This window comes from Bradyrhizobium stylosanthis (assembly GCF_001641335.1).
GTDB classification, from domain to species: Bacteria; Pseudomonadota; Alphaproteobacteria; order Rhizobiales; family Xanthobacteraceae; genus Bradyrhizobium; species Bradyrhizobium stylosanthis.
In genome coordinates, this window is sequence record NZ_LVEM01000005.1 from 617,116 (window position 1) to 673,528 (window position 56,413).

58 protein-coding genes and 2 pseudogenes (2 of these 60 running past the window's edge) are annotated in these 56,413 nt (G+C 60.8%); 35 read left to right on the top strand and 25 right to left on the bottom strand.

Annotated elements, in window-relative coordinates; genetic code table 11:
• The 14 genes from A7X65_RS34230 to A7X65_RS34290 all read left to right on the top strand — a co-directional run.
• Positions 1-796: the 3' portion of an amidase gene (locus A7X65_RS34230; protein ID WP_063693707.1), read on the top strand. It extends 719 nt beyond the left edge of the window; the window shows 796 of its 1,515 coding nt (coding positions 720-1,515); its start codon lies off the left edge, out of view; its stop codon occupies positions 794-796.
• 276 nt (positions 797-1,072) lie between these two features.
• Complete coding sequence (locus tag A7X65_RS34235) at positions 1,073-1,681, top strand: cytochrome P460 family protein (RefSeq protein ID WP_063693709.1); 609 nt, start codon at positions 1,073-1,075, stop codon at positions 1,679-1,681.
• A 24-nt stretch (positions 1,682-1,705) separates the two neighbouring features.
• Positions 1,706-2,287: a cytochrome P460 family protein gene (locus tag A7X65_RS34240; protein WP_063693711.1), complete on the top strand. Its 582-nt coding sequence runs from the start codon at positions 1,706-1,708 to the stop codon at positions 2,285-2,287.
• A 62-nt stretch (positions 2,288-2,349) separates the two neighbouring features.
• Positions 2,350-3,474, top strand: a complete 1,125-nt coding sequence (locus A7X65_RS34245) for a beta-propeller fold lactonase family protein (protein ID WP_245324023.1) — start codon at positions 2,350-2,352, stop codon at positions 3,472-3,474.
• Positions 3,452-3,625 carry a hypothetical protein gene (locus tag A7X65_RS43395; protein WP_245324024.1) on the top strand — a complete coding sequence of 58 codons (174 nt, stop codon included), beginning with the start codon at positions 3,452-3,454 and terminating at the stop codon, positions 3,623-3,625. Before A7X65_RS34245 ends, A7X65_RS43395 begins: the two co-directional genes overlap by 23 nt.
• Before the next feature lie 111 nt (positions 3,626-3,736).
• Positions 3,737-4,648, top strand: coding sequence for an urease accessory protein UreD (locus A7X65_RS34250; RefSeq protein WP_488230411.1), 912 nt, complete (start codon positions 3,737-3,739; stop codon positions 4,646-4,648).
• A gap of 23 nt (positions 4,649-4,671) precedes the next feature.
• Positions 4,672-4,974 (top strand): urease subunit gamma, encoded by a 303-nt coding sequence (locus A7X65_RS34255; RefSeq protein ID WP_063693715.1) that lies wholly within the window; start codon positions 4,672-4,674, stop codon positions 4,972-4,974.
• 6 nt (positions 4,975-4,980) lie between these two features.
• Positions 4,981-5,559, top strand: coding sequence for a HupE/UreJ family protein (locus A7X65_RS34260; protein ID WP_063693716.1), 579 nt, complete (start codon positions 4,981-4,983; stop codon positions 5,557-5,559).
• The gene (locus A7X65_RS34265; RefSeq protein ID WP_063693717.1) at positions 5,556-5,894 is read left to right on the top strand and encodes an urease subunit beta; all 339 of its coding nucleotides are present in this window, start codon (positions 5,556-5,558) and stop codon (positions 5,892-5,894) included. Before A7X65_RS34260 ends, A7X65_RS34265 begins: the two co-directional genes overlap by 4 nt.
• Positions 5,895-5,906: 12 nt before the next feature.
• A complete protein-coding gene (ureC, locus tag A7X65_RS34270) occupies positions 5,907-7,610 on the top strand; it encodes an urease subunit alpha (RefSeq protein WP_063693718.1) in 1,704 nt (567 codons plus the stop codon).
• A gap of 53 nt (positions 7,611-7,663) precedes the next feature.
• On the top strand, positions 7,664-8,332 hold the full coding sequence (locus A7X65_RS34275; protein WP_245324026.1) for an urease accessory protein UreF: 669 nt from the start codon (positions 7,664-7,666) through the stop codon (positions 8,330-8,332).
• Positions 8,329-9,018 carry an urease accessory protein UreG gene (ureG, locus tag A7X65_RS34280; RefSeq protein WP_063693720.1) on the top strand — a complete coding sequence of 230 codons (690 nt, stop codon included), beginning with the start codon at positions 8,329-8,331 and terminating at the stop codon, positions 9,016-9,018. Before A7X65_RS34275 ends, ureG begins: the two co-directional genes overlap by 4 nt.
• A gap of 211 nt (positions 9,019-9,229) precedes the next feature.
• Positions 9,230-9,547 (top strand): chorismate mutase, encoded by a 318-nt coding sequence (locus A7X65_RS34285; protein ID WP_063693721.1) that lies wholly within the window; start codon positions 9,230-9,232, stop codon positions 9,545-9,547.
• A 366-nt stretch (positions 9,548-9,913) separates the two neighbouring features.
• A complete protein-coding gene (locus A7X65_RS34290; protein ID WP_156528358.1) occupies positions 9,914-10,297 on the top strand; it encodes a hypothetical protein in 384 nt (127 codons plus the stop codon).
• Positions 10,298-11,247: 950 nt separating this feature from the next.
• Here A7X65_RS34290 and A7X65_RS34295 read toward each other — a convergent pair.
• From A7X65_RS34295 to A7X65_RS42920, 3 genes are read right to left on the bottom strand one after another with little or no spacing between them, the layout of a single operon-like run.
• On the bottom strand, positions 11,248-11,865 hold the full coding sequence (locus A7X65_RS34295) for a response regulator transcription factor (protein ID WP_063693725.1): 618 nt from the start codon (positions 11,863-11,865) through the stop codon (positions 11,248-11,250).
• Between the two features lie 8 nt (positions 11,866-11,873).
• Positions 11,874-13,580 (bottom strand): sensor histidine kinase, encoded by a 1,707-nt coding sequence (locus A7X65_RS34300; RefSeq protein WP_063693726.1) that lies wholly within the window; start codon positions 13,578-13,580, stop codon positions 11,874-11,876.
• On the bottom strand, positions 13,564-13,758 hold the full coding sequence (locus A7X65_RS42920) for a hypothetical protein (RefSeq protein ID WP_063693728.1): 195 nt from the start codon (positions 13,756-13,758) through the stop codon (positions 13,564-13,566). Before A7X65_RS42920 ends, A7X65_RS34300 begins: the two co-directional genes overlap by 17 nt.
• A 361-nt stretch (positions 13,759-14,119) precedes the next feature.
• Between A7X65_RS42920 and A7X65_RS34310 the strand changes: the two genes are divergently transcribed.
• The 3 genes from A7X65_RS34310 to uvrA all read left to right on the top strand — a co-directional run bounded on the left by A7X65_RS34310 (position 14,120) and on the right by uvrA (position 18,265).
• The gene (locus tag A7X65_RS34310) at positions 14,120-14,710 is read left to right on the top strand and encodes a GAF domain-containing protein (RefSeq protein WP_063693730.1); all 591 of its coding nucleotides are present in this window, start codon (positions 14,120-14,122) and stop codon (positions 14,708-14,710) included.
• A 1-nt stretch (position 14,711) separates the two neighbouring features.
• Entirely contained in the window at positions 14,712-15,359 is a 648-nt protein-coding gene (locus tag A7X65_RS34315; RefSeq protein ID WP_063693733.1) for an MEDS domain-containing protein, read from the top strand.
• Between the two features lie 308 nt (positions 15,360-15,667).
• Positions 15,668-18,265, top strand: coding sequence for an excinuclease ABC subunit UvrA (gene uvrA / locus A7X65_RS34325; RefSeq protein WP_063693737.1), 2,598 nt, complete (start codon positions 15,668-15,670; stop codon positions 18,263-18,265).
• Positions 18,266-18,337: 72 nt separating this feature from the next.
• Here uvrA and A7X65_RS34330 read toward each other — a convergent pair whose 3' ends face one another.
• The 5 genes from A7X65_RS34330 to A7X65_RS34350 all read right to left on the bottom strand — a co-directional run bounded on the left by A7X65_RS34330 (position 18,338) and on the right by A7X65_RS34350 (position 24,052).
• Complete coding sequence (locus A7X65_RS34330) at positions 18,338-18,646, bottom strand: putative quinol monooxygenase (protein ID WP_063693739.1); 309 nt, start codon at positions 18,644-18,646, stop codon at positions 18,338-18,340.
• Positions 18,647-18,851: 205 nt separating this feature from the next.
• Entirely contained in the window at positions 18,852-20,075 is a 1,224-nt protein-coding gene (locus A7X65_RS34335; RefSeq protein ID WP_145666767.1) for an adenylate/guanylate cyclase domain-containing protein, read from the bottom strand.
• Positions 20,076-20,256: 181 nt separating this feature from the next.
• On the bottom strand, positions 20,257-22,554 hold the full coding sequence (locus tag A7X65_RS34340) for a xanthine dehydrogenase family protein molybdopterin-binding subunit (protein WP_063693743.1): 2,298 nt from the start codon (positions 22,552-22,554) through the stop codon (positions 20,257-20,259).
• Entirely contained in the window at positions 22,554-23,549 is a 996-nt protein-coding gene (locus tag A7X65_RS34345; protein WP_063693745.1) for an FAD binding domain-containing protein, read from the bottom strand. Before A7X65_RS34345 ends, A7X65_RS34340 begins: the two co-directional genes overlap by 1 nt.
• Complete coding sequence (locus A7X65_RS34350; RefSeq protein ID WP_063693747.1) at positions 23,546-24,052, bottom strand: (2Fe-2S)-binding protein; 507 nt, start codon at positions 24,050-24,052, stop codon at positions 23,546-23,548. The genes A7X65_RS34345 and A7X65_RS34350 overlap by 4 nt, the downstream gene beginning before the upstream one ends.
• A gap of 334 nt (positions 24,053-24,386) precedes the next feature.
• On the opposite strand from A7X65_RS34350, the gene clpB reads away from it, so the two are divergent.
• The 9 genes from clpB (at position 24,387) to A7X65_RS34390 (ending at position 34,286) form a co-directional block, all read left to right on the top strand.
• The gene (gene clpB / locus A7X65_RS34355) at positions 24,387-27,038 is read left to right on the top strand and encodes an ATP-dependent chaperone ClpB (protein ID WP_063693749.1); all 2,652 of its coding nucleotides are present in this window, start codon (positions 24,387-24,389) and stop codon (positions 27,036-27,038) included.
• 102 nt (positions 27,039-27,140) lie between these two features.
• Complete coding sequence (locus tag A7X65_RS41095) at positions 27,141-27,449, top strand: UBP-type zinc finger domain-containing protein (RefSeq protein WP_071910839.1); 309 nt, start codon at positions 27,141-27,143, stop codon at positions 27,447-27,449.
• 163 nt (positions 27,450-27,612) lie between these two features.
• Positions 27,613-29,187, top strand: a complete 1,575-nt coding sequence (locus tag A7X65_RS34360) for an aldehyde dehydrogenase family protein (protein WP_082885170.1) — start codon at positions 27,613-27,615, stop codon at positions 29,185-29,187.
• Between the two features lie 66 nt (positions 29,188-29,253).
• Complete coding sequence (locus tag A7X65_RS34365) at positions 29,254-30,948, top strand: FAD-dependent oxidoreductase (protein ID WP_063693884.1); 1,695 nt, start codon at positions 29,254-29,256, stop codon at positions 30,946-30,948.
• Positions 30,949-31,016: 68 nt separating this feature from the next.
• The gene (locus A7X65_RS34370) at positions 31,017-31,502 is read left to right on the top strand and encodes a DUF1931 family protein (RefSeq protein WP_156528359.1); all 486 of its coding nucleotides are present in this window, start codon (positions 31,017-31,019) and stop codon (positions 31,500-31,502) included.
• A gap of 70 nt (positions 31,503-31,572) precedes the next feature.
• Positions 31,573-32,424: an aldo/keto reductase gene (locus A7X65_RS34375; protein ID WP_063693751.1), complete on the top strand. Its 852-nt coding sequence runs from the start codon at positions 31,573-31,575 to the stop codon at positions 32,422-32,424.
• An 18-nt stretch (positions 32,425-32,442) separates the two neighbouring features.
• Positions 32,443-32,904 carry a thioredoxin TrxC gene (gene trxC / locus A7X65_RS34380; RefSeq protein WP_063693753.1) on the top strand — a complete coding sequence of 154 codons (462 nt, stop codon included), beginning with the start codon at positions 32,443-32,445 and terminating at the stop codon, positions 32,902-32,904.
• A gap of 20 nt (positions 32,905-32,924) precedes the next feature.
• Positions 32,925-33,143, top strand: coding sequence for a hypothetical protein (locus A7X65_RS34385; protein WP_063693755.1), 219 nt, complete (start codon positions 32,925-32,927; stop codon positions 33,141-33,143).
• 87 nt (positions 33,144-33,230) lie between these two features.
• Complete coding sequence (locus tag A7X65_RS34390; protein ID WP_063693757.1) at positions 33,231-34,286, top strand: SDR family oxidoreductase; 1,056 nt, start codon at positions 33,231-33,233, stop codon at positions 34,284-34,286.
• 75 nt (positions 34,287-34,361) lie between these two features.
• On the opposite strand, the gene A7X65_RS34395 is transcribed toward A7X65_RS34390, so the two are convergent.
• From A7X65_RS34395 to A7X65_RS34405, 3 genes are read right to left on the bottom strand one after another with little or no spacing between them, the layout of a single operon-like run.
• Positions 34,362-36,596, bottom strand: a complete 2,235-nt coding sequence (locus A7X65_RS34395; RefSeq protein WP_063693886.1) for a xanthine dehydrogenase family protein molybdopterin-binding subunit — start codon at positions 36,594-36,596, stop codon at positions 34,362-34,364.
• An 8-nt stretch (positions 36,597-36,604) separates the two neighbouring features.
• The gene (locus tag A7X65_RS34400) at positions 36,605-37,621 is read right to left on the bottom strand and encodes an FAD binding domain-containing protein (RefSeq protein ID WP_063693759.1); all 1,017 of its coding nucleotides are present in this window, start codon (positions 37,619-37,621) and stop codon (positions 36,605-36,607) included.
• Positions 37,618-38,217: a (2Fe-2S)-binding protein gene (locus tag A7X65_RS34405; protein ID WP_081369174.1), complete on the bottom strand. Its 600-nt coding sequence runs from the start codon at positions 38,215-38,217 to the stop codon at positions 37,618-37,620. Before A7X65_RS34405 ends, A7X65_RS34400 begins: the two co-directional genes overlap by 4 nt.
• A gap of 594 nt (positions 38,218-38,811) precedes the next feature.
• Between A7X65_RS34405 and A7X65_RS34410 the strand changes: the two genes are divergently transcribed.
• From A7X65_RS34410 to A7X65_RS43400, 7 genes and pseudogenes are all read left to right on the top strand, one after another.
• Positions 38,812-39,330, top strand: coding sequence for a Dps family protein (locus tag A7X65_RS34410; RefSeq protein WP_063693888.1), 519 nt, complete (start codon positions 38,812-38,814; stop codon positions 39,328-39,330).
• 52 nt (positions 39,331-39,382) lie between these two features.
• A complete protein-coding gene (locus tag A7X65_RS34415; RefSeq protein ID WP_063693761.1) occupies positions 39,383-39,847 on the top strand; it encodes a host attachment protein in 465 nt (154 codons plus the stop codon).
• 213 nt (positions 39,848-40,060) lie between these two features.
• Positions 40,061-40,426, top strand: a complete 366-nt coding sequence (locus tag A7X65_RS43935; protein ID WP_082885157.1) for a BLUF domain-containing protein — start codon at positions 40,061-40,063, stop codon at positions 40,424-40,426.
• Between the two features lie 349 nt (positions 40,427-40,775).
• Entirely contained in the window at positions 40,776-40,967 is a 192-nt protein-coding gene (locus A7X65_RS34425; RefSeq protein ID WP_063693765.1) for a hypothetical protein, read from the top strand.
• 340 nt (positions 40,968-41,307) lie between these two features.
• Entirely contained in the window at positions 41,308-42,819 is a 1,512-nt protein-coding gene (locus tag A7X65_RS34430) for a PAS domain S-box protein (protein ID WP_063693766.1), read from the top strand.
• Between the two features lie 17 nt (positions 42,820-42,836).
• The gene (locus tag A7X65_RS34435; protein WP_063693769.1) at positions 42,837-43,229 is read left to right on the top strand and encodes a response regulator; all 393 of its coding nucleotides are present in this window, start codon (positions 42,837-42,839) and stop codon (positions 43,227-43,229) included.
• 31 nt (positions 43,230-43,260) lie between these two features.
• A pseudogene (locus tag A7X65_RS43400) lies at positions 43,261-43,368 on the top strand (universal stress protein); the annotation flags it as partial.
• Here A7X65_RS43400 and A7X65_RS34440 read toward each other — a convergent pair.
• From A7X65_RS34440 to A7X65_RS34490, 11 genes are all read right to left on the bottom strand, one after another.
• Positions 43,355-43,708 carry a hypothetical protein gene (locus A7X65_RS34440; protein ID WP_063693772.1) on the bottom strand — a complete coding sequence of 118 codons (354 nt, stop codon included), beginning with the start codon at positions 43,706-43,708 and terminating at the stop codon, positions 43,355-43,357. The pseudogene A7X65_RS43400 and the gene A7X65_RS34440 sit on opposite strands and share 14 nt — an antisense overlap.
• Before the next feature lie 567 nt (positions 43,709-44,275).
• Positions 44,276-45,487: an alkene reductase gene (locus A7X65_RS34445; protein ID WP_063693774.1), complete on the bottom strand. Its 1,212-nt coding sequence runs from the start codon at positions 45,485-45,487 to the stop codon at positions 44,276-44,278.
• A gap of 199 nt (positions 45,488-45,686) precedes the next feature.
• A complete protein-coding gene (locus A7X65_RS34450) occupies positions 45,687-46,418 on the bottom strand; it encodes a DUF6894 family protein (RefSeq protein WP_063693776.1) in 732 nt (243 codons plus the stop codon).
• Positions 46,419-46,490: 72 nt separating this feature from the next.
• The gene (locus A7X65_RS34455) at positions 46,491-46,769 is read right to left on the bottom strand and encodes a chaperone modulator CbpM (protein ID WP_063693778.1); all 279 of its coding nucleotides are present in this window, start codon (positions 46,767-46,769) and stop codon (positions 46,491-46,493) included.
• 2 nt (positions 46,770-46,771) lie between these two features.
• A complete protein-coding gene (locus A7X65_RS34460) occupies positions 46,772-47,683 on the bottom strand; it encodes a DnaJ C-terminal domain-containing protein (protein WP_063693780.1) in 912 nt (303 codons plus the stop codon).
• Between the two features lie 45 nt (positions 47,684-47,728).
• Complete coding sequence (locus A7X65_RS34465) at positions 47,729-48,271, bottom strand: nucleotide exchange factor GrpE (RefSeq protein WP_167358324.1); 543 nt, start codon at positions 48,269-48,271, stop codon at positions 47,729-47,731.
• A gap of 41 nt (positions 48,272-48,312) precedes the next feature.
• Positions 48,313-50,226 (bottom strand): molecular chaperone DnaK, encoded by a 1,914-nt coding sequence (gene dnaK / locus A7X65_RS34470; protein WP_063693785.1) that lies wholly within the window; start codon positions 50,224-50,226, stop codon positions 48,313-48,315.
• Positions 50,227-50,373: 147 nt separating this feature from the next.
• Positions 50,374-50,883, bottom strand: coding sequence for an Hsp20/alpha crystallin family protein (locus A7X65_RS34475; RefSeq protein ID WP_245324027.1), 510 nt, complete (start codon positions 50,881-50,883; stop codon positions 50,374-50,376).
• A 9-nt stretch (positions 50,884-50,892) separates the two neighbouring features.
• The gene (locus A7X65_RS34480; protein ID WP_063693789.1) at positions 50,893-51,546 is read right to left on the bottom strand and encodes a BON domain-containing protein; all 654 of its coding nucleotides are present in this window, start codon (positions 51,544-51,546) and stop codon (positions 50,893-50,895) included.
• A 231-nt stretch (positions 51,547-51,777) separates the two neighbouring features.
• Positions 51,778-52,437 carry a hypothetical protein gene (locus A7X65_RS34485; RefSeq protein WP_063693791.1) on the bottom strand — a complete coding sequence of 220 codons (660 nt, stop codon included), beginning with the start codon at positions 52,435-52,437 and terminating at the stop codon, positions 51,778-51,780.
• Positions 52,438-52,449: 12 nt separating this feature from the next.
• A complete protein-coding gene (locus tag A7X65_RS34490; protein ID WP_082885159.1) occupies positions 52,450-52,920 on the bottom strand; it encodes a PRC-barrel domain-containing protein in 471 nt (156 codons plus the stop codon).
• Between the two features lie 463 nt (positions 52,921-53,383).
• Here A7X65_RS34490 and A7X65_RS34495 point away from each other — a divergent pair, with 463 nt between their 5' ends.
• Complete coding sequence (locus A7X65_RS34495) at positions 53,384-54,091, top strand: helix-turn-helix domain-containing protein (protein WP_063693793.1); 708 nt, start codon at positions 53,384-53,386, stop codon at positions 54,089-54,091.
• A 62-nt stretch (positions 54,092-54,153) separates the two neighbouring features.
• Here the strand turns inward: A7X65_RS34495 and A7X65_RS43405 are convergent.
• Positions 54,154-54,424: pseudogene (locus A7X65_RS43405) on the bottom strand (IS5/IS1182 family transposase); the annotation flags it as partial.
• A 263-nt stretch (positions 54,425-54,687) separates the two neighbouring features.
• The gene (locus tag A7X65_RS34500; protein ID WP_063693795.1) at positions 54,688-55,257 is read right to left on the bottom strand and encodes a type 1 glutamine amidotransferase domain-containing protein; all 570 of its coding nucleotides are present in this window, start codon (positions 55,255-55,257) and stop codon (positions 54,688-54,690) included.
• 234 nt (positions 55,258-55,491) lie between these two features.
• Between A7X65_RS34500 and A7X65_RS43940 the strand changes: the two genes are divergently transcribed.
• Complete coding sequence (locus tag A7X65_RS43940; RefSeq protein ID WP_420480975.1) at positions 55,492-55,722, top strand: DUF6894 family protein; 231 nt, start codon at positions 55,492-55,494, stop codon at positions 55,720-55,722.
• 106 nt (positions 55,723-55,828) lie between these two features.
• Here A7X65_RS43940 and A7X65_RS34505 read toward each other — a convergent pair whose 3' ends face one another.
• On the bottom strand, positions 55,829-56,413 hold the 3' portion of the coding sequence (locus A7X65_RS34505) for an HdeD family acid-resistance protein (RefSeq protein ID WP_063693890.1). Its footprint extends 27 nt past the window's final position; 585 of the gene's 612 nt are visible here — the last part of the coding sequence; the start codon falls outside the window, past its right edge; its stop codon occupies positions 55,829-55,831.

Genomic DNA, 56,413 nt, shown 5'->3' on the forward strand with positions numbered 1-56,413 from the left:
CGCAATCGCGTTGAACGTACTTGCCGGGCCTGACCCGCGTGATCCTTTCAGCCTGATCGAGCCGCCCGTCGACTTCACCGCTGCGACCCGTAGGTCCATCCGCGGCCTCAAGATTGCCTATAGCGCGAATCTGGACGTCTTCCCGGTCGACGGAAAGGTCGCGGAGACGGTCGCCCGCGCGTTACGGGCGTTCGAGGAAGCCGGCGCTCACGTGGAGGAAGTGAAGCTTGGAATCACCCGGTCGCAACGCGAGTTGAGCGACGTCTGGTCGCGCCTCTACATGCTTCTGAACTTGCAGGCAATCGAGAACATGAAGCGCGACGGCATCGATCTGTTCGGCCGACATCGCGACGACTTTCCGCCTGAGTACATGGATTGGGTCGAGAAGACCAATCGCATGTCTGGCCTAGATTTCTTCCGAGACCAGGCCGTCCGATCGGAGGTCTACGACGCCTTCCAGGACGTCCTCGGCAGATTTGATCTGCTGGTCACACCGACCCTCGCATGTCCGCCGGTCGACAACGCAACCAACGGCAACACGATCGGGCCGAAGTCGATCAATGGGATCGACATAGATCCTCTCATTGGATGGTGCCTGACCTATTTCGTCAATTTTACCGGCCATCCAGCGGCCTCGATTCCGGCGGGACTGTCCGACGGTCTTCCAGTCGGGATGCAGATCATAGGTCGGCGAAACGCCGATTTTGATGTGCTTGCCGCGAGCGCGGCCTTCGAACGGCTTCGTCCCTGGCAGGACAATTACCAGATCTGTCGCGATCGCCCCCTGGCGGCGTGACGGACGATCTCCGTGATCATCGGCCGGCTCGACTCCTTGCGTTCGCGGAGCGCCGCTTTCAGGCGGGCCGATCATGCATCACCTGGCCCGCCTCCATGATCCGGCGCGAGCGCACAGCGCTCACGCGATCGCGAGGCCGGCACAGAATGCATCAAGATAGAAAAAGCGGAGGCAATCGCCAGCGCGCAAGATCTTCGGCGACTGGCTATCTCATCATTCCAACAGGTCAATCGTGCCGGCGCCTCGCGCGTTCGGCTCCAGTCGCGGGAGAAGACAATGCGCGTAAGAGTCCAGGCAACGGTAGCAGTCATCGCAGGAAGTGCGGTCGCAACGATCCTGTTCTTCGGATCGCTCAAGGATAGCAATGCTCAGAGCAATGCGCGCTATCTGCCGGAATACACCGCGGACGGGCAATTGCTCCTGCCGAAGAATTTCCACGAGTGGGTCTATGTCGGCTCGCCGCTGACGCCGAATGCCCTCAACGGAGGGCAGGCGAATTTCCCGGAATTCCACAACGTCTATATCGAGCCGGGCTCCTACGCGATCTACAAGAAGACCGGCGAATTCCCCGAGGGGACGATCCTGTTCAAGGAGCTCCAGCTGACGTTGCCGCAAGAGAATGCCGATGGCTCGCGAACGGAAGCGTCGGGCCGCGGCTACTTTCCGGGCAAGTGGAACGGCGCCGACGTGACCGTCAAGGACTCCAAGCGCTTCGCCGACACCAACGGATGGGGATACTTCAATTTCAATCACCACGAACCGAAGGCGCCGATGGCCAAGGTGAAGTCCAAGGACGAATGCGCCTACTGCCATATCGCGAACGCCAAGAAGGATGAGGTCTGGACCCAGTTCTATCCGCTGCTCGACAACAAGGACGCGCGATGACCGCGTAGTCGGCAGGAGATCGGCATGAAGATCCTCAAGGTCGCCTGCGTCACCTTCGTCGTGATCCTCGGGATCGGGTCCGCGATCAGGCAGTCGGCGCCGCGCGCGAGGGCGGCGGATGGTGTTACGGCCGGTGTGCGTGTTGCCGACCGAGAAGGGAATCTGCGTGTGCCGGACGATTATCGTACGAGCTATCAGCTCCTCGGAAGCTGGGCGATTGCGGCGGACGGCGGCGGCGGATCGAAGGAATTCCACGTCGTGTACGCCTCGCCAGGCGTGATCGACGCCTACCGGAAGGACAAGCGCTTTCCTGATGGTGCCGTGCTGATCAAGGAGGTGTTCAGGGCGGCAACCTCCGAAATGACGACCGGTACCGTCAGTCGCGCGGACGCCTTGAAGGGTTGGTTCGTCATGGTGAAGGACACCCGGAACAGGCATCCGGACAGCGCGCTGTGGGGAGACGGTTGGGGGTGGTCCTGGTTCGACGCCGGCGATCGGTCAAAAACGACAACGACGAATTACAAGGCCCAATGCCTGGCGTGCCACGTGCCCGCACGAACGTCTGACTGGGTCTACGTCGATGGTTACCCGCCATTGAGGCATTAGCACCAGTGCGGGTCACGCAAAGTCATTCGATTTAACAAAGCCAATCATCAAAGGAGCGAGAGATGGCTAAAGAGGCGACGACGAGCGAGATGGGAATGTCGAAAGGGCAGACTGGCCATCTCTACATCCAGACCAATGAAATCGAAAATGCCATTATTCACTACACCCGGCAGCCGGACGGCAAGCTCATCGAGGTCGCGCGGATCAAGACGGGCGGCGCCGGCTCCGGCGAGTTCAAGCCGATCAGCGGCCAGGACAGCGCGCCCAATTCCTTCGAGGGCGCGGGGAGCGTGATCATCACATCCGACCGGCGTTTTCTGTTTGCCACGAATGGTGGAGACAACTCGGTTTCGAGCTTCCGCCTTGGGAGTGACGGCGGCTTGACGCTGCTCGACGTGAAGTCGACCGGGAACGCCGTCGAGGGAAGGAGCGGCACGGCCAAATCGCTTGCCTTCGCTCCGTCGACACGGACGCTGTTTGTACTGCACTCGTTCGGGCCGGATCACCTCCGGCTGATGTCGGTCGATGTCGAAGGCATGCTGAAGCCGCGGCCGGAACGATACACGGTCAACACCTCGAGCAAGCGAAATCGTGTCTCCACCATGGTCGTCGTCTCGCCGAACGAAGAGTTGGTCCTCGTCGGCACCACTTTCGACGAGCCGATCGCGCTGACGGGCCTGTATCCGGACGGCTCGCCTATTCTCTGGGTCCAGCGGGCCGGCGGCGCGTTTCATTCGATCGCTTCGAATGCACCGGATCCGGACGGCCTCGCGGCGTTCGCCCTGCAAAAGGACGGCTCGCTCGGCACGGCCACGTTCTACGATGCGAAGGCCGGCTCTCCATTCTACATCGCCTTCCTGCACCAGCGTCCGAATATGTTCGTGATCGGCTATGCCGTCGGCGACGGCTGCTCCATTTGCACCATCGAGAAGAACGGCTCGCTCAAGATTGGCCCGCTCGTCAAGATCGACACCAGCGCGGGGGTGCCCACCGAGCTGTGCTGGCTGGCCATTGCTCCGGATGATCGTACGATCTACGCAACGAATTTCGGCTATGGCAACATCAGCAGCTACCGCATCAACGGGAGCGGCCTCGAAGTTGTCTGTGATCCGGCATGTCCGAAGGTTCCCGGCGACGGCACCGCGAGGGGATTGAACCGGAACCGTGACGAGCGGTCCCAGCGATAGCTGGATCACGCCGGACGGCACCTATCTCTATCAGATCTACGGCAACGCCTCGAAGCTGGTCAGCTACAGCACCCAGCCGGATGGCTCGTTGAAGGAGATCGGCAGCGTCAAGATCCCGTACAACAGCCCTCAGGGGCTTGCGGGGTTCTGATCCCGGTTTCGCGGACAAGAGGTCGGGCGTGGTCGGCATTGCCGCTCCGCGTCCGGCCTCTCCCTCGCCGACATGCGAGACATACACGGTCAATCATGAGCCCCGAGACGGATGTTTGAAGTAATTCACGAGCGCTCTCGCGATCCATCCGCGGGTCATCCTGGCCATCCGGGAGACGGGCAGCGCGCCGCGGAAAAATTCGATCTGCAGCGCGCTGTCGGGGAAGCGCGCGTGGTGTTCTCCGGCGCCGCAAACGGTACGGAGACCATCGACGTCTATCAGAAATTTCCGATGGCCGTTGCCTTCCCGAATGTCGACGATCGTCGGCGCAAGGAGGCGGTCCTCATCAATACGTCGGGCGGCGTCGCGGGCGGCGACGAGATCAGGATCGAGGTGACCGCTCAAGGCAATGCGTCGGTCGCGGTGACCACGCAGGCCGCGGAGAAGGTCTATCGGGCGCTGGATCGGCCTGCCCGAATCCGGACGCGGTTGAGGGCTGAGGGACGTGCCCGGCTTGCGTGGCTTCCACAAGAGACGATCGTCTTCAACCAGGCGCGCATCGCGCGACAGACCGAGATCGATGTGAGATCGGGTACCGAATTGATTGCCCTCGAGTGGCTGGTTCTCGGCCGCATCGAGAGCGGCGAGGAGGTTCTTGCCGGACATATCCTGGACAGTTGGCGCGTCAGGGTCGACGGCCGTCTGGTATGGGCCGATGGCTTCCTCGCGTCAGACCAGGCGCTCCTTCAGCTTCGGAAGACGGCGCTGCTCTCGAACTGGAAGGCGATCGCGACGATGATCTATTTCGGTCCGGGCCTTGAGGCCCGGCTCGAGAGATTGCGCGAGATCGGTGCTTCCCTGGAATGCGCGTGCGGCGTCACGATCGTGGGCGCGATCATCGTGATCCGGGTCGCCGCGATTGCCAGCGTGGACCTCAGGCGAGGTCTGCGCCGCTTCCTCGATCAACTCAACCATGAATTCGGATCCGGGCCCTTCGGGGTGCCGAAGATGTGGTCCTGTTAGCGCGGCCGAGTGGGAGAAGCTCCTTGAATTTGACGCCACGGGAACGAGACAAGCTGATGATCGCCCTCGCTGCGATCGTTGCGCGTGGCCGGCTCGCGCGCGGCGTGAAGCTGAATTATCCCGAAAGCATCGCATTGATCTCGGATGCCATCACGGAAGGTGCTCGCGACGGACGATCGGTCGCGGACCTGATGTCCGAGGGCGGCCGGCTGCTACGCCGCGACCAGGTCATGGAGGGCATCCCCGAAATGATCCGCGAGATCCAGGTGGAGGCGACGTTTCCGGACGGGACAAAGCTTGTCCCGGTGCACAACCCGATCCGATAGGAGCTGATGATGCGTATCATCCCGATTTGCGTCGCCGCGTTGAGCCTGCTTGCATCGCCGGCCTTCGCGCATCCCATTCCGGGCGCGGGCAGCTCGTTCGACGCCGGTCTCGTCCATCCGTTCAGCGGCGCGGATCATCTGATTGCGATCACGTTGGTGGGAACGTGGAGCGCGCTCGAGGGGGGCTCGGCGAGAGCCGTGTGGCCGCTGACCTTTCTGATCGCGATGCTGGGCGGTTTCGCCGCGGCAAGCGCAGGTTTTCAGATGGACTTTGTGGAGGCGGCGATCAGCCTCTCGGTGGTGGCGCTGGGAGCGTTCGTCGCGTTCGAATTCAGGATGCCCGTCATGCTCGGCGCTGCGGCCGTCGGCCTGTTCGCGTTCTTCCATGGTCACGCACACGGAACCGACGCCGCCTCGATGCTTGTTCCCTATGTGATCGGCTTCACAACGGCGACCGCCGTTCTTCTCCTCATTGGCATGCTCGCCGGCCATTGGGGAAGAAGTGCGGTCAGGAGAGGCCTGCTTCGCGCGGCGGGTGTTTGTGCCGGTCTTGTCGGGCTGCTGTTGCTCGGAGGCGTGGCATGATTCCCGGGGAGGTCATTGCGGCTGACGGCGACATCGTCCTGAACGGAGACAGGACGGGCCTATCGATTGCCGTGGCCAACACCGGCGATCGGCCGGTGCAGGTGGGCAGTCATTATCATTTCGCCGAGGTGAACGCGGCACTCGCGTTCGATCGATCCGCTGCTCGTGGATGCCGCCTCGATATTCCGGCCGGGACCGCCGTGCGGTTCGAGCCGGGACAGTCGCGCGAGGTCTCATTGATCCCCTTCGGCGGAGCGCGGCGCATCTACGGGTTCAGTGGCAGCGTGATGGGGCCTCTGGAAGCAGGGGCGGATGCGCCACGCTCCGACGAATAAGGCGAGGACGACATGCCCCATACGATGAGCCGCAGAGCCTATGCGCAGATGTTCGGCCCCACAGTCGGCGATCGGGTGCGTCTGGCGGACACCGATCTGTTCATTGAGCCCGAGAGGGACCTCACGATCTATGGCGAGGAGGTCAAGTTCGGCGGCGGCAAGGTCATTCGCGACGGCATGGGACAATCGCAGCTCACGCGCGCGCAGGGCGCGGTCGATACGGTCATTACCAACGCGCTGATCCTCGATCACTGGGGGATCGTCAAGGCCGACATCGCGATCAGGGACGGGCTCATTGCCGCCATCGGCAAGGCGGGCAACCCCGACATTCAGCCGGGTATCTCGATCATCATTGGGCCGGGGACGGAAATCATCGCGGGCGAGGGCAAGATCATCACCGCCGGCGGAATGGATACGCACATTCATTTCATCTGCCCCCAGCAGATCGACGAGGCGCTTTTCTCGGGCGTCACGACCATGATGGGTGGCGGCACCGGACCGGCCGCAGGGACGACGGCGACGACCTCTACGCCGGGGCCATGGCACATCCATCGGATGCTCGAGGCGCTGGATGGGTTTCCGATGAACTTCGGCATCTTCGGCAAGGGCAATGCGAGCGTACCCGCCGGCCTGGTCGAGCAGATCGAAGCCGGCGCGTGTGGCCTGAAGCTGCACGAAGACTGGGGCGCAACGCCCGCATCGATCGACTGCTGTCTCTCTGTCGCCGACGACATGGACGTGCAGGTCATGATCCACACCGATTCCCTGAACGAAGGCGGGTTCGTCGAGAGCACGATCGCCGCGTTCAAGGGCAGGACGATCCACGCGGCCCATACGGAAGGGGCCGGCGGCGGGCATGCGCCGGATATCATCAAGGTCTGCGGCGAGAGGAACGTCATTCCAGCCTCGACAAATCCCACGCGCCCCTACACCGCGAACACGCTCGACGAAGCACTCGACATGCTGATGGTGACCCACCATCTGGACCGTCGCATTCCTGAGGATGTCGCCTTCGCGGAGAGCCGCATACGAAAGGAGACGATCGCCGCAGAGGACATCCTGCACGATCTCGGCGCGTTCTCGATCGTGTCGTCGGATAGCCAGGCGATGGGGCGCGTCGGCGAGGTGATCACGCGGACGTGGCAGACCGCCGACAAGATGAAGAAGCAGTTCGGGCGGTTGCCGGAGGAGACCGGGCAGAACGACAATTTCAGGGCTCGGCGCTACGTCGCGAAATACACAATCAATCCGGCCATCGTGCAGGGCATGTCACGCCACGTCGGTTCGGTCGAGGTTGGAAAGCTCGCGGACATCGTCGTCTGGGATCCGGCATTCTTCGGGATCAAGCCCGACATGGTCTTGAAATCCGGCATGATCGTCGCCGCGATCATGGGCGACCCCAATGCATCGATACCGACGCCCCAGCCGGAATATTACCGGCCGATGTTCGGTGCCTTCGGCCGTTCTCCCGGCAGAAATTCTGTGACCTTCGTCAGTCAGGCCTCGCTCGAAACGACGAGGCAGCTGGGCCTGGCCAAGCAACTCCTGCCGGTCTCGAACACGCGATCGATCGGCAAGCATTCCATGATCCTCAACGACGCGCTGCCTCACATGGAGGTTGATCCCGAAACCTACGAGGTGCGGGCGGACGGACGGCTTCTCACTTGTCCGCCGGTGAATGTGGTCCCAATGGCGCAGCGCTATTTCATGTACTGACGCGTTGCCGGCATGGTGGTGCGATGACAGACCAGAGTTATGGACATACGGCGTTGGCGTTCCTGAGGCTGCAGAGCTGGCTCTCGCCGTCGTTTCCGAACGGGGCTTACAGCTACTCGCACGGACTAGAGTGGGCCGTTGAGGCCGGCTACGTCTCCGATCGACGCAGCCTGATCAATTGGCTCGAGGCCGATCTTTGCTATGGCTCCGGCCGAAACGAAGCAATCTTCTTCAGCGAAGCCTACCGATGCGTGGCCGAAGGCGCCGAGGGCCAGCTCCCGGGTCTAGCCGAACTCGCAGCCGCTTCACGCGGCACCTCCGAATTCGTACTCGAATCCGCGCAACAATCGTCTGCGTGCCTTACGACCCTTCGCAGTGTCTGGCCGGATCGAATTCTGGACATGTTCGCCGACCCGAACTGCCCGCCCGTGTTGGCTGTCCTGCTCGGAGCGCGAGCGGCGCGCGAGCCGATTGCCGTCGAAATCGCGCTGCCGGCGTTCCTGCACAGCTATGTCGCCAATCTGGTGAGCGCGGGCGTGCGATTGGTGCCTCTCGGTCAGACCGATGGTCAGCTTGCCATCGCGGCGCTCGAGCGGGCGATCCTGTCGCGCAGTGAAATCGCGAGCCGTGAGACGGTCGACGATCTCGGTTCGGCTGGTGTGATGGTTGAGCTCGCGTCTATCGCGCACGAACTCCAGTATACGAGGTTGTTTCGGTCATGAAAACGATTGAACGCGAGATCAGGTCTCTCCGCACACCTGGCATTCCCGGAACCAACGGGCCGCTGCGTGTCGGAATCGGCGGTCCTGTCGGTTCTGGAAAGACAGCGCTGGTCGAGGCGCTTTGCAAGCACCTGCGGGATTTCTACGAGATCTACGTCATCACTAACGATATCTACACCAAGGAGGACCAGCTCATTCTGACCCGCGCGCAAGCATTGGCAGCAGAGCGCATCATGGGAGTGGAAACGGGTGGCTGTCCGCATACGGCCATACGGGAGGACGCCTCGATGAACCTGGCGGCGATCCATGACATGAACCTGAAGTTTCCGGATGCGGAGCTTTGCTTCGTCGAGTCGGGTGGTGACAATCTCGCCGCGACCTTCAGCCCGGAGCTTGCAGACCTGACCGTCTACGTGATCGACGTCGCCGCAGGAGAAAAGATTCCGCGCAAGGGAGGGCCGGGGATCATGCGATCTGATCTGCTGGTGATCAACAAGATCGATCTGGCTCCCCTGGTGGGCGCGAATCTGGATATCATGGAATCGGATGCGCGACGCATGCGAGGCGCGCGACCGTTCATCTTTTCCAATCTGAAGAGTGGCCAAGGTGTCGACGAGATCGCGGGGTTCATTCTGCAGAAGGGTGGGTTGTCTGCCGCGATGTTGTCTGTGGAGGCTCATCGATGACGGCAACGGATTCGCTACAAGGTGAGATTGCCAAGGCTTACGTGGGGCTGAAGCCCGGTGCCGCCGAAGATGCCGATGGCACAATTGCGCTCTGTAGCTCGCTGTCAATAAGGTCCCGCGCGCCATACAGTTCGTCCGCGACCTTCCGATGTCCAATCGAACGACCATCCGCAGAAAGTTGGCGGATCTGAATGAATGAAGGAAGGTCGCAATGACGGATGATCACCAGAGTTTTGAGGGCGACTTGGCAAGGCTGCGCCAGAGCATTGACAACTTGGATGCTGCAATGGTGCATCTGCTGGCCGAGCGATTTCGTTGTACTCATGCGATCGGAGAACTCAAGGCCAGAGTAGGATTGGCATCTCGGGATCCCAAACGCGAAGTGGCGCAGTTGAGACGGCTGCGTAGCCTTGCCTCACAGAGCGGTCTCGATCCGGACTTTGCCCAGAAGCTCCATGCACTGGTTGTTCGCGAGGTCATCACCAATCACGAGGCGGTCAAGATAAGTGGCGCCGGGAACCAGTGCTAGGTCGCGAATGCAATCGCACGCTTGCTCCGCCGGCGGCCGGCGGACACCTCCCGAAATTGGAGACACACTCGGACTGTTTGCCAAAAGGGCGCTGTCCTGGTTCTGCTATCGAACTGCCGGACTTGTCACGCGGCCGCGGAGAGGCGCGACGTTCCACTGGTCATTGTCGGGCGGCGATGCGCTCCGTCAGGCCAGGTTGGTAGGACGGCCTGGTCAAACCTGCCGGCAAAAGATGCCTATGACATCTAATCTCTCGGAGGCGGCTTGGGCCGCATCCAATGAAATCAGTCATTTGCCGGGACTCTCTCCTGGCATCAGTCTTGCAACCTGTGGTGGGTGAAAGAGCGTGTCGAGAAAGCTGCGGTCATGATGGTCACGAGCGGTTTACAGGTCTATCCACCAAGTCCGCGCAACGCCGTGCCGGCATCAGGTGAAGCCGGCAATTCAGGCCCCACTCCTTCCACAAGTTCGCCGACCGGCAGCGCTTTGCTCGGCAATCTCAACATCCTGTCAGAGATATCGACGAGACTTGGAGACGGGCGGACCCTGTCTGCATTTCGGTTCGATCTCGGAAGCAACGGCATTCAGGCGCAATTGTCGGGTCCCGGTTCTGTACCTTCAATAGAGGATAAAATCGAGGACCGGCAGATGTTCTCTTCGTTCTTGCAGTTGGCGGCCTACTTCGACGCTCCGGTGAACGCGAAGACCACCCAGTTGGCAGGCACGGCGGCCCTTGACATACAACTTTGACAAGCCAACAGCCCGACGGGAGCCGGTGGTGCTCGTGGCAGCGCCTCTCGTTTCGGATCCATCGCGCATAAAAGGTGGCTGTTGCGGACTGCAAGCGCGCTGCCAGGATGGTTACGTTGCGCGCCGATAGGAAAACAGGACCGCTAAGATAGTGGGTATCGCGAAGTAGCGGGCCCCCGTCGTAAAGCCCCGACAAGGTGTCAGGTGCCGATGCATGGCCCGCGTCGCCGAACAGAGAACGCTGGCGGTCATCTACCCAATTCCCTCGTTCGGAATAGCGGAATTCGCAGCGAACGCTTGTTCTCCAGGTACCAACAAACATAGCAACATAAGGGATGGCTGCCGATCTACTGCCATTAAATTTTGGGTGCGTTTTCAATACCCGCGGAAACTTTCCCAAAGGAATCAGGAATCGAACCGGCGCTGCAAGTTATTGTTATTGCTGATGTTTTTAACGTGGTGCCCCTGGCCGATAATCAACTAGTCCCATAACAAATTGAATCTGCGATACTTTTAGCCGTCGATTGCCTCAGATACCGACAGGAATACCGACCAGATAATGGACGGGAGGCGTTCGAAAAAAATAGACTTGCGAGCGCTCTGCAGCACGCACAGTCTTGCGATTCTTGTCTTCATAAGCGCCGGCCGGAGCCCGTGGAAGCGCCGGACACACTATCGATAGCGGAGACTCGGCCGCCGCAGGCTACCTATGAAGCCTTGATCGCCCACGGTCCGATGCGAACGATACCGCACTCAATTCCGATTCTTTCGAGGCGGGTTGCGGCTGAAGCTGGCAAAGCGATTGGTGATCGCAAGGATCGAGGTGCCACGGGTGCCAAGCTTTCGGAAAGCGGCTCTTGATGGCTGATCAATCGGCGCCTGCAGCGCACATCCACCGGCGAGGCCACGTCGCGCGGACTTGATGGCGATCCTTGCCTTGGGATCTCCGCTCACGCCCGCTCTGCAAAGCTCGCGAGGACCAAAAGCCGGACAGCCTCCGCGAACTGATGTACGCCCAACCGGTCCATCATACGTGAGCGGTGAACCTCGACCGTGCGCACACTGATACCAAGACCGAAGGCAATGACCTTGTTTGGCTGGCCAGCCACGAGCGCCTCGAGCACTTGCCGCTCGCGTGGACTGAGCGTATTGATCAACGCCGCCGCAGCAGCAATTTCATCGACCCGGCCCTTCGTCGCGCTGTTCTTCAGCGCGGACTCAATCGCCGTTATCAGTGCGTCGTCGCTGTAGGGCTTTTCAATGAAGTCCACAGCTCCCGCCTTCATCGCCCGGACCGCGGTCTGCACGTCGCCTTGAGCCGTTACCACGATGACCGGCAAGCCCGGGTTTATCAGTTGAAGGCGAGCCTGAACCTCGAAGCCGTCCATCTCCGGCATACGAAGATCCAGCAGGACGCAGCCCCCGAGTAAGCTGCCCGCCACGTCGAGGAACGCTTTTGGCGTTTCATACGACGCCACCTGGAAGCCGACTGCATCCAGCAGCCGCTCTAAAGATCGGCGGATCGCCGGGTCGTCATCAACAACGTAAATGAACCGCTCGGGGGCCATCGATGGACTCATTGTTCCAGAGGGACGGGCAGCGTCACACGAAAGATCGCTCCGCCGCCGCAATTGGGCTCGTACGCCAGCTTTCCGCGATGGGCCTCGACGATCGAGCGGCAGATCGAGAGTCCCAGTCCCATGCCATCGACTTTCGTGGTGTGGAATGGCTCGAAGAGGTGTTCGACAATATCGTCCGGCAGGCCCGAGCCACGATCTGCTACAGCGATCTCAATCGACTTGTCATCGAGACGCGCTGTGACCACTTCCAACTCGCGCCATTCGCTTTGCGCCATCGCCTCGTGCGCATTCCGTATCAGATTAAGAATGACCTGCTGCAGCTGGATTCGGCTTGCAAACACCGCCTCGGCGCGCGGATCGAAGTTCAGCCGGACCTGCACACCGTGCGGGCCGGTTCCCGCTGAGGCAAGATTACTGGCTTCGCGGATCAGTTCCGGCAAGTTTTCGATGCGCATTTCCGTCTCGCCGCGCGTAACGAACTCTCGCAGCCGTCGAATGATCTCGCCGGCGCGGAGGCCCTGCTCGGCGGCTTCGCCAAGGACATCGCGTACAGTTTCGACCCTGTAGGGCGCGCCATTTGCCATCATCCGGCGCCCAGCATTGACTAAATTGGTCAGCGCGGTCAGCGGCTGGTTCAATTCATGTGCCAACGCACCGGCCATCTGACCCGCTGCGCTCAGCCTCGACGCATGGTGGAGCTCCTCTTGTAGCTTCTGCGCGCGGATATCTGCGCGCGCGCGCTCCTCAGCTTCAATCGTCAGTCGCTCAAGCGCCTCCGCCAACTCCGATGTCCGTTCCTTCACCCGCTGCTCCAACGACTCGTTGAGGCTTCGAAGATCACTCTCTAGCTTTTTCTGAGGCCTCAAATCGCGGCTGACACTCGCCATGTTTGTAGGATGGCCTGTGCGCTTGTCGTCGATGCGGAACCAATCCACCAGGAATGGAATGATCTCCCCGGTTCTAAAGTGGCGGAGGTGGAGTTCGCCGAGCCAGCGCCCGGTTCCCATCACCATTGGAAGCGCCTCGTGAAGCGCCCGAGTCCGCTCATGGGGAGCGATGAAATCGAAGATGCTGAGCCGCTGCACTTCCTCAAGGTCTGAAAGCCCGAGGAGTTCGTAGGCCGCCTTATTGAGATATTGCGGCGTGCCGTCTAGATCGGCAAAACCAATGAACTCGGACGACCGCTCGATCACGGCCGCCAGACGCCGTAGCTCGGCCTCGGCGTGCCAGCGTTGGATAGCGAGCGTTGCGTGGTTCGCCGCAATTCCGAGAAGAAGCCGGTCCGTCTCGCCCGGAAATTGCGGATTGACGGAACCCGCGACGATCCCGGCGTCTCCCCCAAAGCCCATTGGCGTCGCCAAGATCCGTAACGTTCCCTCCCCGAGCGGGTTGTCGATCGCGAATATCTGTTCGTGCCTTCCGCGCGACGCGCCGCGGAGGATGCGTTCAATGTGACCAGACGACCCGATGGATACCGCTTGGCTCGTTCGCATCACGTCGGCCGCAGCCTCGTCGCGCAGCCCAGGCACGGTCACGTAAATGACGTCGGCATGGAGCATCGAAAGCAAAGCGGCCGCCGCGCTGTCGGCGATCTGTCGCGAATTGTAGTCTTTCCAGATTGCCGGCAGTGTTGAAAGCGCGACGAGATCGCGTATGCAGCGCCTCAGCTCTTGCGGGTCGGTGAGCTTATCGACCCAAGGCATTTCGTCCGATCCAGTCCAGAGCCGCACCGCTGAAGTGGAAGGACACTTCTGCAATCGGCTGATCGGTTTCGGCGGCCACCTCTGTAAAGGACAGCTTTTCGGGCTGGTGGTGCGGCTCAATGCCCGCAATGACATCCCGCGGGAGCGCGTTGAGAATGCGATTGGCGCACTGAGACATGACGAGGCTCCCTATGCAGGTTCGGCGGGAGCGCAGGAGTGTCCCTCAGCCACTGAAGCCATCTAGTCTCCCAGTGATAGGAAATATTAGCTCTGCTGATCCGGAATAGCGAGCCTTGGTTCCTAACCGACAGGCAAATCTCATAGAAAACCTCAACCGGGATGGGACGGTCATGTGCTGAAGCGACCCGCAAGATGTCGCAAAAAGCGCTTTGATCATCGTCGGATTTCGCTGGCTGGCATAGCAAAAGTGATTACGTAAAATTACTTAATCTGCTTGAGCGCTATCTCCCCTTACATTTCCGCATCTCGTTTGGCCGCGCGAAAATGTTGCCGCGGCACGGCGCGCGGAAGTAAAGGCGATGGCAAACCTCAAGGAGCCGCTTGACGCTGCAACTGGGCAACAAATCGACGCCGTCCTGCAGCAGCTGAGAAATTCCAAGGATGTCGGCGCGGACCTGCTGCGGGTCCTGGATATCGCGATCGGCATAACGGGCGCCGACATGGGCACGGTGCAGCGTTTCGACGAAGCAGCCGACTGCCTGAGAATCGTTGCCAGCCGCGGATTCTCGAGCGAAGTCCTGACTTTTTTCGACGTTGTGCGCCGCGACACTAACACGACATGCGCTGCCGCGCTCATGCGGCGCATGCGTGTGTTTGTCGAGGACGTCGCAACGAGCTACCTGTTTGTCGGCACGCGCGAGCTCGATGTACTGCGTGCCGACGGCATTGCCGCCGCACAATCGACACCGCTCATCAGCAGCAATGGCCGCCTATGGGGCGTGTTCACAACGCACTTCCGCGAACCGCAGATAGAGAGCGAGTTCGATCATGCTCCGCTGGATCGGTTGGCCGTCCAGGTCGCGGACAGCCTGGAGCAACGAGAGGGCCTGGCGCCGGGCCAGCAATTTCATGGCAAGCAGGTCCCAGAGGACTCTCAACCGGGAGGCTGACATGAATTCAACTGCCGAGCCCATTCCTTTTGGACGATCCATGCTGCGGGAGCACCGGCATGTTTGCGCGTTCTTCAGTTCGGCCGTGGAGGAATACGACACGTTGCTGCCGTTCATTTGCGACGGCATCAACTGCGGCCAGCGCGCGTTTCATGTCCTTCCTTCTCAGCACAGAGAGAATCACCTGAATTCGTTGCGCAACGCCGGCGTCGACGTGGAGAAGACGATGAAAAGCCGTCAGCTCGAAGTCGCGCTGCCGGAGGACACCTATCTCAAGACCGGACGCTTCGACAAGGACGCCATGCTCGTCTTGATCCAGGAGGCCTTGAAGGCCGGGGCCGGGCTCGGTTTCCCGCTGACGCGGATGATCGCGCACGCCGAAACGGCTGTGGACGACTGGAAGAGCGGCGTCGATTGGGCCGAATATGAGATGCGACTCAATAGCGTGCTGCCGAACTACGACGACCCGGTGATTTGCACCTACGATGTCAATATGCTGACGGCACCGCATGCCGTCGATATTTTGCGAACGCATCCTATGGCTATCATCGGTGGCGTCTTGATCGAGAACTCGTTCTTCACGAGCCCGCAGGAGTTTATCCGCGAGGTGCAGTCGCGAACCGGACCAAGCCAAGCCTATCGGGCATAGCCCGCCGGCGCCTTGAGACCATGCTTGTCTCAGAGCTGCGTCGCTTCTTGACTATCGTCAATGACAAGAGGGCTCTTCCGATCAATCCTCCTTTGCGTTCCTGGCGGCACGACGGAGTTGCGGTGGTTGGAGGCGCTCGGCGATACGATGGGCGAGATCGCAACACGCGAAACCCGCACTGCCGATATGTTCGTCGCAATGCGGCCGAATGGCTCGTCAATGGAGCCCGAACATCTGGTCGAGTGGGTCCTGTTCGGGACGGAACTCCACTCGGCCGTCAAGCTTTTCGCTCCGGTTGGCTCGTGTAAATGTTAGAAATCAGCAAACCTCCTTCTCTAAACACCGCGGGAGATGATCTGCGCGGCTTCGTCCGCGTGCGCGGAGCACGCGAGCATAATTTGAAGAATATCGATCTCGCCATTCCCCGCGATGCCCTGGTGGTGTTTACCGGCGTGTCCGGCTCGGGCAAATCGTCACTCGCCTTTGGAACGCTCTACGCAGAGGCGCAGCGGCGGTATCTCGAATCCGTCTCGCCTTATGCGCGTCGTCTGTTTCATCAGATGGCGGTTCCCGAGGTTGACGAAATCGACGGCCTTCCGCCGGCCGTGGCCTTGCAGCAGCAGCGCGGGTCGCCCACCACGCGCTCTTCCGTCGGAAGCGTCACGACACTGTCCAACCTGCTTCGAATGCTGTACTCGCGCGCCGGCGACTATCCACGGCAACAGGCGCATCTCGATGCTGAGGCTTTTTCGACCAATACGCCGGCGGGGGCCTGCCCCCGATGCCATGGGCTCGGTCGGGTCTACGAGGTGACCGAACGCTCGATGGTGCCGGATGATTCCAAAAGCATTCGCGAGCGGGCGATTGCAGCCTGGCCGCCCGCCTGGCATGGCGGCAACCTGCGCGACATGCTGATTTCGCTCGGCTACGATGTCGATCGTCCGTGGCGCGAATTACCGAAAAAGGCCCGCGACTGGATCCTGTATACCGATGAGCAACCAGTGGTCCCGGTTTACATCGGGTATGACGCGAACGAGGCACGAAGGGCGATCAGACGCAAGGAGGAGCCCAGTTACCGCGGCAATTTCTCCAGCGCCAGGCGATATGTGCTGAACACCTTTGCTACCACTGAAAGCGCGTCGATCAAGAAACGGGTATCGCGCTACATGGTAAGTACCGAATGCCCGCTCTGTCACGGCAAGCGGCTTCGCCGCGAAGCGCTGTCGGTCAAGTTTGCCGGCTTCGATATTGCCGATATCTCCAGGATTCCGCTGGCCAGGCTCGCTGACCTCTTGCGTCCCTATGCGGAGGCCACTGCTCCCACCCTGACCAAGCTTAAGGGGCAGCATCCGGAGAAAGCGTTGGTGGTGCAGCGAATCGCCGATGACTTCGGTGGCCGCCTCGCGGTTCTGCTTGACCTCGGACTAGGCTATCTTTCGCTGGAGCGGAGTACCCCGACACTCTCTCCGGGTGAACTGCAGCGCCTGCGACTGGCAACCCAAGTGCGTTCCAATCTGTTCGGCGTCGTCTATGTGCTCGACGAACCCTCCGCCGGACTTCATCCCGCGGACACCGAGGCGCTGCTGACGGCGCTCGACCAATTGAAGGCCTCCGGCAACTCGCTTTTCGTGGTCGAACACGAGATCGATGTGATCCGAAATGCGGATTGGGTTGTCGATGTCGGGCCTGGCGCCGGCGAACTCGGCGGCAAAGTGCTCTACAGCGGTCCTCTACAAGGGTTCAAGCAGGTAGAGGAGTCGCAAACCCGCCGTTACCTGTTCGGCGACCACATTGTGCCAAACCGAATGCCGCGCTCGCCCAAGGGCTGGTTGCGGCTGCGCGGCGTCAGTCGCAACAACCTCCATGACCTCAATGTCGATTTTCCGCTGGGAGTATTCACCACCGTGACTGGCGTTTCCGGCTCGGGCAAGTCGAGCCTGGTGAGCCAAGTCCTGGTGGAATTGATTGCAAAAAGGCTAGGCCATCCCGTGCCGTCGATCGACGATGAAGGCGACGAACTCGAGCGAACCGTCGTGACCACACTCGGCGGCCGGATCGCGAGTGGAATGGAGGGAATCAAGCGATTGGTGGTTGTCGATCAAAAGGCGATCGGACGCACTCCACGGTCCAACCTCGCGACCTACACAGGGCTGTTCGATCACGTTCGCAGGATATTCGCGGCCACCAAGTCCGCGCGCGCCCGTCACTACGACGCTGGCCGCTTTTCCTTCAATGTTGCCAAAGGGCGTTGCGAGACCTGCGAGGGCGAAGGCTTTGTTTGCGTCGAATTGCTGTTCCTGCCCAGTGTGTATGCACCGTGCCCAAGCTGTCATGGCGCTCGCTACAACGCGAAAACCCTTGAAATCAAATACCGTGGCAAAGACATCGCCGCCGTACTGGGAATGACGGTCGACGCCGCTTTCGCATTCTTTGCCGAGGAGGTGCCGGTGCGCCGGTCCCTCGATGTGCTGCGGCAGGTTGGCCTCGGCTATCTGCGACTTGGCCAGCCGGCGACGGAGCTTTCCGGCGGCGAAGCCCAGCGTATCAAGCTCGCCGCCGAGCTGCAACGGACGCAACGTGACCGAACGCTCTACGTCCTTGACGAGCCCACCACGGGACTACATCCGGCGGACGTCGAGAAGCTCATCGCACAACTCGACGGGCTGGTTGAAGCCGGCAACACCGTCATCGTGGTCGAGCATGACATGCGCGTTGCCGCCGGTAGCGACTGGGTCATGGATATCGGCCCCGGTGCAGGGGACGAAGGCGGTCGGGTGGTGGCGGTCGGCACCCCTGCCGAGGTCGCTGGATCGCCCATAAGCCGTACAGCGCCATACCTGGCGCGATTCAGGACTCCGCTTGCGGCCGACGCGTCAAGGTCCAATCGGCTCGCGGCCCCTCAGTAACATCGCGGGAATCGGCGCCCAAGGATGTCGCTGCCGGCGGACGGCAGTCGCGACCCAAAAGACCGCCAGACCTTACTTCGCTGATTTGTTCGCAATGATACTCAATTTATGAATCTCCGGTGTCTTGTCGAACATGTCGCCTGCCTTGATCTTCTCCATCAATGCGGCGGCAACCTTTCCGTTGAGATGCGCGTCGCGTCCAGCCTCATCGTTGAAAGTATCGAAGATTGCGAAAGAGGAAGGTCCCTCCTGAATCGCATACCACGAGATCGTTCCGGGTTCGTCGTTCACCAGTGGAACCGCCGACCGCAGAAAGTCCTCGACCTCTTTCTCCTTGCCGGGCTTGGCCACAAGCGGAACGTATAGCGCGAACTTTGTCATTCTACTCTCCGGTTCCCGTCGTCGCGAGTATCAAATCAATTGCGATTTAGAACTTGTATCGTGGGGAGACGCGCGCTGCGTTGACCGATGTCAGTGTCGGCGAACAAGATCTTCCCATAGATGGAGAAGATCGAGTGGCACGCTTCGGTCAAACGACCTGACCGCCAAAGCTAACCGCTTCGGCGAAAATCAGCGTTCTCTTTCATTAAGCTGCCATCCCCGGCAGGTATTTCAGGCCGTTGGGCCTTTCACCCAAGATATGCCAGACCTCCATTTCACCTGATCCCTTGACGTCTATCGTCCCGCGCGTTTCGCAGACGAAGTCGTCCTTAATCAGTTGATAAGTTGCCTGTGTGATCTGAATGGCTTCGCTCTGGCCGTAAGATTCCATGCGACTGGCCATGTTCACAGCATCGCCCCACAGATCATATATGAACTTCTTCCGGCCGATGATGCCGGCCACCACCGGGCCCGAGTTCATGCCGATGCGGAATGTCAGTCGCCTGCCGCGGAAGTCACGCTCGGCCACACAAGCTTGCATCTCGAGCGCCAAGCGTGCCAGCGCGTGGGCATGGTCGGCGCGCGGGCGCGGCACGCCGGCAACGACCATATAGCAGTCGCCAATGGTCTTGATCTTCTCCAACTGATATTTCTCGACCAGTAAGTCGAAGCACATGAAGACCTCGTCGAGTAGCCCCACTAGTTCCATAGGCGACATTGACCGAGCCAGCGGGGTAAACTGCACCACATCGGCGAACAGGATACTCGCCTCGTCGTACTGATCGGCGATAGTACGGTACTCACCTTTCAATATGTTGGAGATCTCAATTGGCAAGATATTCAGCAGCAGCATTTCGGATCGTTCCTGGAGCCGGTTTTTCTTGTCGACGAAGTAGTAAAGCATCGCAAAGACAAGACTCAGGACGCAGCCAATATTCAGTACATAGAAGAAAGTGATCATCGAAGAAGGCAGGGCGGCGGAATCGCCGAAGGATTGCAGAAACGCGGTGCTTGCAAGCAGGATGAGGAAGGCCCAGAACCAGCGGGATGCGGCTCGAAGATCATGGACAACCAGGGCGCCCAATGGACAAAGCGTGGACCAAAGGATGACGGCGCTCGAATTGTGGAAGCCACCCAGAATAATCGCCATCAGCCACGGGAGCAGCAAAATCAGCATCAACTGCGTGAACCGATAGATCTGGTAGCGGGGGTACATGCTGAACAGGACGGTATTGCCCAGCGACAATACGCTGTACACGGCGGGGATGGCGCCGGCGTTAGGTGCTCCAACGGCGATGTAGACGAGACCCCACAGTGCCGCCGCAACGGCCGATGCCAGCACGACGCCAATGAGTATCATTTTCTGCAACGCGACATCGTCGCTATCGCGTTGGTCCGCGCCTATCTGGGCGATCAGCGGGGTCAGCATGCAAAGGCCGGCCTCTCGATGAAATAGCTTAAGAGCCAGCGTGTTGTTGGGAATGGGAGCCCACAATTCGGGCGACGCCGATCCCCCAACAGCTGCAGGGAATGATCGTGATGCGCGACCCGCACCGACCTTTGGTCCCGATTGCCGGCATCGGCCGGATGACCGTCGTTACGCCGCGCATCTACATCAGCTTCTCCATGGTGATCGGCAGGTCGCGCACCCGCTTGCCGGTGGCATGGAACACGGCATTGGCGATGGCAGCGGCAGCGCCGACGACGCCGATTTCACCAACTGTCTTGCCGCCGAGAGCGCTGGCGTGAAAGTCCGGCTCGCCGACTGAGATGACCTCGATATCAGGCACGTCGGCGTTCACCGGCACGACGTACTCGGCAAGGTTATTGTTGGTGATGCGCGCATAGCGGCGATCGATGTGTATGGCTTCGAGAAGCGCCTCTCCCATTCCCATGATCATGCCACCCTTCCACTGACTTTCGGCGAGCTTGGGGTTGTAGAGCCTGCCGCAATCAAAGGCTCCGACCATCCGGCGGACACGCACGGTCCCATAGTCCTCGTCGACGCGCACCTCCACGAACTGCGCGCACCATGCGTAAGTCGCGTGGGTAGCTGACGATGGGCCCATATATTTGAAGCTGTCATACGCGTCGCGCTGCTCGCTTTCGGACGATGCCTTGTCGGCCGGCATGGTATTGCGCGTGACCTCGATACGATCACGCCCGACCATGCGCATGAACTCCGAAATCATGACGGCTTCTGCGGAGCCATCCGTCGGCGCGATCTTTCCATCCTTGATCGTGAAATCGTTCGCGCGCTTGGCCTTGAACGGCGAACCAGCATGACTGGATGCCAGCGTCAGCAGTTCCTCGCGCGCGGCACGTGCGGTCTTGTCCACGGCGCCGGTGAGGAGATTGGCAATCTGCGAAACTCCGGCGACCGGTGCGCGCGGAAGGCTGGTGTCGCCGAGCCGAACGCGCACCTGCTCGAACGGCACGCCGAGCGCGTCGGCGGCTGTCTGGGCAAGGATGGTGTAGGTACCGCCACCGATGTCCGCGCCGCTCGATGCAACATCGACCGAGCCATCGGCCGCAATCGTGACCCTGGCCTCGCCGGGCGTGTGCACGTTTGGGAAAGCGCCTCCCGCCATTCCCCATCCGATCAATTCGTGGCCATCCCGCATCGAACGCGGCTCCGGCGAGCGTCGCTCCCAGCCAAACGCCCGTGCGCCGGCGTCATAGGCTTCGCGGAGCCGGCGGGTCGACCAGGGTTTCGCCGATTCGGGATCCTGACTGGCATAATTGCGTAGCCGCAATTCGATCGGATCGAGCTTAAGCTTGTAAGCAAGCTCATCCATCGCGCTTTCGAGCGCATAGGCACCGATCGCTTCTCCTGGCGCGCGCTTCCAGCTCGGTGTAAAGGAATTGACCCGCACCAGCTTCTGCGACGAACTCAGGTTCGGCACGGCGTACATGACCCTGGCTGTGGCCGCACCACCTTCGACATAATCGTCATCGACGGAGGTCTCGCTGGTGTTCTCGTGAATGATCACCTGCAGCTTTCCGTCTTCACTGGCGCCGAGCGTCAGGTTCTGCCGTATCGCGGGACGCAAGCCGTTGCCGGTGAAGTTTTGCGGACGCGACAGCGCCAGCTTTACCGGTCGTCGCATTTCGCGTGCAGCCATCGCTGCGAGGAGCGCGTCCGCGTGAGCCGTGACCTTGACTCCGAAGCCACCTCCCACGAACGGAGAAATGACACGAACCTTCTCCATCGGGATTGCAAACCACTCGGAAAATGCTCGTCGTGCACCCTCTGCCCATTGGCTCGGCATCCAAACGGTCAGATCGCCATCGGTGCCCCAGGCTGCGATTGTTCCAAGCGGCTCCATCGGACAGGAATATTCGCGCGGCGTGGTGTACGTCGCCTCCATGCGAACCGCTGCTGCCGCGAGCGCACCCTTTGCGTCGCCCCGGCCCATACCGGATGACGGAGCCCCGGGGACATCAATTGGTCGAGCCGTTGGGTCATCGATGTCGGCGACGGCCGGCTCGGCCTGGTAGTCGACGCGCACGCCGCCCGCAGCCTCGATCGCATGATCGAAGCTATCGGCGACCACGAGGGCAATCGGTTGACCGTTGTAACGGATGCGATCGTCCTGGAGCGGCAAGAAGCTCTCCATGACGCTCCCTGCTGGAACCATGGGACAGCTCTTGAGCGGCAGGGCGTCGGCATGAGTCAAGATCCGCAGTACACCTGGTATCGTCTGCGCCGCGGCAAGATCGATCTTTCCGATGCGCCCCGACGGCACGATGCTCTCGACGATCACGGCATGGACGATATCTGCCAAATCGTGTTCGAGGGCGTAGTCGGCTCGCCCGGTGACTTTCGCAACGCCATCAGCACGCGCGATGCGGCGGCCGAGAAACGCTCCGTTGCTCTTCAGAGATTCAGAACTGGTGGTAGACATCAGGAAGTCCCTCCAACGGTCAGCAGCGCACGCGCGACCACGCGGGGAGCCAGGTCAATCTTGAAACGGTCTTCGCCATGGTCGACGGCGCCTTCGGTGGCCAGGCGACTCGCGGCCCGCACGGTCGGCTCGTCGAAGGTACGTCCGACAAGCGCGGCTTCGACCGTACGTGCCCGCCACGGTCTCGTGGCGATGCCGCCGAGCGCGACCCTGACGTCGCGGATCGTGCGCCCGTCCGCCTCGAGTTCCAGGCCAACAGCGGCGCTCGCCACCGCGAACTCGTAAGACTCGCGATCGCGGACCTTGAGATAGTGCGAGCGGCGCAACGCCGGGGAGGTCGGGATCTCGACCGCGACGATCAACTCGCCCGGCGAGAGCGGATGCTCAACGTCGGGCGTGTCGCCGGGTAAAGTGAAAAAGTCATCAATCGGGATGCGGCGTGGCTTGCCATTTTCGACATAGACCGCAGCGTCGAAGGCGACAAGCGCAACTGCAAAGTCACCGGGATTTGTAGCGATGCAGCTCGGACTCGTGCCCAAGACAGCGTGGCCGCGGTTGACGCCCTCAAGTGCTGCGCAGCCAGACCCGGGATTGCGTTTGTTGCAGGCACTGTAGACCCCTGGCTCGCGGAAATAGCTGCAGCGTGTCCGCTGCATGAGATTGCCACCGATCGTGGCCATGTTGCGCAGTTGCGCCGAGGCGCCGCGCCACAGCGATTCCGACAGGACCGGAAACTCTTTCCGGATCGTGGGGTGATCGGCGACATCGCTCATTCTTGAGAGGGCGCCAATGCGCACGCTCGCCGGACCGGCTTCGATCGTGTCGAGGCCCGGCAAGCGCGTAATGTCGATGAGCGCTGAAGGGACCTCCACGCCGCATTTCATCAGGTCGACCATGGTGGTACCGCCAGCGAGGAAGCGGGAACCTGCCTGATCGGCTACGGCCCTCAGCGCGTCGGGAATGGCTGTGGCCCGAACATACTCGAAATTGTTCATCGACCGCGCCCCTCTCCCAAATCCATCGCTTGCGCCGCGTCGCGCACAGCCGCGACGATGTGCGGATAGGCGCCGCAACGGCATAGATTGCCCGACATATATTCGCGGATGCTGGTGTCCGAACCGGTCCGGCCTTCGTTAATACAAGCGACAGCCGACATGATTTGACCAGACGTGCAGTATCCGCACTGGAAGGCATCGTGGCGGATAAACGCCTCCTGCACCGCGTGCAGGCTGCCGTTGACTGCCAAGCCCTCGATGGTGGTAATCGCCAGCCCTTCGACCTGGGACGCAAGCGTCAGGCATGCGAGGACACGCCGTCCATCGACGTGAACGGTGCAGGCGCCGCACTGGCCCTGATCGCATCCTTTCTTGGTACCAAAGAGATGCGCGTATTCACGCAACGCATCCAACAGCGTGACCCGCGGCTCGATCTGCAGCAGATGCTCGGAGCCGTTGATGCAAAGCCTGATTCCTGCGTCCGCGATGGCTGATTTCGCCATGGGTCGAACTCCTGTGATGACTGGTGAGCTGAGAAGGGTTGAGCGATTTCGGAAGGCATCATCTCGCTTTCATGACAGCTCGACGCAACATGCGCATTGACAACCATCAGCACGCGTGCGGCGAAAGCCGCTTGACGAGTTGACGAATGTCAGCGCGCGCTTGCAGAAATTGCGAGAGGATGAGGTATGCGTACCTTTGCACATAATTCTCAGAGCAGCGTGCGGTTGGCGAGCAGGTCGCGCGTCTTCAATATTTGAGCGCGATCGAACGGAAGCCCGGTATCCTCGCTGATCGCATTTTTGGGGCGGAGCAGCAGGCCGAGGGAAGACGACGATGAATATTGAACAATATACCGAGCGCTCCAGGGGCTTCATCCAATCCGCGCAGTCGCTGGCAATGCGCGAAGGTCATCAGCAATTCTCCACCCTGCACATGCTGAAGGTCCTGCTGGATGACAGCGAGGGCTTGGCGTCTGGCCTGATCGACCGCGCCGGCGGTAATTCCCGTGCAATCCTGAAGGCGACCGATGATGCCCTGAACAAGGTGCCAAAGGTCTCCGGCGGCGGCGCCGGGCAGGTTTATCTTGCCCCCGAACTCGCGCGAGCCTTTGACGCTGCCGAAAAGGCAGCCGAGAAGGCCGGCGACAGCTTCGTCACCGTAGAGCGGCTGCTGATCGGCCTCGCCATCGACAAGAACACCGAGGCTGGCCAACTGCTGGCCAAGGGCGGGGTTAACGCGCAGAACTTAAATGCTGCGATCGAATCCCTGCGCAAGGGCCGCACCGCGGATTCTGCGACGGCCGAGAACGCCTATGACGCGTTGAAGAAATATGCCCGGGACCTGACCCAGGCGGCGCGCGACGGCAAGCTCGATCCGGTCATCGGCCGCGACGAGGAGATCCGCCGCACGATTCAAGTGCTGTCGCGCCGGACCAAGAACAACCCCGTCCTGATCGGCGAGCCCGGCGTCGGCAAGACCGCGATCGCGGAAGGGCTCGCGCTGCGCATCGTCAATGGTGACGTGCCGGAGAGCCTACACGACAAGAAGCTGCTTGCGCTCGACCTCGGCGCGCTGATCGCCGGCGCGAAATACCGCGGTGAGTTCGAGGAGCGGCTGAAGTCCGTGCTCCAGGAAGTCACCGCGAGCGGGGGTACCTTCATCCTGTTCATCGACGAGATGCACACGCTGATCGGCGCCGGCAAGACTGACGGCGCAATGGATGCTTCCAACCTGCTCAAGCCCGCGCTTGCCCGCGGCGAGCTGCACTGCATCGGCGCGACCACGCTCGACGAGTATCAGAAGCACGTCGAGAAGGACGCTGCGCTGGCGCGGCGGTTCCAGCCGATTTTCGTCAGCGAGCCCTCGGTCGAGGACACCATCTCGATCCTGCGCGGCCTGAAGGACAAGTACGAGCAGCATCACGGCGTGCGCATCACCGATTCCGCGCTTGTTGCGGCTGCGACGCTGTCGCACCGCTATATCACCAACCGCTTCCTGCCCGACAAGGCGATCGACCTCATGGACGAAGCCGCGGCGCGGCTGAAGATGCAGGTCGATTCCAAGCCGGAAGAGCTGGACTCGTTGGATCGGGAAATTGTTCGGCTGAAGATCGAACAGGAAGCCCTGAAGAGGGAAAGCGATCCTGGCTCCAAGATTCGGCTGCAGTCGCTCGAGAAAGAGCTCGCCGATCTCGAGGAGAAGGCCGCGGCGCTCACGGCGCGCTGGAGCGCCGAGAAGAGCAAGCTCGTGAACGCCCAGAAGCTGAAGGCGGAGCTCGACGGGTTGCGCGTCGAACTCGCCAATGCTCAGCGCCGCGGCGAATTCCAGAGGGCGGGCGAATTGGCCTACGGCCGGATCCCGCAGCTCGAGAAGCAGCTTGCCGAGATCGAGGCCAAGGAAAACACAACGCAGAACTCCGGCGAGATGGTAGAGGAGGCGGTCACCGCCAACCACATCGCGCAGGTGGTCTCGCGCTGGACCGGCGTGCCCGTCGACAAGATGCTGGAGGGCGAGAGGGAAAAGCTCCTGAAGATGGAAGAGTCGCTGAGTGAGCGCGTCGTCGGCCAGGCGGAGGCCGTGCGTGCGGTCGCGACGGCCGTTCGTCGCTCGCGGGCAGGCTTGCAGGACCCCAACCGGCCAATGGGCTCGTTCATGTTTTTGGGCCCCACCGGTGTCGGCAAGACCGAGTTGACGAAAGCTCTAGCGGAGTACTTGTTCGACGACGAGACCGCGATGGTCCGCCTCGACATGTCCGAGTACATGGAGAAGCACTCGGTCTCGCGGCTGATCGGCGCCCCTCCGGGGTATGTCGGCTATGACGAGGGTGGCGCGCTCACCGAAGCGGTGCGGCGCCGGCCCTACCAGGTGGTGCTGTTCGACGAGATCGAGAAAGCGCATCCAGACGTCTTCAATGTGCTGTTACAGGTGCTCGACGACGGCCGCCTGACCGACGGCCAGGGCCGCACCGTGGATTTCCGCAACACGCTGATCATCATGACCTCGAACCTCGGCTCGGAGTTCCTGGTGAACCAGCCGGAGGGCGAGGATACCTCGGCCGTGCGCGAGCAGGTCATGGGCATGGTGCGCGGGCATTTCCGCCCCGAATTCCTCAACCGCGTCGACGAGATCATCCTGTTCCACCGCCTGCAACGCAGCGAGATGGGGCGGATCGTCGAGATCCAGTTCGCGCGGCTGCAGAAGTTGCTGACCGATCGCAAGATTACGCTCACGCTTGATGCGGATGCGAGGGATTGGCTCGCCGGGAAGGGCTGGGATCCCGCTTACGGCGCGCGACCGCTGAAGCGGGTGATCCAAAAATATCTGCAGGATCCCCTGGCCGAAATGATCCTCGCCGGCGAGGTGAAGGACGGCGACAAGGTCGCGATCTCCGCCGAGGGCAATGTGCTGACCTTCAACGGCAAGGCTCCGCAGACGGCGGAAATAGCGCAGTTCAACGCGCCATCTCCGAAGCGGAGATTGCACTGAACGGCCTGCCCGAGCTGTTAGGGCGAAGAACGGCCTTCGCTCTGCAACGGGCGGGGATTTGAGATCAGACGGAACGCAGCAGACAGATAATGAGGGGATGACATGGCAAAGCGTTGCAGGCACTTGGCAGGAATTCATGACGTCGTTCCCAGTGCTCTGGGATGTGAAGAATGCCTGCAACTGGGCGACCCATGGCTACACTTACGCGTTTGCCGAACCTGCGGTCATGTCGGTTGCTGTGATCAGTCGCCGAATCGGCACGCGACGAAGCATTTTCACGCAACCGGTCATCCCATCATTGAAGCCTATGATCCGCCAGAAGGCTGGGGCTGGTGCTATGTTGACGAAATGGTCTTCGACTTGTCGGACAGACCGACGCCCCAGCTGGGTCCGATCCCGAGATTTTATTGATGCCCACACTACACTGCCTGATCAGAGGCCCCGAACGCGCGGGCGAAACGTAAACGACAGTTGATGATGCAATGCTTTCCGGCGTTTGTTGACGGCTGTCAAGGCAGAGCATCGTTCGTTGCGTCATCGTCAGCTACCAAAGCCAACCTGCTGGGAGATGGACATGGTCGCGCGCAGTGCCAGCCGTAGTTCCGACCGCCACGAAGCCAGAGTAGCGGATGGCAGCAAGGTTCAAACGAGAGACCCGCAGCCTTATGATCGGTTCGAGCTGCTACCGATTGCCGGAAGCTGGCGCCATGGTCAGGCAGATCACAGACTGGTCGACACGAATCCGTTTACCGGCGATGTCCTCCTCGAAATCAAGCAGGCCGATCGTCGCGATCTTGATGCCGCGTTTGCAGCGGCTGCCAAGGCTCAGGTGGAGTGGGCCGTCTCAGCTCCAGGGGTGCGGGCGCAGGTATTCCGCCGCGCGGCAGGCGTGATGGAAGCGCGCCGTGGTGAAATCGTCGATTGGCTGATCAAGGAATCCGGCAGCACGCGACTGAAGGCGAACCTTGAGTGGGAAGTGACTCATACGGTCATGCTGTGGGCGAGTTCGGTGCCGCATGCGGTCGAAAGCCGCTACATTCCGTCCGACATTCCCGGCAAGGAAAATCAGGTGCGGCGCAAGCCGGTCGGAGTGGTCGGGGCGATCAGTCCTTGGAACTGGCCGCTCCATCTGAGCAATCGCACCATCGCGCCGGCGCTCGCGGTAGGAAATGCCGTTGTGGTGAAACCTTCAAGTGATACGCCGGTCACGGGCGGATTGTTGTTGGCGAAAATCCTCGAGGAGGCCGGTTTGCCGGCGGGGCTCCTCAGCGTCATCGTCGGGGCCGGCAGCGATATCGGCGACGCTTTCGTCAGTCATCCTGTTCCACGAGTCATTTCGTTTACGGGTTCGACGCCGGTCGGCCGCAGGATCGCGGAACTTGCGGCAAAGGCGCCGATCATCAAGCGCATCGATCTGGAACTCGGCGGCAATGCTCCCTTCGTTGTGCTCGCGGACGCCGATCTGGATCAGGCCGTCGAGGCCGCAACATTCGGCAAGTTTCTTCATCAGGGCCAGATCTGCATCGCTATAAATCGCCTCATTGTCGAGGAGCCCGTCTATCACTCGTTCGTTGAACGCTTCACGGAGCGGGTAGCGAGATTGAAAACCGGCGACCCCCGCGATGGCGATACCATGATTGGTCCGATCATCAACAACTCGCAGCTTCAGAAGCTGATGGCACGCGTTCACCGCGCCCGCGACGACGGCTGTAAACAGGTGCTCGGAGCCGAGCCGGACGGTCTCGTTTTGCCACCGCATGTCTTCGTGAACGTCACGAACCAGATGGAACTTGCAGCAGAAGAAATATTCGGACCTCTGGCGCCGATCCTCCGGGTAGGCAGTGCCGAAGAAGCCCTGGCTGTGGCCAATGAGACGAGTTTTGGACTGAGCGGCGCCGTATTCACGCGCGACCTGCATCGGGGCGTGCACTTTGCCGAGCGAATGCAGGTGGGCATGGCTCATGTCAATGATCAATCGGTCATCGACTTGCCGACCTGCCCGTTTGGCGGCGAGAAGAATTCCGGCATTGGCCGATTCAATGGCTCTTGGGCGATCGAGGCCTTCACGACGGACCAGTGGTTGACCGCACAGCACGCGCCGCGAGGCTATCCTTGGAGCGCTTCCGCTGTGCAGGGGCCATGGTCCTGAAAGGCGCATAGAATGGACGATCTATCCAACACGGTTGTCGCTGGTCTCCAGACGGGCAGTAACGGCATGCTTGAGTCCCGCCGGGAGCACATGTTTCCCAAGTTCGGGCCGGACGAGATCGACCGCATGCGCAGGTTCGGCGAGATCAAGCACTATGCCGTCGATCAATATCTATTTCGGACGGGCGAGATTCCACCGGGCATGTTCGTCATCGTTGCCGGTCGGGTATCCATCGAGGCTCGCGATCGACTTGGCCGCGCGGGGAAAATCGTCGAAATGGGTGCAGGCGAATTTGTCGCCGAAGTCGCGCAACTCTCCGGCGGACCCGCCTTGGTCGATGCGCGCGCAGCCGAGCCCGTTGAAACGCTGTTGCTTCCGCCAGCCAAACTTCGCGCCCTGCTGATCGCCGACGTTCAACTCGGCGAGCGCATCATGCGCGCCCTGGTCTTGCGACGGGTGTTCCTCATCGAGGCGGGCGCCGGCGGCCCTTGTCTCGTCGGGCACGATGGCCATCCCGGCATGGTGCGTCTGCTCGAGTTCTTGGCACGCAACGCCTATCCGCACCAAATGCTCGACCCCGCAAAGGATCCGGATGCGCAAGCATTTTTGGAGCATTATCCTTGCAAACCGGAAGAATTGCCGCTGGTGGTCTGTCCGAACGGGGCGATCCTGAAAAATCCGAGTGAAACTGAGTTGGGGCGGGTCCTGGGGATGGTCCCTCCGGATCTCGAAGGGCGCCGATACGACGTGGCAATTGTCGGTGCCGGCCCGGGCGGACTTGCGGCGGCCGTGTATGCGGCCTCCGAGGGATTGTCGGTCGGCGTCTTCGACGCACGGGCGTTCGGGGGGCAAGCTGGTGCCAGCAGCTGCATCGAGAACTATCTGGGATTTCCGACGGGTATTTCAGGCCAGGCGCTGGCAGGGCGGGCCTATGTGCAGGCACAGAAGTTCGGCGTGGAGATGGTCATCCCCGAGGCGGTCACGAACCTTCGTTGTGAGCACCATCCCTTCGTGATCGAGCTTTCGGACGGCCTTAGCGTCACCGCGCTGAGTGTCGTGATCGCGAGTGGTGCGCGATATCGCAGGCCGAACATACCAAATTTGGAGCATTTCGAGGGGCGGGGAGTTTGGTATTGGGCTTCCCCGATCGAGGCTCGCCTATGCCGAAACGAGGAGGTGGTGCTGGTCGGCGGAGGCAACTCCGCAGGGCAGGCGGCGGTGTTTCTCAGCCGCTATGCCAAGAAGGTATGGATGCTTGTGCGGGGATCTAGCCTCTCGGAGAGTATGTCGCAATATCTGATAGACAGGATCGCAGCGACAGCGAATATCGAGTTGCTCACCTGCACGGAGATCGTAAGGTTGTCGGGTAACGAGCAGGGCCAACTCGAACGCGTCCGCTGGCGCACCGGGACCAGCGCGGAAGTTGAGAAAACGATCCGCAACGTCTTCATGTTCATCGGTGCGGAGCCGGCAACAGAGTGGCTGAGCGGTTGCAACGTCAGCCGCGACAGCAAGGGGTTTGTGCGAACAGGCACGAACATCCCTCCTGACGACCTCCTATCGGTCGACGGCGCCAGCGTGCCATCGCTCGAGTCGAACGTGGCTGGTGTGTTTGCAGTGGGTGATGTGCGTTTCGGATCCGTCAAGCGCGTTGGCGCGGCGATCGGCGAGGGAGCAACGGTCGTGCAGCAGATCCACGCGTTTCTCGAGACGGCGCGGACCAGCCAAAGCGGAGAGCCGGTGCAGGCCGCCGCAGCATGAGACGAAAGATCTCTGAGCATATGACGCCTGTCAATGCGACTGGCGGCGGAAAATGGCAAACGTGACCGATGATCGCGCAACTTCCTCCCGACAAGATGCCGCCGCCGCGCCCAGAGGGCGTGCGGAAGCTCCAGCGATTATTTCGCGAGGCGGCTGGTCTCGACTTCGACAAGGCTGACCTCAAGCGCTACGAGGAGTTCATCGATCATAGGATTTATCGGTTGTTACTGCGCGCCGAGGCCGACGCCAAAGCTGGCGGCGACGTCCTGATCGAGCCCTGGAATCTTCCGATCACCGCCGGGCTCCAGGAATGCATCGAGCAATTCAGGAAAATGGACGAAACGATAGAGCGGGCGCCGATTCTCGACCGTCTCGCTCACAGGCCGCCGCTGCAATTCAGCTATAGCGACGAGACCGAAGCAATGCTGCCGGACCTTGCCGGGGGACTTGGCGTCGCGCTTGCACGCGCATTGAAAATCATCGAGCCGGACTTGAAAAATCCGCAGACGAAGCAGTGGGAACTCGCCTCGCGGCTCTTCGAGATGTTGCTTTAGCCTGCCGCACCAGATCCTGCCGGAGTTCGCACATTTGCATCAAAGTGTGGAGGACCAGGGAGCGCCCCCTATGACTGTGATAGAGACCACTCGGACAATCGTGCTTCCTTCAGGTGAATATATTCCGAAGCTCGGCCAAGGGACTTGGCACATGGCCGAGAATCCGCTGATTCGAACGAAGGAGGTCAACGCGCTACGTCTCGGCATCGATCTCGGCATGAGTTTGATCGATACGGCCGAGATGTATGCCGACGGTGGCGCCGAGCGTGTCGTCGGCGAGGCGATCAAGGGGCGGCGTGACGAGATTTTCCTGGTGAGCAAGGTGCTCCCTCACAACGCCACGCGGCACGGCACGATAGCAGCCTGCAACCGAAGCCTGGCTCGGCTTGGGGTGGATGTGATCGACCTCTATCTGCTGCATTGGCGGGGGTCGGTTCCGCTGGAAGAGACAGTCGATGCCTTCGAAACCTTGGTGGGCGCGGGTAAGATCCGGTACTGGGGCGTCAGTAATTTCGACGTCGCCGACATGCAGGAACTCCTCGACTTGCCCAATGGTGCAAATGTCGCGACCGATCAGGTGCTCTACAACCTCGCGCGCCGCGGTATCGAGTTCGATCTCCTGCCTTCGTGCCAGCGCAGCGGCCTGCCGATCATGGCCTATTCGCCGATCGAGCAGGGGCGTGTGTTGCATCACGTCACGCTCAAGTCGATTGCAACACGTCTCGGCGCGACACCGGCACAAGTGGCGCTGGCCTGGGTGCTGCGCCAGGATGGCGTATGTGCGATCCCGCAGTCGGGCAAGCCCGAGCATGTGCGCGAGAACCGTGGTGCGCTCGACGTTCGGCTGACGTCTCGGGATCTGGCCGAACTCGATGAAAGCTTTCCGCCGCCGGATCGCAAGCAACCTCTGGCGTCGCACTAATTCGGGAGACATTGAGCCATGAGCAAAGAGGGCCGCCATATCGTTTGCCCGCATTGCACGAGCACGAACCGTATCCCGGATGGGAGGGATGCCCGCAAAGCGAAATGCGGACACTGTCGACAGCAGCTCTTTAACGGACATCCGACGCCGGTTTCCGCCCGCAGCTTCGACACGCACATCCAGCGCAACGATATTCCGGTTGTGGTCGATTTTTGGGCGGCATGGTGCGGGCCTTGCAAAGCGATGGCGCCGGTTTTCGAGCGCGCCGCCGCCGAGTTCGAACCCGAGCTTCGCTTCCTGAAGGTCGATACCGAGGCCGAAGCGGAGCTGTCGGCCCGCTACAATATTCGAAGCATTCCGACCCTGATACTGTTCCACAGGGGCAACGTCGTCGCTCAACGCCCCGGCGCCGTGGGCGTCGAGGCCTTGCGCGCCTGGTTGCGCCAGCATGCGCCGTCAGCCGCGCCCGCAGCGTCATGAATTGCGGAACAGTGTCTGCCATGCAGGCTCATGAAACAATGACTTTAATTGAGGCTTACGATGCGATGCGGATCTTCGTGGAGATCGTCTGGCGGCGCATGGACAGACCTCAGGAGCAAGTCGCATTTTTGCTCGCCGGTTTAAAATGGGCCGATGGCTCCCCGGTCGATCCAGCGATGTGGGAGAACTGGCTGGCGGCGGCGCAGAGCGTGAAGGAAGGAGCAGCGAGCCCATCTTAGATATGTGTCCGCGGTCTGCGTCGCGCTGACCGCGGCCTCGCGTTGAGCCTCGCCCGCGCCGGCAGCAGTCACAGAAAGGAATTTCGAGTGAGCTCGAAGAATGTGGTTCTCGTCGCCGGTGTACACGGCGTGTCCGGCAGGGCGGCGGCAACCGCGTGGGCCAATACACGGGGGGCCAAGGTTTACGGCCTCTCCCGCCGCAACGCCGACCTTCCCGAAGGTGTCGAGGGCCTGACGGTCGACCTGCTTGACCGGCAGGATGTCGTGCGCAAGCTCGGCGAGCTCAACGGCGTGACGCATCTCGTCTTCGCGGCCTATATCGAGAAAGCGAGTGCCTCCGAGCGGTCCAGAGTGAACGTGGCGATTTTGAAGAACCTCGTCGAGGTGGTCGAAATGGCGTCGCCAGCTCTGAGCCACTTGACCTTCTATCAGGGTGGCAAGGCGTATGGCTCCGACCTCGGGCCGTTCAAGACGCCAGCCCGCGAGGACGATCCGCGCCTGATGTCGCCGAACTTCTACTATGATCAGGAGGATTTCCTCCGGCGCCAGCAGGTCGGAAAGTCATGGCATTGGACGGCTCTGCGCCCCGAGGCGATCATCGGTTACGCCACCGGCAACCCAATGAACCTGGGTGTGGCGATAGCCGTCTATGCGACAATTTCCAAGGAGCTTGGGATTCCACTGCGCTTCCCCGGCTCGGGCAAGGCCCATCGCGCCCTCTATCAGGTCAGTTCCGCAGACCTTTTGGCAGCAGCGACCGTTTGGGCCGGTGTCACTCCGGCTGCGCGCGACGAAATCTTCAATATTACGAACGGCGACCAATTCCGTTGGCAGTATATCTGGCCGCGCATCGCCCGCATGTTCGAAATTGAGGTCGCCGAGCCAGTCCCGATCCCACTCTCGTCCTACATGACCGACAAGGCCGACCTGTGGCGTGAGATCGCCGCGAAATATGGTCTGCTCGACACGCCCTACGAGAAGCTCGTATCGTGGAACTTCGCCGACTTCATCTTCAATAGTGGCTTCGACAATGTGTCGAGCACGATCAAGGCGCGGCAGGCGGGCTTCGCCGAGTGCATCGACAGCGAGGAAATGTTCCGCGCCTTCTTCGTTGCCCTGCGCGCCAGGAAGGTCATTCCCTAACGAGCCGATCTCGCACCCTCGGCGACAGAGACTGCCTCCATCACATCCGCTTGCGCTCCCGGACACACAAGCGCCTCACGCTACGCCAATCACCTTGTCGAGCGTGATCGGCAGGTCGCGCACTCGCTTTCCGGTCGCGTGATAGACTGCGTTGGCGATTGCTGCGGCGACCCCGACGAGGCCGATCTCGCCTAGCCCTTTCACTCCCAGCGGATTGCTGTCGTCCGGCTCGTCGACGAAGATGACCTTGATATCGTAGACGTCGGCGTTCACCGGGACATGATATTCGGCGATGTTGGCGTTCATCACACGGCCGAACCGGTGATCGATCAGCGTCTCCTCCTGGAGCGCCATCCCGATACCCCACACCACGCTGCCGAGAATCTGGCTCGCCGCGGTCTTGGTGTTGAGGATGCGGCCGGCCGCGACCGCGCTGACCACCCGCGCGACGCGAATCACCCCGAGCTGCTCGTCCACCTTGACCTCGGCAAAGGTCGCCGAATGCGTGTTGTGCGCTCGGTCCTCGTCCTGGACAGGGGACGTGGTCTTTTCCTGCGCGATGCGGTCGATGCCGCCATGCTGCATGACATCGACGATCGCGACCGCGCGCGTCGCATCCAGCCGGCTCACGAGATCGCCGCCTGCGAGCGCGACGTCGTCCGGCCCGACGTTGGCGAGCGGGGTGTTCGGCATTGTCTTGGCGATCTGCAACAGGTTCTCGCGGATGGCGGCGGCCGTCGTCGCGATGCCGTTCGACACCGAGGCCGCGATCCACGAGCCGCCTTCGACCGGTGATGGCGGCAGAGCCGAGTCGCCGAGCTTGATGCTGACGTTCTCGAGCGGGATCCCGAGCGAATCGGCCGCGACTTGCGCCATGATGGTGTAGGTGCCGGTGCCGATGTCAGAGGTCGCGCATGCGACCTCCGCATGGCCGATGGCGCTGAGCGCGATCCGCACCGTGATCGGCATCTGCGTTGCGTCCCACACGCCGGTCGCCATGCCCCAGCCCACCAGGTCGCCGTCGTCGCGCATCGAGCGCGGCGCCGGATTGCGCTTGTCCCAGCCGAAGGCCGCCGCGCCTTGGGCGTAGCACTCGCGTAGCGCCTTGCTGCTGTAGGGTCGGTCGCGGATCTGGTCGCGGTCCGAATAGCACCGCATTCGAAGGTCGAGCGGATCAATCTTGAGGGCGACCGCGAGCTCGTCCATGGCGCACTCGAGTGCATAGACGGCGGTGGCGGCACCCGGCGCGCGTTGATCGGAGGAGGTTGGGCGGTCGAGCCGCGCGAGCCGGTGCGCGTATGTCGCGTTGGCGGATTTGTAGAGCAGGGCCGACCAGCCGGTCTCCTGGCGGAAAAACGTTTCGTTTTGCGAGGTCACGGTGATCACATCATGGGTGATCGCGTCGAGCGTTCCACCGCTGTTGGCGCCAATCGCGATGCGCTGAAGCATCGCCGGCCGGTAGCCAAGCGCGTACATCTGCGGGCGGGTCAGCACCACGCGCACCGGGCGGCGCAGCGCGAGCGCAGCCTGCACCGCCAGCACAACCTCGAAATTCGGGCGCAATCCCGAGCCGAATCCGCCGCCCATGAAGGGCGACAGGACGCGCACATCTTCCGGCTTCATGCCGAACACGCCGCAGACATAGCGCTGGACGTTCTGGACGCCCTGCGTCTTATTGTACACTGTGAGCTTGCCGCCTGGCTCGTAGACCGCCGTCGCGGTAAAAAGCTCCATCGCGTTGTGGTTCTCGATCGGAACGTAATAAGTGCCTTCATGGCGCACCGCCGCAGATGCGAGCGCCTGTTCGGGCGTGCCGCGCGCGCTCGGCGGCGTGAACACGGCCTCGCTCGGATTCGTCGGCTGCGGAACCGAGATGGTTGCGTCGAGCTGCTGGAACAGGTTGGTGACGTGAGGCTCCTCGGTGTACTCCACCCGAATTCGCGACGCCGCGTCGCGCGCGACTTCCGACGTTTCGGCGACAACCAGCGCGATCGGTTGCCCGTTGAACATGACCCTGTTGTCGTAGAGCGGGCGAAACGGCGATCCTAGCGGAGCGACGTCGTCCTTGTACGCCTTGTCGTTATCGGCCATGGACGGGCGGTTCTGGTGCGTGATCACGTCGATCACGCTGGGGACGCGCTTGGCGCCGCTCGTATCGATGTGCACGATGCGCCCCTTGGCGATTGTCGATGCGACAATACTGCCGTATGCGAGGCCGGGCGCATTGAACTCGGCGGCATATTTCGCCGCGCCGGTGACTTTTTTGACGCCGTCGATCCGGGACTGGGAGGTGCCGATATAGCCTGCCATGGCGGTGCTCACGCGATCTTCTTGTGCGACTGCGACTGCGGCGTGGCGCGCGCGGCCTGGCCGAGCGCGCGCACGATGCAGCGCCGTGCCAGATCGATCTTGAAGGTGTTATACTTGTAGCCGCGGGCATCGCGCAGCAGCACGTCGGCCGCGCGGGTGAATGTCGCGGCGTTTGCCGGCTGGCCGCGGAGCACGGCTTCGGCCTTCGGATCGCGCCACGGCTTGTGCGCGATGCCGCCGAGCGCGAAGCGCCCCTCCTTGATGGTATCGCCGTCGAGATCGAGCCCGGCCGCGATGGCTACGAGGGCGAACGCATAGGAGAGCCGGTCGCGAATTTTCAGGTAGGTATGGTGGCTGGCGAACCCTTTTGGTGGCAGCTCGACCGCGGTGATGATCTCGCCGGGGTTGAGGTTGGTATCGCGCTGAGGCGCATCCCCCGGCAACCGGTGGAAGTCCGCAAACGGGACCACGCGGTCGCCGGTCGGCCCGGTGACATGCACGGTCGCGTCCAGCATCATCATCGCGACGCACATGTCGGAGGGATGCACTGCGATGCAGGCCTGGCTGGTGCCGAGGATTGCGTGGCCGCGGTTTAGCCCCTCGATCGCCGAGCAGCCGGTCCCAGGCGTCCGCTTGTTGCAGGGCGTCGCAACATCATAGAAGTAAGCACAGCGCGTGCGCTGCAGTAGGTTGCCGCCCGTCGATGCCATGTTGCGCAGCTGCTGCGACGCACCAGCCATGATCGCGCTGCTGAGGACCGGATAGCGCTCCTCGACCAGCGGGTGATAGGCAAGATCGGTGTTGGGCACGAGAGCGCCGATGCGCAGGCCGCCGCTCGGGGTGGGCTCGACCTGGCGGAGCGGCAGTCGCGTGATGTCGATCACCCGCGTCGGCTGCTCGACCTCCATCTTCATCAGGTCGATCAGGTTTGTGCCGCCGGCGACGAACCTGGCACGTGGATCGCCGTCGGTCTGGCGTACGGCGTCCGCCACATCGGTGGCCTGCACGTACTGAAAATTGATCATGATCGCCCCATCGCTTGCTGTATCGCCGCGACGATGTTCGGGTAAGCGCCGCAGCGACAGATGTTGCCGCTCATCAGTTCGCGGATCTCATCCGGGGTCTTCGCGCGGCCTTCCGCCATCAGCCCGGCCGCCGAGCAGAGTTGCCCAGGCGTGCAGTATCCGCACTGGAATGCGTCATGATCGATGAAGGCCTGCTGCAATGGGTGCAGCGTGCCGCCTGCCGCGAGGCCTTCGATCGTGGTGATGTGCCGGCCCTCAAACATGACCGCGAAGGTCAGGCACGAATTGATCCGTCGCCCATCGGATAGCACCGTGCAGGCGCCGCACTGGCCCTGATCGCAACCCTTCTTGGTCCCGGTCAGGTCGAGATGCTCGCGTAGCAGGTCGAGCAGCGTCGTTCGCGGATCGATCGTGAGGACATGCTGCGTTCCGTTGATGGTGAGGCTCACCGCGACCCGCCCGGACGCCGCTGCCACCGAGGGCGACTGAGCCGCTGCGCCCGGCGGCAACGCCATGGCAATGGGGACGACGGCACCGGCTGCGATGACGTCGCGGCGCGTGGGGTGGAACGTTGGACCGTCTTCGGGATCGGTCATCTACGACTCCAGGGAGGTGGGCGCTGCGGGGCCGTACATACTTTGCATGCCAATCCTTTGAACGATTGTGCGTTCGAGGCCATGCGCCGGTTCAGCACCCGGCACCCGAAATTCCTATCGCACCGGGCGAGGACGGCCGCCTTGATGATCGTCAACTTTATCGCCACGAATGTTCTTGCGCGCCCGATTGCGGTGCGGCTTTCGGCGCAATCGGACTCAATCGAAGATCCGCGACGACGTGATTTGCGACAAGGCAGGCGGTCGTGGTTTGCGAAATCTGATACGCGAAAGCCTGACGGAATATTGACGGCCGTCATTTGCCGCGCAGTGTCAATCTGCTTCGTTAGAAGGTACGGTTTGCGAGAGGGAGTGCGTCAATCGTCTCGGGGCTCGCCGGGCAAGTGATTACCCGACCGGCTGCCAATGCTGAGGGCGAGGGGGCTGACATGATTTGATGGGCGGCATCGCAGCCCAGCTGAAGAAATGCGTCTCCTTCCCCAATCAACGTGTGGAGCGAATAATGGCAACATCATCAGATTTGTCACAAGGTCAAGCGCGAGCGAGCCCAGCCTTGTGAAGCAGAGGGGTAGTGACATGGATATGTCGGAAGCGCGATCGCGTCGAGCCGCACCACTCCATACCCCGAGCAGTCTTGGCTCCAATGCCGTGCGGGATATTTCCGGAGCTCTGACGATGCTGCTGGCCGACATGCTGGCGCTGTATATCAAAACGAAAAACTTCCATTGGCACGTTTCGGGTCCGCATTTTCGCGATGATCACCTGATGCTGGACGATCAGGGCGCCCAGCTTCTCGCGACGACAGATTTGATAGCCGAGCGTGTCCGCAAGATTGGCGGGACGACCATCCGCTCAATTGGACACGTTTCTCGTCTTCAACGTGTGCTGGACAACGACGCAGATTATGTGACGCCGCTCGACATGCTTGCGGAACTGCGTGACGACAACATTCAACTGATTGAGCGTCTCCGACAGACGCACGAGCTATGCGACGAAAATCGCGACGTTGCCACCGCCAGCCTGATTGAGCCGTGGATCGATGAGGCAGAGGGACGCGTGTGGTTTCTGTTCGAGAGCGGCCGGCGTTCCGAATAGAGCATGAAAGTCGGTGAAAAATGCTTGAAAGCCGGGCTCTTGCGAGGCGTCCATGACAAAGAAAGAGCCGTACATCAGGTTGCCGCATCGCGCCGTTGTTTTTGTCGGAGACGGCCGCAAGGCCCTCTTCCTACTCAATGAAGGGGATGGTCTAAAACCACGCCTGAAAGTCCAACAGGCGTTTGAAGATGAGAACCCGCCGACCCATGAACAAGGGTCGGACAAGCCGGGACGAGTGCTGTCGCGCATCCAGCCGAACCGCAGTGCGATGGAACAGACCGATTGGCATGACGTCGAGAAACACAGGTTCGCCCGCACCGTCGCCGGTGCTCTGGATCGCCTTCTGAGAGAGCTGCAAACAGAGCGTCTTGTAATCGTAGCACCGCCGCGAACGCTCGCAGATCTGCGTCGATCGCTTTCTCCCGCCGTCCAAAAATCCATTGTCGGGGAGCTTGCAAAGGACTTGACCGGCCTGAGCGTTAGCGACCTCTCGCAATATTTGGTCGCTCGATCGTAGCGGTTTCAAGTTGCGGGCCGGCGTCTCCGCTGCTCCCGAACCCCAATAGTAGACGTCTTTCGCCTCTGGCGCGTCGAACAGGGGGCGCGCGAGGCGCTCGCGAAATCACCCACGTCAAATCTACTGGCCTCCTCGCTGAGCCCACTATACTCTCAGTTATCGAGCTCTCGAACTGAGAGATTGGAAATGTTTGGAACATGACTCTACGTCAGCATCAGCACGCTTGAGGAGAACGGGAATGACGAGATCGCCGGCATCCGGAGCAACGCACAATCAGGAAATCCAGAGCTCGGACTGACCGGCGTGTTGATATTCTCTGGTCGTCACTTCGCCCAGTTTCTCGAGGAACCGGATGCAGGCCTTGAGACAATGAAGGCGGCAATCTTCAGAGATCAGAGGCATAAGGGAGTTCTGACCCTGCAATCGCAATCGGCTGAACGGCGAAGGTACGGCCGGTGGGCGTTGGCCTATTCCGGCCGAGCAAGTTTTATCGACAGAGTTCTGTCTGAGGCCTTGCGGGATCACGACGGGAGAAAACTACTTAGCTACATGGATCATTTTGTAGCGGACATTCGCTGAATGGGCGTTCGTTATGGGGCGTCGGCGAAGTTGCGCTTCGTCCGGCGGAGGTCTGCTCATTGCGCCAAAGCGGACCGGATTTGCCCAACCAGAGGTATTCTCATTCTGACCGTACAGGGCTTCCCGTTCATCGGGCACAACCATACAACCGGATGAATCCCTCTCAGATTGCGCACTGGAATAAGCCGGCACAAGTGCACACGATCTAATCGGCCTTGAATTAGCAGTTGTCAGGGAAGCCACCTCCCAACCCCTATAGTTTTCCCAGATGACCCGTGGCCCGCGGCGCACATCGGTGACGAGAACGCCCAGCACGGTGTCCCCGCCCAACGCGAACTGGGAGATCGCCATGTCCAAGCGGCGTCGTTTCAAGCAAACGCAATCATTAGAAGTGCGCCTTGCGGCGAAGGCTGAGCACCTGCGCGAGAAGGCCAAGGAGGCTCCGTCGGGGACCGAGCGAGAAACCCTTCTGTGCAAAGCCCGCCAGTTCGAAGAGGGCTTGCACATGAGCGAGTGGCTGAGAACGCCCGGCCTCCAATAGCCGTGTCGATTGCGTGATCCCCGAGCCACAAATCGAGCCTTATTCTCGCCAAGCGCGCATCTGTCTTGGGATTGCCGTCGCCGGCGCCATTATTTTCCTTGCCGGTCTGCTGATGACCTTCCTATAAGGCCCCTCAGTTGGCGGCCTTGCCCAAGCGACGGCAATAGCATCAGCAAATGATGACATGACTTATCATTTCAGTTCAGTTAGGATCGGGAACCGCCCGAGATATAACTTTTCTCAGGCCGCGGTGCGGTGTTAGGTCGGTCAGGTGCGAACCGAGCATGCGAAGCAGCGAACCACGTCCACTGGCCGCGAGCTCAAACCTAACGTCCGTTCCATGCTCTCGGCGGAGGAGTTGCGGCAGCGTCCGTCGCGTCCGGCCGATTACGCGGCAGAGAACCAGGCTCTGATCGCTTTGGCGCAGGAATTAGCAAGCTCGCCGGAAACTATCTTGCAGAAGCTCGCCGATACCGCATTAGGTCTATGTCGCGCGCACTCCGCCGGGCTCAGCCTCCTGGAGGACGGGGACGGGAAGAGGCATTTTCATTGGCGCGCCATCGCCGGGCAGTGGGCTCCCCACTTGAACGGCGGCACACCGCGCAACTTTGGTCCATGCGGCACGGTCCTCGACCACGACGCCGCCATGATATGCTCACATCCTGAAGTCGATTTCCCGTATTGGGAGCCCATCAGGCCTGTTCTCGAGGAAGGACTGCTGATTCCCTTCTACATCAAGGCTGAAGCAGTCGGCACAATCTGGGTCGTCGCGCATGACATCAGTCGCCGCTTCGATGCGGAAGATTTGCGCGTGATGACCAGCTTGAGCGCCTTCGCAGCGACCGCCTATCAGACCTGGCTGAACCTCAACGCGGTGCAGCGAGTCGCCTCCATCGTCGAGTCCAGTCACGACGCAATCTTCGGCGAAGACTTAAATGGCAGGATTATCAGTTGGAACAGGGGCGCGGGGCGACTGTTCGGATACATGGCCGAGGAAGTCATCGGCAAGCCGGTCACGATTCTATTTCCGGCAGTTCCGCCAACCGATGAGTTCGCAACTCTCGAACGCATCCCATACGGCGACCGCATCGAGAATTTTGAAACGGTTCGACAAGGCAAGAATGGGGGCCGAGTCGATGTTTCGTTGACGATCTCCCCCATCATCGATCCGAACGGCAAAATCATCGGCGCGTCGAGCATTTGCCGCGACATTTCCGAGCGCAAGCGTGTCGAGATGCGCCAACAGCAATTGCTTGCGGAACTCGACCACCGCGTCAAGAACATTCTCTCTCAAGTTGCAGCTGTCGCAAAGTCATCGTACCAGGGGAGCCTTACCGCCGACGCTTTCCTTCAATCGCTCGATGGGCGCATCCAATCTATGGCAGCCGCACATACTCTGCTGAGCCAAAACGGTTGGAAGGGAGTCGGCCTTGATGTGTTGGTTCGCAACCAGCTTGCACCCTACGTGAACGGCACGAACATTATCATCGGTGCAACAGATATGATCCTGGGCCCAGCTGAAACCCAGGCCGTGGCAAGGGTGCTTCATGAGCTCGCGACCAATGCTGCGAAGTATGGGTCTCTGTCGGTGCCGAATGGCCGGGTCTCGGTCACATGGGACCGCAGGTCAAACGGCGATGCGGCGAGCTTGGAATTCGTATGGCGCGAGTTTGATGGCCCACCCGTGGTACTTGAGAAGCGGGTCGGGTATGGCACCGATCTCATCCGCAATCTGATCCTCCACGAGCTCGGGGGGGAGGTTGATCTGGTGTTCGGAACAGATGGCGTAAGCTGCAGAATTGAGTGTTCGGTCGACGGCACCAACTGCTACCGGGGACATTCTCAAAAATAGCGAACCGCGTGATACCCATGACTTCATTTGACGGTGACGGACTGCCTGAAGCAGGCACCCTCGGCCTCGGTGGCCTGTGTGTCCTCATCGTCGAAGATTCGTGGGATGTCGGCTTAAGCTTGAAGAGGCTCCTTGAGGCTTACGGGGCGGAAACGATTGGACCCGTCGCCACCGTGGCCGAAGCGCTGCGTTTGATTTCCGAGCACGCCGTCGATGCGGCGTTGGTGGACATCAATCTTCGACATGGTGAGCAGTCCTATGCCCTCATCGATCTGCTGCACGATAAAGGCATTCGCACGATTGTATTAACGGGCTACGCCGACGCCCCGCTCGCGCGGGGAAAGGTAGCGGCGATCTTGCAGAAGCCGATCGCAGACAAGCGCCTTATTGAGAGCCTGCGCCGTCTATAGCGCGCCCCCTGTATCCCAGGAGATGCCCGCAATCGTGATGGGAGGCTACACTCAGTCCAAACTGCGCGAGATCATTCTCGGCGGCGTCACTCGTGCCATGCGGAAGTCGATGACGGCTCCGGTCTTCATGTCACACTAACTAGCCCGCAGTGGTCCAACCTGAAGCCGATCATCTGAGGCGTCTTCTGATCCGGAAAGGCGATGTCAAACAGTGTGACCGCCACGTGGATCGCAATCCCAACGTCCGCCGTTCGTATAACGATACTCTCTTTCCGCCGACTATTGCCGGTCCGATCGAGGATCGTGCCATGCGCGAGCCAGTGACCAACGCTCTCGATGCGCGCTGAACGGGCTTCCGACGCGGGCAGGGGGGCATTGTCGATCGCCGGAAGCATGCCACAGGCAGCAGCGGCCAGGGTCGCGGCGCACTCGAAATCGCCGCGATCGAAATGCTCGATGGCTGCGTGGATTTGGCGCATCGAACGGTGGGCTGATTATTGTGATCTCCCCGTCTCGGTCGAATTCAAATGCAACTCACGTGGCGGCTGCAATTCGCTGTTGAGGAGGTTAAAAATATCCCGTCGCTGCATCGGATCGCTGCAAGTGACGCCTGCGCGCCTAGCATCGGTGGCTCGCTTGCGAGCCAACCCGAGCATCTTCGCGCATTCCGGACAAGGATATGACCTGAAGCTTCTGCTCATCGCTTATACTCGCGCCCTGTTTGAACTCCCGATATTGTGCTGCATGCGCAAGTTGCGACCATGATACCCATCAATGGACAGGAAGAAATCGCGGAAGGAGGATTCGCTGAAGGAATCAAAGAAGCTGAAGTTACCGGGAATCTTGAGATAGGTGCGCTTTATTCGGCCATCGCGCAGCGCCAACTCCCGCGTTGTTGACCGGGCTGGTCGTCTGCTGCGATCCGGTTCATCGGATAATTCGCGGATCGGAGTGTTTTGAGGACGGCCTCTACGGCCAGAGGAGCATTGAGGGCAAACGATCAACTACTTGCGCGCGAATATTCTCATGCGCACCGGCACTTCTGCTTATCGCCAACGCTGGTCGACGCAGGCCTTCGCCTTTTCGCCGCGGTCCTGTTCCAGCGAAGGATAGTCGGTGTAACCTTTCTCGCCGCCGCCATAGTATGTCGTCGGGTCGTCCACATTCAGTGGTGCTCCCACGCGCAGCCGTTCGGGCAGATCGGGATTGGCGATGAACTTGCGCCCAAAGGCGATCAAGTCGGCCTGGCCCTCGCGCAGCCATTGCGCGGCGCTATCGGCTTCGAAGCCCCCGGCAACGATGAGTGTTCCCTGATACTTGTTCCGGATCAATCGGGCCATGCTGAGGGCATACGGGTCCGGCTTCTGGCCATTCTGCATCTGCTCGAGCGCCGGATTGACGATGTGCAGATAGGCCAAGCCATAGCCGGAGAGCTGCTCGGCGAGGTAACCGAACGTCGATTCCGGAGTGTCATCGCTGATGTCGTTCATCTTGCCAAGAGGTGAGAGCCGGACGCCGATCCTGTCCGCGCCGAGAATGGGAATCAGGGTTTCCGTGATTTCAAGCAGAAGCCGCGCCCGATTTTGAACGGTGTCGCCGTAGGCGTCGCTGCGTCGGTTGGTGCTGCTCTCGACGAATTGATCGATCAGGTAACCGTTGGCCGCATGAATCTCGATGCCGTCGAACTCGGCGGCCACGGCATTCCTCGCAGCGCGCTCATACTGTCTGATAAGGTATGGCATCTCCTCAAAGGCCAGCGCGCGTGGACGCACAAATGGAACTAGTTCTCCCTCGCCACGCTCGTTTTCGATGAAGGCCTTTCCCGCGGGCGTGATCGCCGAAGGCGCTACGGGTAGCATGTTGTCGGGCTGCAGGGCCGGATGTGAAATGCGACCAACATGCCAAAGTTGGTTGAATATCAGTCCATCGGCCTCGTGCACGGCCTTCGTGACCTGCCGCCAGGCTTCGACCTGTTCGCGGCTATGGATACCTGGCGTCCAGGCATATCCCTGGCCCTGCATCGAGATCTGGGTGGCCTCGCTGATGATCAGGGCTGCAGACGCGCGCTGCGCATAATAGCAGGCCGCGAGTTGAGACGGCACATTGCCCGGCTGTCGCGCTCTGGAACGGGTCAGTGGCGCCATGACCACGCGATGGGGCAGGCTGAACGGCCCAAGCCGACATCCTTGGAATAGCGGGTTCGCCTTCCCATTTGAAACCCCATTGAGCGCGTGGGCGTGCGTGGTGGCTGTAACCATATTGCCTCACGTCGTAGGAGTTAGCTGGTTCAGGCCTTCGGTAAGGAAATGGCTGAAGATCTTAGGATCTCTACAGCAAATATAGCGCTGGCTCAGTCCATCGCGCTGACAATCGTCAATGCTCTGACCATGGAGAATACAGGCGCGCAGGCGACAGAGACCATCGACGTGGAGGAGACCGGCGGTGCTCGGCCTACCGTCAAGGTTTAATTGGTATGCGCGTGATCATTCGTCCCCATGCATCGGTGACGACGACAGAAAAGCCAGACCAGTCGCCAACTCGCGCCAGCTCACGAGCAATGGTCAGTCCGCGTTTCGCAACGGCGCTGGGGGAGAGGAAAACGCTACCGCATTCGTCGGGATAGTTCACACCGTTCTCGATATGAAAAAAGAAGCGGCTTCCTTCTGCGGGCGCCGTTTGCGGATCGCCGACTGGCCGTCCCTCGTTCAGGCGATCGAGATAGCGGCGCGCCGCAAACCTCAGGGGTTCCGTGATCGTGGCGATCAGGGGCTCGACATCTGGAGAAAACTGACGTCCAATTCGCTGGTGAACGCCAAGAATGACGGAATGACTCGCAGTGTCCGTGAGCCGCGTTCCTAGGATGTCCCGAACGCCGCAGCTCAGCACAAACTCATTGTACCACTCGCTCCTCCGCAAAAGGGCCCATGGGAGAGATGCGGAGAGCATGGTCCAGCGTGCATCCAGAAGTGGCGAGTATGGATCGAGCGCGGCGTAGTGCTCGACGTAGCGGGATTTGAATTCGGCACTGAGACCGCAGAAGACGGCTTCGTCGACCGTACCCGTCGTCTTGTTGGTGACGATCAGCGCCGCACCCGCCACGCCCGCCTCGTCCATCAGCCTTCGAAGCAATTGTGGCCAGGCATCCGAGTGCATCGCCGCGTCGTTAAGTGCCGAGAGAAGCGACTGCATGATCCGTGGCCTTCAAAGCGATGAGCGAGCCCGAACGCGCAAGCTTATGATAGAAGATCAATCGCAAACGCATCAATTCGTGCGTTCGGAGGTCGTGGTCCGCATCGCCTGGATGTCTCGGAGCAGGCAACGCAGCCCATATAGTTGATCCAGCAGATACAGGACCAGTGCGATACCTTCGTCGTTGACGCCCAAGTCGCCCTTGAGATCCTGGATGAGGTGCGCACGGGCGAGATCCTGCTCGGAGAACTGATGACCTGGTCGATGCGCTACCAGCCATTCCGCATCCACCCAAGCTTCAATCGTGGAGGAATCGAGGTGAGATTGATCGGCGAATTCCTGGAGCTGCATTGTCACACTCGCATTGATTGTCTTGGACTATCGGAAGGCTGCCAGCCACTCACGAACCGTTCGAGATCGGGGTCCGGCTTTTTCGGCAGAACCAGTTTCAGCGTGACGTACTGGTCCCCCCGGCCGCCATCGGCACGCGGCACGCCGCGTCCCTTGATCCGAAGAACCCGGCCCGAGCTCGACCATTTTGGCACAGAGACCGCGACGGCGCCGCTCACGGTTGGGACCTTGAGTTTCGCGCCCAGCACGCCTTCTTTCAATGAGATCGGCAGGTCCAGGTGGATGTCGTCACCTTTGCGGGCGAAGTAGGGGTGCGGCAGGACGGTGATCTCGATCAGGGCGTCACCTGGCGGACCGTCTCCGGCTCCCGGACGCCCCTTCCCCTTCAGGCGGAGAATCTGGCCGTCGCTGGTGCCGGGAGGAATGTTGACCTCGAGCGTAGACCCGTCCGGCAGAACAATGGATTGCTTGCCGCCGTTGACGGCATCGAGAAAGTTGAGCTCGAGGTGATATCGGACGTCGGCCCCGCGTCCGCGCCGGGCGGTGCGGCCGGCACGTCCAAAGATCTCGGAGAGAATGTCATCGCTGGCGGCGAAGTCACTGAAATCGGCAAAGCCGGCCCCACTGGTGTAGCCCGTCGAACCTTCCCGATCGGCGAAGTCCCGGTAATATCGCCGGGCCTGCTGCTCGGTACCTGAAGCATCGATCTCACCGCGGTCGAAACGGGCGCGCTTGTCCGGATCGTTCAGCAGATTGTAGGCGGCAGAGAGTTCCTTGAATTTGTCCTCTGCCGTCTTGTTGCCGGGATTGAGATCGGGATGCAGCTTTTTTGCAAGCCGCCGGTAGGCCTTTTGAATGTCGGCCTGCGTCGCGTCCTTCTTCACGCCCAGGGTTGCATATGGGTCTGCAGCCAACACCAGCTCCTGTTTACGCGTCGGCCCGACCGAGCGGGCCGCTGCTCATTGTTGCGGGGGTGACGGCGATTGTGATTTAGGCGGTTTGGCGACGACGACCCGGGCCGGCCGCAAGAGACGGTCGTGAAGCATGTAACCATTCTCCAGAACATCCACGACGCTCCCGGGAGACTGATCGGATCGATCGGTTTCCATCACTGCTTCGTGCTTCATCGGGTCGAATGGCCGATTGAGAGCGTCGATTTCTTCGACACCGAAGCGTTTCATTATCTGTGTCAGGATACGATCGGTGGCCACGACGCCGGCCAGCAAGCCGTTGTCGTCCTTGGCCTCCGCGTCCGGCGAGCCGGCGTCGATGGCTCGTCGCAGATTATCCGCTACCTGCAGCAGCTCGCGGGCAAAGTCGGCGATCGCATATTGCCGGGCGTCTTGGACCCGACGCTCGGCGATGCGCCTCGTGTTCTCGGCGTCGGCAAGTGCACGCATCAGGCGGTCGCGCTCGGCGCTGGTCTCGTGCGCCTGGTCGCTTTCCTTGTGCTCGCCCGCGGGAAGCTCGCCGAGCCCATCGTCCATGGTCTTGGTAGCCATGTCGTGCTCCATCTGTCACGTTCGGCCGGATTGGAAAGGCTTCAGGAGGCCTTTCGGTCGCCGGGATCGACCTCCTCGAATTCCGCGTCCACGACATCTTCGCTGCTGCCAGACGATCCACCCTGTCCGCTGCCGGAAGCACCGCCTTGGGACGCCGCGCGGCTCAAGGCTTCGCTGATCTTGGATGCCGACTGCTGCAAACGCTGGCTCGCCTGCTGGATCGCCGTCACGTCCTCGGCGTTCAGCCGTTGCTTTGCCTCGGCGATCGCCTGCTCAACCTCCTTCTTGACGTCGGCAGGGATCTTTCCTTCGGAGTCCTTAAGGGCCTTCTCGGTGCTATAGATCACCGCGTCGGCCTGGTTGCGGGCTTCAATGAGTTCCTTGCGCCGCTTGTCCTCGTCGGCATGGGCTTCGGCCTCCCTGACCATCCTCTGGATGTCTGCTTCGGTCAGGCCGCCGGACGCCTGGATCCGGATACTCTGCTCCTTACCGCTCGCCTTGTCCTTGGCCGATACGTTGACGATGCCATTGGCATCAATATCGAAGGTGACTTCGATCTGCGGCACGCCCCGCGGTGCCGGCGGGATCCCGACCAGATCGAACTGTCCGAGCATCTTGTTGTCCGCTGCCATCTCGCGCTCGCCCTGGAAGACCCGGATCGTCACCGCGGTTTGATTGTCCTCCGCTGTCGAGAACACCTGGCTCTTCTTGGTTGGAATAGTGGTATTGCGGTCGATCAGCTTCGTCATGACGCCGCCAAGGGTCTCGATGCCCAATGACAGGGGTGTCACGTCGAGTAGCAGGACGTCCTTGACGTCGCCTTGGAGAACGCCGGCCTGGATCGCGGCACCGACCGCGACCACTTCATCTGGGTTGACGCCCTTGTGAGGTTCGCGTCCGAACAGCTTCTGCACGGTCTCCTGAACCTTTGGCATCCGGGTCTGGCCGCCTACCAGCACGACTTCGTTGATGTCCGATGGCTGCAGGCCGGCGTCCTTCAATGCTGCTTTGCAGGGATCAATGGTGCGCTGGATCAGATCGTCGACGAGCGCTTCAAGCTTGGCGCGCGACAGCTTGATATTGAGATGCTTCGGTCCGGCCTGATCTGCGGTGATGAAGGGCAGATTGACGTCGGTCTGAGTGGCGCTGGAGAGTTCGATCTTGGCCTTCTCGGCCGCATCCTTGAGCCGTTGCAGGGCGAGGCGATCTTTGCGGAGGTCGATTCCGTTTTCCTTGCGAAACTCGTCCGCCAGATAGTCGATGATCCGCTTGTCGAAATCCTCTCCACCGAGGAAGGTGTCGCCATTGGTCGACTTGACCTCGAACACGCCGTCACCGACCTCCAGGATCGAGACATCGAACGTCCCGCCACCGAGGTCATAGACCACGATCTTGCCGCTGCCTGTCTTGTCGAGGCCGTAGGCCAGGGCGGCCGCAGTCGGCTCATTGATGATTCGCAGGACTTCCAGCCCGGCGATCCGGCCAGCGTCCTTGGTTGCCTGGCGCTGCGCATCGTTGAAATACGCGGGCACGGTGATGACGGCCTGTGTGACAGTGCCGCCAAGAGTTGCTTCAGCGGTTTCCTTCATTTTGGTGAGGATGAAAGCGCTGATCTGGCTCGGGCTGTACTTCTTACCCCGGACGTCGACCCAGGCGTCGCCATTGTCGCCCGGTACGATGTGATAGGGCACCATGGTCTTGTCTTTTGCCGTGATCGGGTCGTCGTAGCGCCGGCCGATCAGGCGCTTGATTGCATAGATCGTGTTCTCGGGGTTGGTGATACTTTGCCGCTTGGCCGGCTGCCCGACCAGGACTTCGCCATCATCCGTGAAGGCAACCATGGACGGCGTGGTGCGCCCGCCTTCGGCATTCTCAATGACCCTGGCTTTGCTGCCTTCCATCACAGCGACGCAAGAGTTGGTGGTGCCGAGATCGATGCCGATTGCTTTTGCCATGATCAGGTTCCTTCAGGTTTGAATCCTGGGACAGCTGCGGCCGTCCTGAAGTCTGTGGGTGTCTCGCCCTATTCGCGATGAGAGGCGAGACGCGCCGAGCTGGGCTGTGAGGAGACAAATGGCTCGGGCGTCTCGCCGCGCCGACGGTCAAGCAGCTTCCTTGACCTCGATCTTCTTCGGTTCCGGCTTTGCGGGCTTTGGAATCGTGATCTTCAGGACGCCGTTGGCCATTGTTGCCTGGACGGAGGAGGGATCGATGCCGGGCGGAAGCTGCAGCACGCGAAGGAACACGCCGTAGCTGCGTTCGCTATGCTGGACGTTCTTGTCGTTCTTGCCGGCGTCCGTGCCCTGCTCCACCTTCTTCTCGCCGCGAATGGTAAGCGTGTCATCCTCGAGAGAAATATCGACGTCCTTGCGCTCGAGGCCCGGCATTTCGGCGGTGACTTCGATTGCCTTGTCCGTTTCCGCGATTTCGATGTTGGGCACGAGCTGCTGTCCGTTGGGACCCTGGCTCTGCGAAAACTCACTGAACAGGCGGTCGATTTCCCGGTGCAGGCCGAACAGGCCAAAGTCGGGCCGCATCAGCATTCCTGCATCACGAGACGGGACGAGTGATCGTAACCTCATTGGGATCTCCTTTTTCAGCTTGCGGTGCAACCCTCTATTCTAGGGGCTCACGACGATGCGATCGTCGACCTTGCTCACGCCGGGCGCAGACCAGGCGACGCGCTCGGCTTCCTCGCGTTCGATCCACGAGCGGACCGTTCCCTTGAGGACCACTTCGCTGCCGTTAGCCTCGACCTGGATCCGGTTGGCGTCGACTTCCGCGTTCCGCTTGAACGCGTCCTGAATTTTCTGCTTGAGCTCGGAAGGCTCGACTTTCGGCTTGACCGTGATCACGTTGATGACGCCCTTGACGCCTTTGACCTTGCGGACCGCGTTTTCAGCTGTGGTCTTTTGATATTGCCATTCGGCGGAACCTTCGAGTGTGATCCAGCCGTCTCTGACTGTCGCCTTGATCTTGTCGTGAGAGATCGGAAGCTCCGACTTGAGCGCGGCGACGGCGTCGCGCGCGATGTCGGGATCCGGGCGTTGATCGATCGACGGCAGCCGAACCTCGATGTCATTGGCGATGGCGCGAACGCCCGCCACGCGCTTCGCCGCAGACTCGGCCTCCAGCCGATCGGCGTAGCTGTGCGTGAAACCCGCAAGCGTGACAACGCCGTCCTTGACCGAAACGGCAATATCGCTGCTATCGAGGTCGGGATCCCATTTCAGTTCGTCACGGACATCACGTTCGATCTCACTGTCTGACTTCATGATTGGCTCCTGGCATTTGCAAGTGGCATTCTCGGCGTAAGCTCCGTCATCGCCGGTCGGAGCAATCTACGTATGACGAGCGAGCGAGCCATGACGACCGTCAACTTCCGTATCGAGTTTCTCGCTTGAGCTTGTGAATCCGAACTGAGCGACGATCGCTAAGGATGATCTTTGCGGACGGTTGAACCTGCTGGGAGGATTGACGCAAGCGCGGCATTTATCGCGGCCTCTTTACGGCCGCCCGAGGCGTTCGTCTCCCAGCCAGGGATCCGGCCGAAGTGAGTTGAGCGGCAGATCTTCCGGGCGCTTTTCCAGATCGATTTCATGAACGTGCACAGCCTGCCCGCCATGCCGCATCAGAATCTCCTGGGCCTGAGCTTCTTTCTCAGGGGAGCGAACCCGAACCCATATCAAGAGGCCATCCCATTCTGCGACCGGCTCCAGGCCCCTGACGCGCTCGCGGCGCAGTAGTCGGTATATGGGCACTATGACGACGGCACCTGTGACGATCCCGATCAGAATCGACCACATGGCGACCGCCATAGGCTCATAGTTTTTGATGATCAGGAAAAGGGCGGAGCCGACCGCTGCGATGCAGCCGAGAACGCTGCTGGCGACGGCTTCCGCACCAAGCAAATCGTCTTCGCCGAAGAAAGGCTGTCTCGGCGTGGTCGGCAGGTCGGAGAGGTCGGCCGGGGGAATCACAGCGTAATTCAGCCGTCGCTGCACCTCGTCGGGAGATGCGCTGAGGTCGATGTCGGAGCGATCGAATCCCGACAGAAGAAGATCCTGGGCCGCGTCATCGAGCGCACGTCGCGAGTGAAACACACCGGTCACCTCGCGGGTGCGGGTGCGGTCCAGGATCGTGTCGGTTGATCTTGGAATCGACATAGGAGGTGGCCGTCAGGAAGATCGGTAGTGGAATTCCGATAGCTTCTTCAGCTCGTCTTTGGATGCGCCAGGAAGAGTGATCTTGCTGCCGGTGTCGTCGATGACGAGGCTGTCCATCGGGACTGCGACCAGATGGCCGCCCACGCCGAGAAAGCCGCCGACCTGCAGAATCGCGAAGTTGAGTTGTTTCTTGTCCTTGGCGGCAATCACGTCGTCGAGGCTTCCGATCTTCTCATTCTTGTCGTTGATGACGCTGCTGCCGATCAGCTTGCTCATGCGATAGCCCTGATCGACGACGCTCAAATCAACCTTGACCAGAGCTACGCCAGCCTGCGTCAGGGCGGGATTGCTGCTGAGGACGGCCAATATTCCGGCAAGCGCCGCCAGGCCGGAATATCGCGTCCACTTCGCCGCGTTCTGCCGGCATGGCGTGGCTGCGCTGCTGGTGAGTTTCGAATGGCGGCGGGGGATGGCTGCTTCCATTTCTCTCTCCTGTGAGGGTTCAGTGGCTTTAGCGAGTACCCCCTTTGAACCAGTGGTGCGCTGACCATTGTCAATTCGCAGATCGCTAATTCGCCGCCGCGGCTTAATGCCTTGACCGTCGAACGGTCATGGCTTCGCATTTGCGGCAGCCTGATGCCAAGCTCGCTGTCGTTCAGGAAAAATGATCGACGCGTAGTGCTATTTTTGTAGCAGCGCATTGTGCATCTGCGGCACATGTCGGCTCCGGCTGCGCAATGAAATGCCTATGGTAGTGGACTGCAAGCGACACACGAGAACCTAAAGTGTCCGTTCGAGATAGCCAAAGCGCCGTTACGTGTTTCTACGTATGCAAATTTCCTAAATTTACGCGGTTGTATTGCAGGTAGTTGATTGCCTGTGAGCGGATCGTTCCTCCCGCCGAGAGCACCTGATCTAAAGGGCTTGAACAAGGAAGGACAGAGATATGAAACCGATAATTCACCCAGCGGACTATTATCGAAGGCTTCTCGGCTTACAATCGCACGCGCTGAAGCGGCTCGACGAGTCGGTCGCAATTGTCAAACTGAATCGCGACCAGCAAGTTCCGGAAGAGGACGGCACCGCGGGACGTTGGTACTACGTGATTGCCGGCGCCGTACGGCGGGCGACCATCCGCCCCGATGGACGCCGGCAGATCCTGGATCTGATGCTGGTGCGGGATTTCTTCTTCGTCGGTGACAGCGAGACAGAAGAACCGATTGAGGCCATTACGGAAGAGACCGTCCTCGCGGGCTATTCCGCAGCGCGGCTTGAGAACCTATGCGAGCGTGATCGCCAGTTCGCAAGAGAACTGAGGGAGATCACCTTTCAATCGCTAGAACGTAGCCGACGGCAGCTCATAGTCCTCGGCGGTGTCACGACGGCAGACAAGGTGAGTGCGTTCCTGCTGCTGCTTGAAAAGCGCTACGGAGACCAGCGGGGAGACATACGGCTTCCGATCACGCGGTATGATCTCGCCGAGTATCTCGCTGTGTCTGTGGAGACTGTATGTCGCGCGTTTTCAGATCTGCAGCAGCGCGGTATCATTTCTCTGATTGGGATCCGAACGGTCCGAATTACGGATCGCGGTGCACTGGAGCACCAAATCGGTAGAAAGTATCCGAACGCTGTCTCTGACACGATCGCTGCCTAATTGCGCTCGATCTAGGACGCGGTACATCAACGCGCAGCCACAGCCTGATTGATGCAGGTTGCGGCGAGCAGCATCGCTCCTGACTTCAGACGAGATAGGAGCCTTCCGGCGAGGCGGTTGTCGCGCACCTCGCCGGCCGTGAATGCGCACAGGTAGGCCATTCGTGTCGACTGCCGCATGGAATTGCAGGTTAAGCCGCTTCTTGACCGCCCCCAAGGATTGTCTTCTGTTCAGGTTGACACAGGCACCGTGCTGATGCACGCGCACGATGGACGTGTCGATCTGCACCGCCGTGTCGTGGGCTCCAGCGAACCAGGCGCCTGCCCGTGGCCATCAACGAAAGAGCACGCGGTCATTCACCCGCCGCTTTTCGGCAGGGTATCCACGGTGGGTAATCACCAGGGCATCAGCAATCCACGCTGATGCAAATCTCGGGGAAATGCGGCATCGATCCGATTGGTCTCGACATCCGACCGATACATCCGCAGGTTCGACATTCCTGGCCAGCGCTGGACGCCTTGGGAATCGCCAAGATACCAGCTTCCCTGGCCGATCGCCGCGACCGCGCGTGGCCAATCAGTTCGCTCCGTGTGGCGTCACGCAGCATGGCGGCGTCCCCGCGCTTCGGCAAAGAGCTTGATCATCTCTTTGTTGAATGCCGTCGGGATATCATCGGGCTTGCGGCTCGTGACCAGGCCTCGGTCCACAACCGCGTCCTGATCCACCCAATCCGCGCCGGCATTTTTCAGGTCGGTCCTGAGGGAAGGCCACGATGTCATGCGGCGCCCCCGTGCTGCGCCGGTCTCGATGATGGTCCATGGCCCGTGGCAGATCGAGGCGACCGGTTTGCTGGCATCGAAGAAGGCTTTCGCGAAGGCAACCGCGGTAGGCTCGATGCGAAGCGCGTCGGGATTGATGACGCCACCCGGCAGCAACAGCGCGTCGAAGTCCTCCGCTTTGGCCTGATTGAGGGGAACGTCCACCGGGAACTCCTCGCCCCACTCCGTGAACTTCCAAGCACGGACCCGCTGGTGTTTCGGCGACACGATGCTGGTTTTTGCGCCGGCCTGGTTCAGCGCCTTGCGCGGCTCCTCCATCTCGACTTGCTCGAATCCATCCTCGATCAGAATCGCGACCTTCAGGCCGTCGAGTGTCTCACTTGGCATTATCCAAACTCCTATTGTGCAGAGGCGTAGCGCCCGGCGCGCGTACGATCTCCTGGATTCGAGGAACGTTGGTTTCAAACAGTCTACGGACGTTCTTTTTGCATGCCCTGACGCTCGTCAATTATTTGCGAAAGTTTCAGTTTGTCGCCCAGCCCGCGGCGATGGAGACATCGTTCACTTTTGAACCAACCGCTCTGCCGCTCGTTCCCTCTTGAATGGAGAAAGCAGGCCCCAATGCCTCGTTACTTCTTTCATCAGCATGTACGCGGGCAGAGGACTGAAGACCCGCTTGGAAAACTATTCCCGACCGATGGGACAGCATGTCACCAAGCCGTGCAACGAATGCCGGCCCACCTGAAAAGAGCTGCGGAGCGTTCCCGCAACACCTATGTCGCCACCGAAATCACTAACGGCCACCGCACCCTGTTCGTGGTGAGGGGAACAGTGATTGTCGAACGGCGGTAAGGCGGCCTCGGCGGCGGCGGACGCTGTCGGCGCTCGCCGTTTGCTTGGTGCAGGCGGGTTCTGTGCGGTGCACGATCTGCGTATTGAAGTACTTCGGCAGACTGGCTCACGTCGCCGCGGCGAGGGAGCCCGTCTGCTCGTTCTGGCGGGCGCGCAACTTGAAGGACAGAACGACCAGCGCAACGCCGAAGGCCATCGCGTAAGCTCCCATCCACCACGTAAGCACCACTGCCCCGATCAACGGCATAGCGACCAGCAGCGCGCCATAAACGAGCGACAACAGCCCGCCGAGAACCATCCACCAGCGGCCATGATCAAGCTTGAGGCGAAAGCCAGCACTCATCATCAGCGCGCCCGAGATGATCGCCCAGGCGGCGACCATGAAGACAAAGGCAAGCACCGTCAGGCCGGGCCAGATAAAGGCGGCAACGCCGACCGCGATATTGAGCAGGCCTTCAAATACCAACAGTCCCCATTGGTCCTTCCGTCGCATCGCACGAACGGCGGAAATGATTCCTGCTAAGCCGTCGACCAACATGTAGGCCGAGAACAACAACACCAGCGAGAGCATGGTGGGGCCCGGGAAGAGAAGAGCGAGCAACCCGAAGACAATTCCGAAGATGCCCCGCAGCAGGAACAGCCACCAGTTCTTGGCAAGCATCGCGGAGGCAGAATCGATGTTGAAGTCAGC

Bases quoted from the DNA above. Each gene is read 5' to 3' on its own strand.
- dnaK (WP_063693785.1), bottom strand. From the start codon at position 50,226: ATGGCAAAAGCAATCGGCATCGATCTCGGCACCACCAACTCTTGCGTC.
- A7X65_RS34450 (WP_063693776.1), bottom strand. From the start codon at position 46,418: ATGCAGTCGCTTCTCTCGGCACTTAACGACGCGGCGATGCACTCGGAT.
- A7X65_RS34245 (WP_245324023.1), top strand. From the start codon at position 2,350: ATGGCTAAAGAGGCGACGACGAGCGAGATGGGAATGTCGAAAGGGCAG.
- A7X65_RS34365 (WP_063693884.1), top strand. From the start codon at position 29,254: ATGCTTGAGTCCCGCCGGGAGCACATGTTTCCCAAGTTCGGGCCGGAC.
- A7X65_RS34455 (WP_063693778.1), bottom strand. From the start codon at position 46,769: ATGCAGCTCCAGGAATTCGCCGATCAATCTCACCTCGATTCCTCCACG.
- clpB (WP_063693749.1), top strand. From the start codon at position 24,387: ATGAATATTGAACAATATACCGAGCGCTCCAGGGGCTTCATCCAATCC.
- A7X65_RS34400 (WP_063693759.1), bottom strand. From the start codon at position 37,621: ATGATCAATTTTCAGTACGTGCAGGCCACCGATGTGGCGGACGCCGTA.
- A7X65_RS34385 (WP_063693755.1), top strand. From the start codon at position 32,925: ATGCAGGCTCATGAAACAATGACTTTAATTGAGGCTTACGATGCGATG.
- A7X65_RS34250 (WP_488230411.1), top strand. From the start codon at position 3,737: ATGTTTGAAGTAATTCACGAGCGCTCTCGCGATCCATCCGCGGGTCAT.
- A7X65_RS34295 (WP_063693725.1), bottom strand. From the start codon at position 11,865: ATGGCCCCCGAGCGGTTCATTTACGTTGTTGATGACGACCCGGCGATC.
- A7X65_RS34340 (WP_063693743.1), bottom strand. From the start codon at position 22,554: ATGTCTACCACCAGTTCTGAATCTCTGAAGAGCAACGGAGCGTTTCTC.
- A7X65_RS34345 (WP_063693745.1), bottom strand. From the start codon at position 23,549: ATGAACAATTTCGAGTATGTTCGGGCCACAGCCATTCCCGACGCGCTG.
- A7X65_RS34375 (WP_063693751.1), top strand. From the start codon at position 31,573: ATGACTGTGATAGAGACCACTCGGACAATCGTGCTTCCTTCAGGTGAA.
- A7X65_RS34435 (WP_063693769.1), top strand. From the start codon at position 42,837: ATGACTTCATTTGACGGTGACGGACTGCCTGAAGCAGGCACCCTCGGC.
- A7X65_RS34480 (WP_063693789.1), bottom strand. From the start codon at position 51,546: ATGAAGTCAGACAGTGAGATCGAACGTGATGTCCGTGACGAACTGAAA.
- A7X65_RS34410 (WP_063693888.1), top strand. From the start codon at position 38,812: ATGGATATGTCGGAAGCGCGATCGCGTCGAGCCGCACCACTCCATACC.
- A7X65_RS34405 (WP_081369174.1), bottom strand. From the start codon at position 38,217: ATGACCGATCCCGAAGACGGTCCAACGTTCCACCCCACGCGCCGCGAC.
- A7X65_RS34265 (WP_063693717.1), top strand. From the start codon at position 5,556: ATGATTCCCGGGGAGGTCATTGCGGCTGACGGCGACATCGTCCTGAAC.
- ureG (WP_063693720.1), top strand. From the start codon at position 8,329: ATGAAAACGATTGAACGCGAGATCAGGTCTCTCCGCACACCTGGCATT.
- A7X65_RS34315 (WP_063693733.1), top strand. From the start codon at position 14,712: ATGAATTCAACTGCCGAGCCCATTCCTTTTGGACGATCCATGCTGCGG.
- A7X65_RS34465 (WP_167358324.1), bottom strand. From the start codon at position 48,271: ATGGCTACCAAGACCATGGACGATGGGCTCGGCGAGCTTCCCGCGGGC.
- A7X65_RS34425 (WP_063693765.1), top strand. From the start codon at position 40,776: ATGTCCAAGCGGCGTCGTTTCAAGCAAACGCAATCATTAGAAGTGCGC.
- trxC (WP_063693753.1), top strand. From the start codon at position 32,443: ATGAGCAAAGAGGGCCGCCATATCGTTTGCCCGCATTGCACGAGCACG.
- A7X65_RS34330 (WP_063693739.1), bottom strand. From the start codon at position 18,646: ATGACAAAGTTCGCGCTATACGTTCCGCTTGTGGCCAAGCCCGGCAAG.
- A7X65_RS34395 (WP_063693886.1), bottom strand. From the start codon at position 36,596: ATGGCAGGCTATATCGGCACCTCCCAGTCCCGGATCGACGGCGTCAAA.
- A7X65_RS34440 (WP_063693772.1), bottom strand. From the start codon at position 43,708: ATGCGCCAAATCCACGCAGCCATCGAGCATTTCGATCGCGGCGATTTC.
- ureC (WP_063693718.1), top strand. From the start codon at position 5,907: ATGCCCCATACGATGAGCCGCAGAGCCTATGCGCAGATGTTCGGCCCC.
- A7X65_RS34290 (WP_156528358.1), top strand. From the start codon at position 9,914: ATGATGGTCACGAGCGGTTTACAGGTCTATCCACCAAGTCCGCGCAAC.
- A7X65_RS34240 (WP_063693711.1), top strand. From the start codon at position 1,706: ATGAAGATCCTCAAGGTCGCCTGCGTCACCTTCGTCGTGATCCTCGGG.
- A7X65_RS34235 (WP_063693709.1), top strand. From the start codon at position 1,073: ATGCGCGTAAGAGTCCAGGCAACGGTAGCAGTCATCGCAGGAAGTGCG.
- A7X65_RS34310 (WP_063693730.1), top strand. From the start codon at position 14,120: ATGGCAAACCTCAAGGAGCCGCTTGACGCTGCAACTGGGCAACAAATC.
- uvrA (WP_063693737.1), top strand. From the start codon at position 15,668: ATGTTAGAAATCAGCAAACCTCCTTCTCTAAACACCGCGGGAGATGAT.
- A7X65_RS43940 (WP_420480975.1), top strand. From the start codon at position 55,492: ATGCCTCGTTACTTCTTTCATCAGCATGTACGCGGGCAGAGGACTGAA.
- A7X65_RS34495 (WP_063693793.1), top strand. From the start codon at position 53,384: ATGAAACCGATAATTCACCCAGCGGACTATTATCGAAGGCTTCTCGGC.
- A7X65_RS34300 (WP_063693726.1), bottom strand. From the start codon at position 13,580: ATGCCTTGGGTCGATAAGCTCACCGACCCGCAAGAGCTGAGGCGCTGC.
- A7X65_RS34490 (WP_082885159.1), bottom strand. From the start codon at position 52,920: ATGGAAGCAGCCATCCCCCGCCGCCATTCGAAACTCACCAGCAGCGCA.
- A7X65_RS34370 (WP_156528359.1), top strand. From the start codon at position 31,017: ATGATCGCGCAACTTCCTCCCGACAAGATGCCGCCGCCGCGCCCAGAG.
- A7X65_RS34445 (WP_063693774.1), bottom strand. From the start codon at position 45,487: ATGGTTACAGCCACCACGCACGCCCACGCGCTCAATGGGGTTTCAAAT.
- A7X65_RS34350 (WP_063693747.1), bottom strand. From the start codon at position 24,052: ATGGCGAAATCAGCCATCGCGGACGCAGGAATCAGGCTTTGCATCAAC.
- A7X65_RS34415 (WP_063693761.1), top strand. From the start codon at position 39,383: ATGACAAAGAAAGAGCCGTACATCAGGTTGCCGCATCGCGCCGTTGTT.
- A7X65_RS34500 (WP_063693795.1), bottom strand. From the start codon at position 55,257: ATGCCAAGTGAGACACTCGACGGCCTGAAGGTCGCGATTCTGATCGAG.
- A7X65_RS34335 (WP_145666767.1), bottom strand. From the start codon at position 20,075: ATGCTGACCCCGCTGATCGCCCAGATAGGCGCGGACCAACGCGATAGC.
- A7X65_RS34430 (WP_063693766.1), top strand. From the start codon at position 41,308: ATGCTCTCGGCGGAGGAGTTGCGGCAGCGTCCGTCGCGTCCGGCCGAT.
- A7X65_RS34485 (WP_063693791.1), bottom strand. From the start codon at position 52,437: ATGTCGATTCCAAGATCAACCGACACGATCCTGGACCGCACCCGCACC.
- A7X65_RS42920 (WP_063693728.1), bottom strand. From the start codon at position 13,758: ATGTCTCAGTGCGCCAATCGCATTCTCAACGCGCTCCCGCGGGATGTC.
- A7X65_RS34360 (WP_082885170.1), top strand. From the start codon at position 27,613: ATGGTCGCGCGCAGTGCCAGCCGTAGTTCCGACCGCCACGAAGCCAGA.
- A7X65_RS34285 (WP_063693721.1), top strand. From the start codon at position 9,230: ATGACGGATGATCACCAGAGTTTTGAGGGCGACTTGGCAAGGCTGCGC.
- A7X65_RS34260 (WP_063693716.1), top strand. From the start codon at position 4,981: ATGATGCGTATCATCCCGATTTGCGTCGCCGCGTTGAGCCTGCTTGCA.
- A7X65_RS41095 (WP_071910839.1), top strand. From the start codon at position 27,141: ATGGCAAAGCGTTGCAGGCACTTGGCAGGAATTCATGACGTCGTTCCC.